At 53.5% G+C, this 57671-nt stretch carries 52 protein-coding genes; 32 read left to right on the forward strand and 20 right to left on the reverse strand.

Features of this window, described 5'->3' with window-relative positions:
• Positions 1 to 201 precede the first annotated feature (201 nt).
• Together ACLJPQ_RS21060 and mdtD are read left to right on the forward strand one after the other, a co-directional pair.
• A complete protein-coding gene (locus tag ACLJPQ_RS21060) occupies positions 202 to 906 on the forward strand; it encodes a FadR/GntR family transcriptional regulator (protein WP_001131145.1) in 705 nt (234 codons plus the stop codon).
• A gap of 11 nt (positions 907 to 917) precedes the next feature.
• Positions 918 to 2345: a multidrug transporter subunit MdtD gene (mdtD, locus tag ACLJPQ_RS21065; protein WP_061425136.1), complete on the forward strand. Its 1428-nt coding sequence runs from the start codon at positions 918 to 920 to the stop codon at positions 2343 to 2345.
• Here mdtD and rbsR read toward each other — a convergent pair.
• From rbsR to kup, 7 genes are all read right to left on the reverse strand, one after another.
• Entirely contained in the window at positions 2311 to 3309 is a 999-nt protein-coding gene (gene rbsR, locus ACLJPQ_RS21070; protein WP_000224487.1) for a ribose operon transcriptional repressor RbsR, read from the reverse strand. The two genes, mdtD and rbsR, sit on opposite strands and share 35 nt — an antisense overlap.
• A 3-nt stretch (positions 3310 to 3312) precedes the next feature.
• Complete coding sequence (gene rbsK / locus ACLJPQ_RS21075; protein WP_080184680.1) at positions 3313 to 4242, reverse strand: ribokinase; 930 nt, start codon at positions 4240 to 4242, stop codon at positions 3313 to 3315.
• A 132-nt stretch (positions 4243 to 4374) separates the two neighbouring features.
• Positions 4375 to 5265, reverse strand: coding sequence for a ribose ABC transporter substrate-binding protein RbsB (gene rbsB / locus ACLJPQ_RS21080; RefSeq protein ID WP_080184679.1), 891 nt, complete (start codon positions 5263 to 5265; stop codon positions 4375 to 4377).
• Positions 5266 to 5289: 24 nt separating this feature from the next.
• Positions 5290 to 6255 (reverse strand): ribose ABC transporter permease, encoded by a 966-nt coding sequence (rbsC, locus tag ACLJPQ_RS21085; RefSeq protein ID WP_000211345.1) that lies wholly within the window; start codon positions 6253 to 6255, stop codon positions 5290 to 5292.
• A gap of 5 nt (positions 6256 to 6260) precedes the next feature.
• Positions 6261 to 7766 (reverse strand): ribose ABC transporter ATP-binding protein RbsA, encoded by a 1506-nt coding sequence (gene rbsA, locus ACLJPQ_RS21090; RefSeq protein WP_000339361.1) that lies wholly within the window; start codon positions 7764 to 7766, stop codon positions 6261 to 6263.
• Positions 7767 to 7773: 7 nt separating this feature from the next.
• Positions 7774 to 8193 carry a D-ribose pyranase gene (rbsD, locus tag ACLJPQ_RS21095; RefSeq protein ID WP_000715944.1) on the reverse strand — a complete coding sequence of 140 codons (420 nt, stop codon included), beginning with the start codon at positions 8191 to 8193 and terminating at the stop codon, positions 7774 to 7776.
• 216 nt (positions 8194 to 8409) lie between these two features.
• Positions 8410 to 10278 (reverse strand): low affinity potassium transporter Kup, encoded by a 1869-nt coding sequence (kup, locus tag ACLJPQ_RS21100; protein WP_000102338.1) that lies wholly within the window; start codon positions 10276 to 10278, stop codon positions 8410 to 8412.
• 347 nt (positions 10279 to 10625) lie between these two features.
• On the opposite strand from kup, the gene ravA reads away from it, so the two are divergent.
• Positions 10626 to 12122: an ATPase RavA gene (gene ravA / locus ACLJPQ_RS21105; protein WP_000940975.1), complete on the forward strand. Its 1497-nt coding sequence runs from the start codon at positions 10626 to 10628 to the stop codon at positions 12120 to 12122.
• Entirely contained in the window at positions 12116 to 13567 is a 1452-nt protein-coding gene (viaA, locus tag ACLJPQ_RS21110) for an ATPase RavA stimulator ViaA (RefSeq protein ID WP_000956588.1), read from the forward strand. Before ravA ends, viaA begins: the two co-directional genes overlap by 7 nt.
• Before the next feature lie 4 nt (positions 13568 to 13571).
• Here the strand turns inward: viaA and asnA are convergent, their stop codons facing one another.
• Complete coding sequence (gene asnA / locus ACLJPQ_RS21115; protein WP_000845118.1) at positions 13572 to 14564, reverse strand: aspartate--ammonia ligase; 993 nt, start codon at positions 14562 to 14564, stop codon at positions 13572 to 13574.
• A 150-nt stretch (positions 14565 to 14714) separates the two neighbouring features.
• Between asnA and asnC the strand changes: the two genes are divergently transcribed.
• The 16 genes from asnC (at position 14715) to glmS (ending at position 30837) form a co-directional block, all read left to right on the forward strand.
• On the forward strand, positions 14715 to 15173 hold the full coding sequence (asnC, locus tag ACLJPQ_RS21120; RefSeq protein WP_000433018.1) for a transcriptional regulator AsnC: 459 nt from the start codon (positions 14715 to 14717) through the stop codon (positions 15171 to 15173).
• Positions 15174 to 15262: 89 nt separating this feature from the next.
• Positions 15263 to 15706: an FMN-binding protein MioC gene (gene mioC, locus ACLJPQ_RS21125; protein ID WP_024157385.1), complete on the forward strand. Its 444-nt coding sequence runs from the start codon at positions 15263 to 15265 to the stop codon at positions 15704 to 15706.
• A 378-nt stretch (positions 15707 to 16084) separates the two neighbouring features.
• Positions 16085 to 17974 carry a tRNA uridine-5-carboxymethylaminomethyl(34) synthesis enzyme MnmG gene (mnmG, locus tag ACLJPQ_RS21130; protein ID WP_001651089.1) on the forward strand — a complete coding sequence of 630 codons (1890 nt, stop codon included), beginning with the start codon at positions 16085 to 16087 and terminating at the stop codon, positions 17972 to 17974.
• 102 nt (positions 17975 to 18076) lie between these two features.
• Positions 18077 to 18700 carry a 16S rRNA (guanine(527)-N(7))-methyltransferase RsmG gene (gene rsmG, locus ACLJPQ_RS21135; protein ID WP_023215949.1) on the forward strand — a complete coding sequence of 208 codons (624 nt, stop codon included), beginning with the start codon at positions 18077 to 18079 and terminating at the stop codon, positions 18698 to 18700.
• 615 nt (positions 18701 to 19315) lie between these two features.
• Complete coding sequence (gene atpI, locus ACLJPQ_RS21140) at positions 19316 to 19696, forward strand: F0F1 ATP synthase subunit I (protein ID WP_000116685.1); 381 nt, start codon at positions 19316 to 19318, stop codon at positions 19694 to 19696.
• A gap of 8 nt (positions 19697 to 19704) precedes the next feature.
• Positions 19705 to 20520: a F0F1 ATP synthase subunit A gene (gene atpB, locus ACLJPQ_RS21145; protein ID WP_000135632.1), complete on the forward strand. Its 816-nt coding sequence runs from the start codon at positions 19705 to 19707 to the stop codon at positions 20518 to 20520.
• A gap of 46 nt (positions 20521 to 20566) precedes the next feature.
• Complete coding sequence (atpE, locus tag ACLJPQ_RS21150; RefSeq protein WP_000429386.1) at positions 20567 to 20806, forward strand: F0F1 ATP synthase subunit C; 240 nt, start codon at positions 20567 to 20569, stop codon at positions 20804 to 20806.
• A gap of 59 nt (positions 20807 to 20865) precedes the next feature.
• Complete coding sequence (gene atpF, locus ACLJPQ_RS21155; protein ID WP_001052212.1) at positions 20866 to 21336, forward strand: F0F1 ATP synthase subunit B; 471 nt, start codon at positions 20866 to 20868, stop codon at positions 21334 to 21336.
• Positions 21337 to 21350: 14 nt separating this feature from the next.
• A complete protein-coding gene (gene atpH, locus ACLJPQ_RS21160) occupies positions 21351 to 21884 on the forward strand; it encodes a F0F1 ATP synthase subunit delta (protein ID WP_001288957.1) in 534 nt (177 codons plus the stop codon).
• Between the two features lie 12 nt (positions 21885 to 21896).
• Positions 21897 to 23438, forward strand: coding sequence for a F0F1 ATP synthase subunit alpha (atpA, locus tag ACLJPQ_RS21165; RefSeq protein WP_001176751.1), 1542 nt, complete (start codon positions 21897 to 21899; stop codon positions 23436 to 23438).
• 50 nt (positions 23439 to 23488) lie between these two features.
• On the forward strand, positions 23489 to 24352 hold the full coding sequence (gene atpG / locus ACLJPQ_RS21170) for a F0F1 ATP synthase subunit gamma (protein WP_000896506.1): 864 nt from the start codon (positions 23489 to 23491) through the stop codon (positions 24350 to 24352).
• A 26-nt stretch (positions 24353 to 24378) separates the two neighbouring features.
• Positions 24379 to 25761, forward strand: coding sequence for a F0F1 ATP synthase subunit beta (gene atpD / locus ACLJPQ_RS21175; RefSeq protein WP_000190499.1), 1383 nt, complete (start codon positions 24379 to 24381; stop codon positions 25759 to 25761).
• A gap of 20 nt (positions 25762 to 25781) precedes the next feature.
• Positions 25782 to 26201: a F0F1 ATP synthase subunit epsilon gene (locus ACLJPQ_RS21180; RefSeq protein WP_001251971.1), complete on the forward strand. Its 420-nt coding sequence runs from the start codon at positions 25782 to 25784 to the stop codon at positions 26199 to 26201.
• Between the two features lie 229 nt (positions 26202 to 26430).
• Positions 26431 to 27129, forward strand: a complete 699-nt coding sequence (locus ACLJPQ_RS21185; RefSeq protein WP_000009904.1) for a Bax inhibitor-1 family protein — start codon at positions 26431 to 26433, stop codon at positions 27127 to 27129.
• Positions 27130 to 27448: 319 nt separating this feature from the next.
• Positions 27449 to 28819, forward strand: coding sequence for a bifunctional UDP-N-acetylglucosamine diphosphorylase/glucosamine-1-phosphate N-acetyltransferase GlmU (gene glmU / locus ACLJPQ_RS21190; RefSeq protein ID WP_000934851.1), 1371 nt, complete (start codon positions 27449 to 27451; stop codon positions 28817 to 28819).
• A gap of 188 nt (positions 28820 to 29007) precedes the next feature.
• The gene (gene glmS, locus ACLJPQ_RS21195; protein WP_080184678.1) at positions 29008 to 30837 is read left to right on the forward strand and encodes a glutamine--fructose-6-phosphate transaminase (isomerizing); all 1830 of its coding nucleotides are present in this window, start codon (positions 29008 to 29010) and stop codon (positions 30835 to 30837) included.
• Positions 30838 to 30987: 150 nt separating this feature from the next.
• On the opposite strand, the gene ACLJPQ_RS21200 is transcribed toward glmS, so the two are convergent.
• Entirely contained in the window at positions 30988 to 32745 is a 1758-nt protein-coding gene (locus ACLJPQ_RS21200) for an SgrR family transcriptional regulator (protein ID WP_076937702.1), read from the reverse strand.
• 94 nt (positions 32746 to 32839) lie between these two features.
• On the opposite strand from ACLJPQ_RS21200, the gene ACLJPQ_RS21205 reads away from it, so the two are divergent.
• The 7 genes from ACLJPQ_RS21205 to phoU all read left to right on the forward strand — a co-directional run bounded on the left by ACLJPQ_RS21205 (position 32840) and on the right by phoU (position 39871).
• Entirely contained in the window at positions 32840 to 33658 is an 819-nt protein-coding gene (locus ACLJPQ_RS21205) for a shikimate 5-dehydrogenase (protein WP_000166709.1), read from the forward strand.
• Between the two features lie 48 nt (positions 33659 to 33706).
• The gene (locus ACLJPQ_RS21210) at positions 33707 to 35080 is read left to right on the forward strand and encodes a fructose-specific PTS transporter subunit EIIC (protein ID WP_080184677.1); all 1374 of its coding nucleotides are present in this window, start codon (positions 33707 to 33709) and stop codon (positions 35078 to 35080) included.
• A gap of 165 nt (positions 35081 to 35245) precedes the next feature.
• Complete coding sequence (gene pstS / locus ACLJPQ_RS21215; protein WP_000867131.1) at positions 35246 to 36286, forward strand: phosphate ABC transporter substrate-binding protein PstS; 1041 nt, start codon at positions 35246 to 35248, stop codon at positions 36284 to 36286.
• A gap of 135 nt (positions 36287 to 36421) precedes the next feature.
• Entirely contained in the window at positions 36422 to 37381 is a 960-nt protein-coding gene (pstC, locus tag ACLJPQ_RS21220) for a phosphate ABC transporter permease PstC (RefSeq protein ID WP_000741630.1), read from the forward strand.
• A complete protein-coding gene (gene pstA, locus ACLJPQ_RS21225) occupies positions 37381 to 38271 on the forward strand; it encodes a phosphate ABC transporter permease PstA (RefSeq protein WP_000212197.1) in 891 nt (296 codons plus the stop codon). Before pstC ends, pstA begins: the two co-directional genes overlap by 1 nt.
• Positions 38272 to 38357: 86 nt before the next feature.
• Positions 38358 to 39131, forward strand: coding sequence for a phosphate ABC transporter ATP-binding protein PstB (gene pstB / locus ACLJPQ_RS21230; RefSeq protein ID WP_000063118.1), 774 nt, complete (start codon positions 38358 to 38360; stop codon positions 39129 to 39131).
• 14 nt (positions 39132 to 39145) lie between these two features.
• Entirely contained in the window at positions 39146 to 39871 is a 726-nt protein-coding gene (gene phoU / locus ACLJPQ_RS21235) for a phosphate signaling complex protein PhoU (protein ID WP_000377800.1), read from the forward strand.
• 94 nt (positions 39872 to 39965) lie between these two features.
• Here the strand turns inward: phoU and yieH are convergent, their stop codons facing one another.
• On the reverse strand, positions 39966 to 40631 hold the full coding sequence (yieH, locus tag ACLJPQ_RS21240) for a 6-phosphogluconate phosphatase (RefSeq protein ID WP_079898358.1): 666 nt from the start codon (positions 40629 to 40631) through the stop codon (positions 39966 to 39968).
• 168 nt (positions 40632 to 40799) lie between these two features.
• Between yieH and adeP the strand changes: the two genes are divergently transcribed.
• Positions 40800 to 42137 (forward strand): adenine permease AdeP, encoded by a 1338-nt coding sequence (gene adeP / locus ACLJPQ_RS21245; protein WP_001519317.1) that lies wholly within the window; start codon positions 40800 to 40802, stop codon positions 42135 to 42137.
• A 44-nt stretch (positions 42138 to 42181) separates the two neighbouring features.
• Here the strand turns inward: adeP and ACLJPQ_RS21250 are convergent, their stop codons facing one another.
• The 9 genes from ACLJPQ_RS21250 to rpmH form a co-directional block, all read right to left on the reverse strand.
• On the reverse strand, positions 42182 to 42748 hold the full coding sequence (locus ACLJPQ_RS21250) for an NADPH-dependent FMN reductase (RefSeq protein ID WP_000005228.1): 567 nt from the start codon (positions 42746 to 42748) through the stop codon (positions 42182 to 42184).
• A gap of 18 nt (positions 42749 to 42766) precedes the next feature.
• Complete coding sequence (locus ACLJPQ_RS21255) at positions 42767 to 43522, reverse strand: 4'-phosphopantetheinyl transferase family protein (protein ID WP_000190678.1); 756 nt, start codon at positions 43520 to 43522, stop codon at positions 42767 to 42769.
• Positions 43523 to 43679: 157 nt separating this feature from the next.
• Positions 43680 to 44639: an HTH-type transcriptional regulator YidZ gene (yidZ, locus tag ACLJPQ_RS21260; RefSeq protein ID WP_079898359.1), complete on the reverse strand. Its 960-nt coding sequence runs from the start codon at positions 44637 to 44639 to the stop codon at positions 43680 to 43682.
• Positions 44608 to 45795 carry an MFS transporter gene (locus tag ACLJPQ_RS21265; protein ID WP_079898360.1) on the reverse strand — a complete coding sequence of 396 codons (1188 nt, stop codon included), beginning with the start codon at positions 45793 to 45795 and terminating at the stop codon, positions 44608 to 44610. Before ACLJPQ_RS21265 ends, yidZ begins: the two co-directional genes overlap by 32 nt.
• A 182-nt stretch (positions 45796 to 45977) precedes the next feature.
• The gene (gene mnmE, locus ACLJPQ_RS21270) at positions 45978 to 47342 is read right to left on the reverse strand and encodes a tRNA uridine-5-carboxymethylaminomethyl(34) synthesis GTPase MnmE (RefSeq protein ID WP_000019081.1); all 1365 of its coding nucleotides are present in this window, start codon (positions 47340 to 47342) and stop codon (positions 45978 to 45980) included.
• Between the two features lie 140 nt (positions 47343 to 47482).
• The gene (gene yidC, locus ACLJPQ_RS21275) at positions 47483 to 49129 is read right to left on the reverse strand and encodes a membrane protein insertase YidC (protein ID WP_000378278.1); all 1647 of its coding nucleotides are present in this window, start codon (positions 49127 to 49129) and stop codon (positions 47483 to 47485) included.
• 2 nt (positions 49130 to 49131) lie between these two features.
• Positions 49132 to 49389, reverse strand: a complete 258-nt coding sequence (gene yidD, locus ACLJPQ_RS21280) for a membrane protein insertion efficiency factor YidD (RefSeq protein ID WP_001307474.1) — start codon at positions 49387 to 49389, stop codon at positions 49132 to 49134.
• Entirely contained in the window at positions 49353 to 49712 is a 360-nt protein-coding gene (gene rnpA, locus ACLJPQ_RS21285; protein WP_000239725.1) for a ribonuclease P protein component, read from the reverse strand. The genes yidD and rnpA overlap by 37 nt, the downstream gene beginning before the upstream one ends.
• Positions 49713 to 49728: 16 nt before the next feature.
• On the reverse strand, positions 49729 to 49869 hold the full coding sequence (gene rpmH / locus ACLJPQ_RS21290; protein WP_000831330.1) for a 50S ribosomal protein L34: 141 nt from the start codon (positions 49867 to 49869) through the stop codon (positions 49729 to 49731).
• Between the two features lie 660 nt (positions 49870 to 50529).
• Here rpmH and dnaA point away from each other — a divergent pair.
• From dnaA to gyrB, 4 genes are all read left to right on the forward strand, one after another.
• A complete protein-coding gene (dnaA, locus tag ACLJPQ_RS21295) occupies positions 50530 to 51930 on the forward strand; it encodes a chromosomal replication initiator protein DnaA (protein ID WP_000059093.1) in 1401 nt (466 codons plus the stop codon).
• A 4-nt stretch (positions 51931 to 51934) separates the two neighbouring features.
• Positions 51935 to 53035 (forward strand): DNA polymerase III subunit beta, encoded by a 1101-nt coding sequence (gene dnaN, locus ACLJPQ_RS21300; RefSeq protein WP_000673474.1) that lies wholly within the window; start codon positions 51935 to 51937, stop codon positions 53033 to 53035.
• A 147-nt stretch (positions 53036 to 53182) separates the two neighbouring features.
• A complete protein-coding gene (recF, locus tag ACLJPQ_RS21305; protein ID WP_000060081.1) occupies positions 53183 to 54256 on the forward strand; it encodes a DNA replication/repair protein RecF in 1074 nt (357 codons plus the stop codon).
• Between the two features lie 28 nt (positions 54257 to 54284).
• On the forward strand, positions 54285 to 56699 hold the full coding sequence (gene gyrB, locus ACLJPQ_RS21310; RefSeq protein WP_000072047.1) for a DNA topoisomerase (ATP-hydrolyzing) subunit B: 2415 nt from the start codon (positions 54285 to 54287) through the stop codon (positions 56697 to 56699).
• Positions 56700 to 56717: 18 nt separating this feature from the next.
• Here gyrB and ACLJPQ_RS21315 read toward each other — a convergent pair whose 3' ends face one another.
• Entirely contained in the window at positions 56718 to 57614 is an 897-nt protein-coding gene (locus ACLJPQ_RS21315) for a LysR family transcriptional regulator (protein WP_001054589.1), read from the reverse strand.
• Positions 57615 to 57671: the final 57 nt, after the last annotated feature.

The raw sequence follows: 57671 nt of genomic DNA on the forward strand, positions 1-57671 counted from the left end.
GTTCCGTGTCAGTGGTGGCGCATTATAGGGAGTTATTTCTGCCTGACAAGAGGAAATTTAAAATAATTTTCTGAGTGTCTCTTTTTTCATCAATGGCGTGCTTAACGTGCCATAAAATAAGCAAATTACCGTTATTGCAACTGCAATCACACTTCCAGGTGGCATACTAATAACCAAACGAAAGAGAAAGGAAGAACATTCATGCCTTTAAGCGCACAACAATTAGCCGCACAGAAAAATCTATCCTATGTTCTGGCTGAAAAGCTGGCGCAGCGGATATTAAAGGGTGACTACGCCCCCGGTACGATTCTTCCCGGCGAAATAGAACTGGGCGAGCAGTACGGCGTAAGTCGAACGGCAGTTCGCGAAGCGGTGAAAACGTTGACGGCTAAAGGTATGGTGCTACCCCGTCCGCGCATTGGTACGCGGGTGATGCCGCAGGGAAACTGGAACTTTCTGGATCAAGAGCTGCTGACCTGGTGGATGACGGAAGAAAATTTTCATCAGGTGGTAGATCATTTTCTGGTGATGCGTATTAGCCTGGAGCCGCAAGCCTGCCTGCTGGCGGCGACTCTTGGCACACCGGAGCAGAAAGCGCGGCTTAATGCCTTAATGGAAGAGATGGTCGCGCTGAAAAAGCATTTTAAGCGTGAACGCTGGATTGAAGTGGATATGGCGTGGCACGAGCATATCTACGAAATGAGCGCCAATCCCTTTCTAATCTCTTTTGCTACGCTATTTCATTCGGTTTATCACACTTACTTTACCTCAATCACCTATAACGAGGTGGTAAAGCTGGATTTGCACCAGGCCATTGTTGATGCCATCGCTGATAGCGACGGCGAACGCGCTTTCCAGGCCTGCCAGGCGTTGTTAATAGCGCCCAATGAGAGACCAGATAATTAACAGGATATTGAATGACCAGCAAAAAAGCGCGCAGTATGGCTGGCCTGCCGTGGATCGCGGCGATGGCCTTCTTTATGCAGGCGCTAGACGCCACCATTTTGAATACCGCTTTACCGGCTATTGCGCATAGTCTTAACCGTTCACCACTCGCCATGCAGTCCGCTATTATCAGTTATACCCTGACAGTAGCTATGTTAATTCCGGTAAGCGGCTGGCTGGCTGACCGCTTTGGTACGCGTCGCGTCTTTATGGTCGCCGTAAGTCTGTTTACGTTAGGCTCGCTGGCCTGCGCGCTCTCCAGTTCACTATCTGAATTGGTTATTTTTCGCGTCGTACAAGGCGTCGGCGGAGCGATGATGATGCCAGTGGCGCGACTGGCGTTATTGCGAGCCTATCCGCGTAGTGAGCTCCTGCCCGTTCTTAACTTTGTCACTATGCCGGGGCTGGTAGGTCCGATTCTGGGGCCGGTATTAGGCGGCGTACTGGTGACCTGGGCAAGCTGGCACTGGATCTTCCTGATTAATATTCCCATTGGTGTTGCAGGCATTCTGTATGCCCGCAAATATATGCCCAACTTCACCACGCCGCGTCGCAAGTTTGACATGACCGGCTTCTTTCTTTTTGGGTTAAGTCTGGTTTTATTTTCCAGCGGAATGGAACTGTTTGGCGAAAAGATTGTGGCGACATGGATCGCATCCGCCATTATTTTTTGCAGTATCGTTCTACTATTGGCCTATATCCGCCACGCCCGCCGTCATCCGACACCGTTAATATCACTATCGCTGTTTAAGACACGCACATTTTCCGTCGGTATTACCGGCAACCTCGCCACGCGTCTGGGGACAGGCTGCGTACCTTTTTTGATGCCGTTAATGCTACAGGTTGGTTTTGGCTACCCGGCTCTGATCGCCGGCTGCATGATGGCGCCGACAGCTTTGGGTTCTATTATCGCGAAATCGACCGTAACGCAGGTTTTACGACGTTTGGGATACCGGAAGACTCTGGTCGGCATTACGGTATTTATCGGTCTGATGATTGCCCAGTTTTCGTTTCAATCTCCCGCCATGCCGATCTGGATGCTCGTACTGCCGCTATTCATTCTTGGAATGGCGATGTCCACTCAATTTACGGCAATGAATACGATTACTCTTGCGGATCTGACGGACGATAATGCCAGCAGCGGCAACAGCGTTCTGGCGGTTACGCAGCAATTGTCTATCAGTTTAGGCGTGGCGATCAGCGCGGCGGTGTTACGTATTTATGAAGGTTTTGCGGGCACCAGTACCGTGGAACAGTTCCACTATACCTTTATCACGATGGGGGCGATCACTATCGTGTCCGCGCTGATGTTTATGCTGCTAAGAGCCAAAGACGGCAACAATCTGATTAAAGAACGGCATAAATCTAAACCGACCCACGCACCGTCAAAACCGGAGTAAGCTGAAGTCGCTGTTGTTGCAAGGCGGGCTGCGCCATCCGATGAATCAACACATCAATAGCCAGCTCGCCCAATTCATCTTTCGGCTGATGGATAGTCGTCAGCGGCGGCGTCATATAGCGCGCCAGCTCAATATCATCATAGCCAATGACTGCCATATCCTGCGGAATACGAAGCCCCGCCTGATATAGCGCCTGATAGGCGCCGACAGCCATCGCATCGTTTCCGGTAAAAACCGCTTGCGGTCGCTGTTGATGGGCCAGTAACGCCTGCATGGCGTCAAAGCCGCCGCCAAATTCAAAATCGCCGGTGATCTCATAGCCTTGCGGAATAGCCAGCCCTGCGCGTTTCATCGCCGCCCGATACCCTTCCAGCCGCAAACGCGCTGGCGTTTTGTCCAGCGGGCCGGTAATACAGGCTATTCGGGTAAATCCTTTATCGATAAGGTGTTGGGTGGCAAGATCGCCGCCTAGCAACGAATTATCCTGAATGAGATCGCTATCGCCCTCACCATCAAACGGCGACCAGTCCATCATGACGGTAGGAATAGACGGATAACGCTCCATGATTTCACGAGAAGGCTGATGCGTTTCGGTACACAGCAGCAGTAAACCGTCTACCCGTTTTTGCATCAGGGTCTCCAGGTTGCGGTTCATCCGTTGCTCGTCGCCTTCGGTATTGCACAACACCAGACTATAACCGCGCTCAAAACAGCTTCGCTCAACGCCGCGCACCAGTTCGGAATAAAAAGGGTTGGTACTGGCGGTAATTAGCATACCAATCGTGCGGGTCTGGTTTAACTTGAGGCTTCGCGCCAGCGCAGAAGGCGCATAGTTAAGTGATTTAATCGCCGCTTCAACTTTTTCGGTTATCGTCTCACTCACAAAGCGATCTTTGTTAATAACGTGAGAGACCGTCGATGTAGAGACTCCCGCCAGGCGGGCAACATCTTTCATAGTAGCCAAGCGTTACCCCTGCTGATGTAAAAACGCTTCTATCTCTTCGCGCCACGGAACGGACGGCTGCGCGCCTTTACGCGTTACGGCAATCGCGGCGGCGGCATGGGCAAAGCGAATCGCTTCCGGCAACGGCGTATCCTCCAGTATCGCGGTGATAAAGGCGCCGTTAAACGTATCTCCGGCGGCAATGGTATCGACAGCCTCAACGCTAAATCCAGGAACGCGGCGGCCCTCGCCGCCTACGCTGGCCCAGACGCCACGGCTTCCTAAGGTAATTAATACGGTTCGAATGCCTTTATCATGCAAAACCTGCGCAGCTTTCGCGGCATCGTCGTCATTTTCCACACGCACGCCCGTCAGCTTTTCAGCTTCCGTTTCATTTGGCGTGATGATGTCCACCAGCGCCAGCAGTTCATCCGGTAGCTCACGGGCAGGCGCCGGGTTCAGCGCAACAGTAGTATGATGTTGATGGGCGATTTTCGCCGCCGCCAGTACGCTTTCCAGCGGCGATTCCAGCTGCATCAGTAACGCATCCGCCTGCGCGATACGTTCACGTTGCGCATCAACCAACGCCGGCGATAACGCGGCATTCGCTCCGGCATGAATACCGATGACATTCTCGCCTTCGCCGTTAACGAAAATCAGCGCCACCCCGGTAGACTCGCCTTTAATGACGCTAACTGGCGCGATATCAATACGATCGCTGACTAATTGTTTACGAATACTGTCGCCAATATCGTCATCGCCCGTGCAGGCGATAAACGCAATATTTGCCCCGCTACGTCCCGCAGCAACCGCCTGATTCGCGCCTTTCCCGCCAAACGCAACCTGATAATGGCTACCGGTTACCGTTTCACCCGGGGTAGGGAAGGACTCAAGATTAAGGATATGATCGGCATTAATGCTGCCAAGGACGATGAGATTACCTGCGGTTTTCATATTCGGGGTTCCACGTCAAAGTGCGCCACCGGTTAGGGTGGCGCGTGCCCTGCTTTTCTTTTTTTACGTTCACCTCAGCGGAGGCTCGCGTATTTCTGTCGCCATCAGGCCATAGTTGACCCGTGTCGTTTATTACTGCTTGATGACCAGTTTCAGGTCAACCGGATATTTGGCCTGAACTTTTTCGCCTTTCAGCACCTTATCCGCCACTTCAACGCCTTTGGCGCCGATTTGATCCGGTAACTGAGCGATAGTCGCTGCCAGTTTGCCATCTTTTACGGCCTTTTCGCCATCCGGCGTACCGTCAAATCCAACCACCATCACATCTGCTTTACCGGCAGTTTGCAGCGCGCGCAGTGCGCCCAGCGCCATTTCATCGTTCTGGGCGAAGACAGCCTGAACATCCGGATGCGCGGTCAGCAGGTTCTGCATGACGTTCAGACCCTTAGTACGGTCGAAATCAGCAGGCTGGCTGGCCAGGACATTAAATTTGTGGGCGGCTACCGCCTGCTGGAAACCTTCGCCACGCTCACGCGCCGCAGATGTTCCGGCAATGCCTTGCAACTCAATCACTTTGGCGCCTTCGCCAGCTTTTTTCGCGATATAGTCGCCAGCGATCTTACCGCCCAGCACGTTATCAGACGCGATATGGCTGACGACATCGCCTTTGGTTGCCTGGCGGTCAAGCGTGATAACCGGAATCTTCGCCTGGTTCGCCATCTTCACCGCGTTACCCACCGCATCGGAGTCAGTCGGGTTGATCAGCAGAATTTTGGTCCCGCGAACGGTTAAATCCTGCACGTTCGCCAGCTCTTTGGCAGGGTTGTTCTGGGAGTCCAGCACCACCAGGTTATAACCCAGTTTATCCGCCTCTTTTTGCGCCCCGTCTTTTAACGACACGAAGAAGGGATTATTGAGGGTAGAGATCACCAGCGCAATGGTGTCTTTCGCCATTGCATTCGCGCTCACGGTGGCGCTCAGCGCAATAGCAGATACCAGGGTAGCCAGTTTTTTCATGTTCATATTTCAGATGTCCTGTAGTCGTTGTTACTGCTTTTTGTTGTCTACCAGTACCGCCAGCAAAATCACCACCGCTTTGACGATCATCTGGTAATAGGAGGAAACACCTAACAAATTCAAACCATTATTAAGGAAGCCGAGAATCAATGCGCCGATCAATGTCCCAACAATGCGTCCTTTACCGCCTGCAAGGCTGGTGCCGCCCAGCACCACGGCGGCAATAGCATCCAGCTCATAGCCGGTACCCGCCGTCGGCTGCGCGGAAGAGAGGCGCGCCACTTCAATGATGCCCGCCAGCGACGCTGTCAGGCCGCAAAGTGAATAGACGATAATTTTCACTTTGCTCACGCTAATGCCAGACAGGCGCGTCGCCGCTTCGTTACCGCCCAGCGCGTAGATATAGCGTCCCAGACGGGTGTGATGCAGCATATACCAGGCGGCGATAAAGACGATAGCCATGATCCAGACCGGCGTAGGAACGCCCAGCGGACGGCCGATACCGAACCAGCCAAACAGATCGGCGTTATCGGTAAAGCCGGTGTTGACCGGGCTACCGTCGGTGTAAACCATCGTCACGCCGCGCAGTAGCAGCATCATCACCAGCGTAGCGATAAACGCCTGTACGCGACCTTTCGCGACGATAACGCCAGTAACGGCGCCAATCGCAGCGCCCAGGGCCAGCGCGGCGGCAACCGCGACCAGCGCATTCACTTCAACGCCGACGATTGAAGCGGCAACCGCGCCGGTGAGCGCCAGCAGGGAACCGACGGACAGATCGATCCCCGATGTCAGAATCACCAACGTCATCCCCACCGCCATAATGGCGTTGACGGAGGTCTGTTGAAGAATATTGAACAGATTATTAACGGTAAAAAAGTTGGGGCTCAACGTCGAAACAATCGCGATCAACACCAGCAGGGCAATGAGCGACTTCTGCTCAAGAAGCCACGCTTTAGTGAAATAACGGCGACCAGAAACAGCCTGGGTTGTCATCTTTTTTACTCCTGATTCACGCGATTAAGCTTGCCCACTGCGGCAGCCATTAACACTTCCTGGGTGGCCTGCTCGCGAGTAAATTCACCGCTGAGATGCCCTTCATGCATGACGATGATGCGATCGCTCATGCCTAATACTTCTGGCATCTCAGATGAGACCAGAATGATGCTCAGGCCGTCGGCCTTAAACTGGTTGATAAGCTGGTAAATCTCTTTCTTGGCGCCGACGTCCACGCCGCGGGTCGGCTCGTCGAGAATGAGCACTTTCGGGCGCGTCATCAACCCGCGGGCAATCGCCACTTTTTGCTGATTACCGCCAGAAAGCAGGCCTATCGCCTGTTCCATTGACGGCGTCTTGACGTTGAACAGACGGATAAAATCCCCCACCGCCTGCTGCTCATCTTTGTGTTTCAGGCTTCCGCCAGCGCGGCTGAAATAGTCCAGCGCCGTCAGCGACATATTCTCTTTAACTGACATGCCGAGCACCAGTCCATCGCGCTTACGGTCTTCAGAGATATAAACGATGCCATTGGCCAGCCCGTCCTGCGGAGAACGCGTCACCACTTCGTGTCCATCGAGCGTCACGTAACCGCTGGTTCGCGGCATCGCGCCGTACAATACTTTCATCAGCTCGGTGCGACCGGCGCCCATCAGGCCGGAGATGCCAAGAATCTCGCCTTTTCGCAGCACAAAAGAGACATCATTCACGCCCGGTCCGCACAGATTATCGACCTTGAGGCGAATCTCACCCGGCGCGTTATCCAGATGCGGGTACTGATCTTCCAGCTTACGTCCCACCATCATTTCGATAAGAGAATCTTCGGTCAACGTGGCCACTTCACGCTCGGCGATAAATTGCCCATCGCGGAAGACCGTCACGTCATCGCAAATTTCAAAAATCTCTTTCATACGGTGGGAGATATAGACAATGCCGCGCCCCTGCGATTTTAATTCGCGGATAACGCGGAACAGCGATTCGGTTTCGGTGTCGGTCAGCGCATCGGTCGGTTCATCCATAATGATGACTTTGGATTCGAAGCTCAGCACTTTGGCGATTTCCACCATTTGCTGATCGCCGATAGAGAGTTCGCCCACCAGCTTATCGCTCTTAAAACGCAGATTGAGTTTGGCTAAGAGGTGGTCGGCTTCGGCATACATCTTTTTCCAGTCGATTTTGCCAAAGCGATTCACAAACTCACGGCCCAGGAAGATGTTTTCCGCAATGGTCAACTGCGGGATCAGGTTCAGTTCCTGATGAATAATGCCGATCCCGGCTTCCTGAGACGATTTAGGCCCATTAAAGGTGGTCTCTTTACCCAGCCATAACAACGATCCCGCATCTCGCGTATAGATGCCGGTTAATACTTTCATCATGGTGGATTTTCCGGCGCCGTTTTCCCCCACCAGCGCCATAACGCGGCCAGGATAAACGTTTAACGCGGCGCCGGAGAGAGCCTTCACGCCGGGGAACGCTTTATCGATCCCTTTGAGTTGCAGTAATGCGTCCATAGCGGCCTCAGAACGTAACGCCAGCGCAAAGAATGACGTTCGCATACGGGGAACACTCCCCGCTGCGAATCACCGCCTGACTGTCTGCAGTCAATTTTTTGAATTGTTCGTGTGTCGTATAACTAATTTTTATGGTGTTTCCCTGGTGTTGCTGCAGTTGCTCAAGGTGAGTGAGCAACGTTTCGTGGAGCTGCGGATTCTGTTGTTTGATTTCCGTTGCAAGAATCGCCGCCTCAACCTGCATTTCCCGGGTCACGACATCCACCACCTGCATAAAAGAAGGTACGCCCTGGGTTAGTGCCATATCGATACGCGCGGTGCTATTCGGGATGGGTAAACCCGCATCACAGACCACCAGAGTATCAGTATGCCCCAGACGGGAAATGACCGACGAGATTTCAGAGTTGAGTACGGTGCCTTTCTTCATTTTTCTGCTCCACTAGCGAAACGTTTCGCTGGCCGCAGTGTAACCCTGGATGTGTTCATAAAACCATCATGACGTAACAGAATTGTGATCGCCGTCGAAACGTTTCGCTAGCGGAAATCAGGTGAAGATAATCGCCCAATGGCGATTATCTTGTGGGAATCTACGGATTGGCCAGGCCGGGTAAGCCAATGCGGCCCCCGGCATGTTGATGAGAGGTTAAATCTCGACCTGCGTACCTAACTCAATCACGCGGTTAGGCGGGATCTCGAACTGATCCGGCGCGCGCAGGGCGTTGCGTTGCAACAACAAATACAGCTTGCCGCGCAGACGCAAATACCACGGGCGTTTGCCGACAATCAACGACTCGTGCGACATAAAGAACGACGTTTCCATCATCCGACAGCTAAGGCCTTCCAGACCGCAGCGGTGGAACACCTCTTCAACGTTTGGCGTTTCGCGCCAGCCGTAGCTGGCCACCACGCGCCAGAATGTCGGAGACAACTGCTCAATCTGCACCCGGCGAACGTTATGCACATAAGGCGCATCTTCCGTACGCAACGTCAGTAAGATTACGCGCTCATGCAACACTTTGTTGTGCTTCAGGTTATGCAATAAAGCAAAAGGGATCACACTGAGCGCGCGCGACATGTATACGGCAGTACCCGGCACCCGAACCGGCGGTGACTTCTCCAGTGAAGCAATCATCGCTTCCAGCGAATTACCGTGTTCATGCATACGACGCAACAGACGGAAACGCTCGCTCTTCCAGGTGGTCATGATCGTGAACATGATCAGACCCAGGCTCAGCGGCAGCCAACCGCCGGACAACAATTTATCGAGGTTAGCCGAGAACAGCGGGATATCCACGCACAGGAATGCGATGAGGATCAGCGCGACAAAATATTTGTTCCAGTGCCAGTTCTTACGCGCCACGGTCGTAGAAAGAATAGACGTCAGCACCATCGTGCCGGTCACGGCGATACCATAGGCCGCCGCCAGGTTGCTGGAGTGCTCAAAGCTAACAATAACAACCACGACCGCGAAATAAAGCAGCCAGTTAACGAAAGGGATGTAGATCTGACCGGACTCCATCTCGGAGGTATGGATAATGCGCATTGGCGACAAATAGCCAAGACGCACAGCCTGACGCGTCAGCGAAAAGACGCCGGAAATGACCGCCTGGGAGGCGATCACCGTCGCCAGCGCGGCCAGAATCAGCAGCGGAATTAACGCCCAGTCCGGCGCCAACAGGAAGAAGGGGTTTTTAATCGCTTCCGGATGCTTAAGTAGCAATGCGCCCTGACCAAAGTAATTCAGTACTAACGACGGCAATACCACGGTAAACCACGCCAGGCGAATCGGGAACTTACCGAAGTGTCCCATATCGGCGTACAACGCCTCTACGCCGGTAATCGACAGCACCACTGCGCCCAACGCAATAAATGATACGGTTTTATATTCAAGGAAAAAACGTACCGCCCAGACAGGATTCAGCGCATGTAACACTTCGGGATTGGCGATAATACTGCGCAGGCCAAGTACCGCCAGGATTAAAAACCAGGTCAGCATGATCGGCGCAAAGAGTTTCCCTACCATTCCCGTACCGTGCTTCTGAATCATAAACAACAGAGTCAGCACAATAATGGAGAGCGGGACAATCCAGGTATCCAGCTGCGGCGCGACAATCTCCAGGCCTTCAATCGCCGACATCACCGAAATCGCCGGCGTAATCACCACTTCGCCATAGAAAAAGCTGCCGCCTATCAGTCCCATGATAACTAACATGGATGTGGTGCGCGCCGAGGTATTACGCCCGGCAAGCGACATCAGCGTCAAAATTCCACCTTCACCCGCGTTATCGGCGCGCATCACGAAGGTGAGATATTTGATGGAAACCACAAAGATGAGTAGCCAGAAGATCAGCGACAGAAAACCAAACACGGCATCTCGTTCAACGCCAAAACCAAACTGACCGGACAAACATTCACGAAGCGTATAAAGCGGGCTGGTGCCAATATCACCGTAGACAACCCCAATAGCTGCGAGGGTAATCGCAGGCAACGATTGCTTATTATCAGTGCTCATAGACTCATCTTTCGTTTATACACGTCACCCTTCACACTACCTCCTTGTCGGCTGCATTCGCTTACCCCAGTCACACGTTTAAGTCAGTGCCAGGGGATTCACTCCTTTGCCGCCTTGATGTAGTTTGAATGAATGAGTGTATAGATATGAAATGTGTGCTTAGTCCCTTGGCCCACAAAAAAGCGCACAGTATGCACGATTAATCATAAAATCGTACCCCTAAATGAAGCCAGATTAACCTGGCTCAAAGAAAAATAAACAGCGCGTCAGACGATTACAGCCCCGGTGGTGAAACGTCTATACTCGCAATTAGCATGATCCATTTGTCGAAAGGACGCCTCTTTATTATGGCTCACCCACATTTATTAGCGGAAAGAATTTCCCGTCTGAGCAGCGCCCTTGAGAAGGGGCTGTATGAACGTAGTCACGCCATACGCCTTTGCCTACTGGCGGCGTTAAGCGGTGAGAGCGTCTTTTTGTTGGGCCCGCCCGGTATCGCCAAGAGTCTGATTGCCCGCCGCCTGAAGTTTGCTTTCCAGCGCGCCCGCGCTTTTGAATATCTGATGACACGCTTTTCCACGCCGGAAGAGGTGTTTGGCCCGCTCTCTATTCAGGCGCTGAAAGATGAAGGTCGCTATGAACGCTTAACGACCGGCTATCTTCCCGAAGCCGAAATCGTTTTTCTGGATGAAATCTGGAAAGCCGGGCCCGCTATCCTGAACACATTGCTGACCGCCATTAACGAACGCCATTTCCGCAACGGCGCATTTGAGGAAAAAATTCCGATGCGGCTGCTGGTGGCGGCCTCCAACGAACTGCCCGAAGCGGACAGCAGCCTGGAAGCCTTGTACGACCGAATGTTGATTCGCCTGTGGCTGGATAAAGTTCAGGATAAAGCCAATTTCCGCTCCATGCTGATTAGTCAGCAGGATGAGAGTGATAACCCGGTCCCCGCCTCGTTACAGGTTAGCGACGAAGAATATCAACAGTGGCAAAAAGATATCGGCGCAATTTCACTCCCTGATCCGGTCTTTGAGCTGATATTTACTCTGCGCCAACAGCTGGATAATTTGCCGAATGCGCCTTATGTTTCCGACCGTCGCTGGAAGAAAGCCATCCGCCTGTTACAGGCCAGCGCCTTCTTTAGCGGACGCGACGCGGTTGCGCCGATTGACCTTATCCTGCTAAAAGATTGCTTGTGGTATGACGCGCAGAGTCTGAATCTCATGCAACAGCAACTGGAAATATTGATGACCGGACACGCCTGGCAGCAGCAGGCCATGCTGACTCGCCTCGGCGGTATCGTCCAGCGCCGCCTCCAGTTGCAGCAACAGCAAAGCGATAAAACCGCCTTCACCGTCATTAAAGAAGGCGGTATGTTCAGCCGTCGCCCGCATTACACTTTACCGCCGGAAGCCAGTGCATCAACGTTGACGTTATTGCTACAAAAACCGCTAAAACTGCATGATATGGAAGTGATCCATATTACCTTTGACCGCAGCGCGCTGGAACTTTGGCTGACCAAAGGCGGCGAGATCCGGGGCAAACTGAACGGGATCGGCTTTGCCCAAACGCTGAATATGGAAGTCGATAACGCTCAACATCTGGTGGTGCGCGACATCAGTCTACAAGGTACCCGTCTGGCGTTACCGGGAGCGGCTGAAGACAGTATGCCTGCGGAGATCAAACAGCAGCTGGAAACGTTAGAAAACGACTGGCGCCAGCAGCATACCCGCTTCAGCGAGCAGCAACATTGCCTGTTTATTCACAGCGACTGGTTAGGGCGCATTGAGGCCAGCCTGCAGGATGTAGGAGAACAGATCCGCCAGGCGCAACAATGCTGACGCTGGATACGCTAAATACCATGCTGGCCGTCAGCGAAGAGGGAATGGTCGAAGAGATGATCCTCGCGCTACTGGCTTCCCCACAGCTGGTCATTTTCTTTGAAAAGTTTCCGCGTTTAAAAAACGCCGTGACCGCCGATCTCCCGCGCTGGCGGGAAGCGCTACGCAGCCGTCTTAAAGACGCACGCGTTCCGCCGGAACTCACGGAAGAGGTCATGTGTTATCAGCAAAGCCAACTTCTCTCTACCCCACAGTTCATCGTGCAACTGCCGCAAATACTGGCGTTGCTTCACCGCCTGCATTCACCGTATGCCGCGCAGGCGAAGCAGTTGACGGAGAGCAACAGTACCTTTACCCCTGCGCTACACACGCTTTTTTTGCAACGCTGGCGGTTAAGTCTGGTCGTGCAGGCCACCACGTTAAACCAACAACTACTGGAAGAAGAGCGCGAGCAGTTGCTGAGTGACGTTCAGGAACGGATGACGCTGAGCGGGCAACTGGAACCGACGCTGGCGGAAAATGATAATGCCGCAGGCCGCCTGTGGGATATGAGCGCGGGCCAGCTTAAACGTGGTGATTATCAACTGATCGTAAAATACGGCGAATTTCTCGCCGCCCAGCCGGAGCTAATGCAACTGGCGGAACAACTGGGACGTTCGCGGGAAGCCAAATCGGTACCGAAAAAAGACGCGCCGATGGAAACCTTTCGTACACTGGTACGCGAACCCGCAACGGTGCCGGAGCAGGTTGACGGTATTCAGCAAGGCGATGATATTCTGCGCCTGTTGCCGCCAGAGCTGGCGACGCTCGGCATCACCGAGCTGGAATATGAATTTTACCGCCGGTTAGTGGAAAAACAGCTCCTCACCTATCGCCTGCATGGCGAAGCGTGGCGTGAGAAAGTGACCGAACGGCCGGTAGTACACCAGGATGTCGACGAGCAGCCGCGCGGACCGTTTATTGTCTGCGTCGATACTTCAGGCTCGATGGGAGGATTTAACGAGCAGTGCGCAAAAGCGTTCTGCCTGGCGTTGATGCGCGTTGCGCTGGCGGATAACCGCCGCTGCTTTATTATGCTGTTTTCCACTGACGTTGTGCGCTATGAACTCTCCGGCCCGGAAGGTATCGAGCAGGCCATCCGCTTTTTAAGTCAACGTTTTCGCGGCGGCACGGATATCGCCAGCTGTTTTCGCGCCATTATTGAAAGAATGCAGGGACGGGAATGGTTTGATGCCGATGCGGTGGTCATTTCGGATTTTATCGCCCAGCGCTTGCCGGATGACGTGGTGAGCAAAGTGGGAGAGTTGCAGCGTCTTCACCAGCATCGATTCCATGCGGTGGCGATGTCGGCGCACGGCAAACCCGGCATCATGCGCATTTTCGATCATATCTGGCGCTTTGACACCGGGATGCGAAGCCGCCTGCTGAGACGCTGGCGGCGCTAACGGCTTATAAAATAGCAGGAATGCTTTCGCGAACCTGCGCGGGCCACACACCGCACTGCACCTGACCAATATGCGGCAATTGCAGCAGCAACATCGTCAGACGCGACTGCCCAATCCCGCCGCCGATGGTCTGCGGCATTTCGCCGCGCAGCAGCGCCTGATGCCACTCCAGTTGCAGACGATCTTCATCACCGGTCAACGCCAGCTGGCGCATCAGCGTATCGGCATCTACGCGGATACCCATAGAGGAAAGCTCAAACGCATCTTCCAGCACCGGGTTCCACACCAGGATATCGCCGTTCAGACCGGCGTAGCCCAGCTCAGATGCGGAGCTCCAGTCATCATAATCCGGCGCGCGTACATCATGGCGGTGGCCATCGCTCAGTTTACCGCCGATCCCCACCAGAAAAACGGCGCCAAGTTCTTTGGCGATCGCGCGTTCGCGCCCTTTCGCATCCAGATCCGGGAAACGCGCCAGCAGTTCCTGACTGTGAACAAAATGGATCTGATCCGGCAGGAACGGCGCCAGACCAAACTGTTTATGCACTTCCGCTTCCGTCGCCTTAATTCCTGCCCATATAGCCTCTACTGTGCTTTTTAGGGTGGAAAATTGGCGCTCGCCATCGCCCATGACACGCTCCCAGTCCCACTGATCCACATAGACCGAGTGGAGCGGAGAGAGTCGGTCTTCATCGGGGCGAAGGGCTTTCATGTGCGTGTACAGCCCTTCGCCCGCGCTGAAGTCATGTTGCCCCAGGGTTTGACGTTTCCACTTCGCCAGTGAATGCACCACTTCGAACTGGGCGTCAGGCAACGCTTTCACTTTTACCTGCACCGCTTTTTCACAGCCGGACAAATTATCCTGCGTACCATCCCCTACGCGACTCAGGATCGGCGCCTGGACCTCAATCAGACCCAGACGCTCCTCCAGCTGGCGAGAGAAATGTGATTTCACGAAGCTAATTTGACGTTGTTTGGCAATGTAAGCGGTTTTCATTTTTTTACTCCTGCGTCCTGTTGCCTATGATTAAGCAACAAAACGAGAGCACTATTCAATAATCAACAGATAAAAAGCTAACTTCGGTTTTGATTCGTTAAAAATAATAGCTAAAATAGAGATAATCATTAATCTGCATAAGAAAAAGCGATGGAAAATTATCAGATCGACAATCTGGACCGCGGCATACTTGACGCCTTAATGGGAAATGCCCGCACCGCCTACGCCGAACTGGCCAAACAATTTGGCGTTAGCCCTGGAACCATTCACGTTCGCGTCGAGAAAATGAAGCAGGCCGGGATCATTACGGGCGCACGGATTGACGTCAGCCCTAAACAACTGGGTTACGATGTGGGCTGCTTTATTGGCATCATCCTCAAAAGCGCCAAAGACTATCCCTCCGCACTGGCCCGGCTGGAAAGCCTGGATGAGGTGACGGAAGCGTATTACACCACCGGTCACTACAGCATCTTTATAAAAGTCATGTGCAAATCAATCGACGCGCTTCAGCACGTACTTATCAACAAGATCCAAACAATTGATGAAATTCAGTCCACTGAGACACTGATCGTCTTGCAGAACCCGATCATGCGCACCATCAAGCCATGATCGGCTTTTTTAATCCCACATTTTTCCACAGGTAGATCCCAGCTCGTTCACAGAGTACAATGCAGCCTCTTTACCTGAGCGAGCGATCAATGGCAGACATTACTCTTATCAGCGGCAGCACCCTGGGCGGCGCCGAATACGTCGCGGAACATCTGGCGGAAAAGCTGGAAGCTGCCGGTTTTTCAACCGAAACGGTGCACGGTCCGTTATTAGAGGATCTGTCAACTTCCGGGATCTGGCTGATAATCAGCTCAACGCACGGCGCCGGAGACATTCCGGACAACCTGACCCCTTTCTATGAAGACCTTCAGACGCAGAAACCCGATCTTTCCGCGGTACGTTTCGGCGCAATTGGCATTGGTAGTCGAGAATACGACACGTTTTGTGGCGCGATTGAGAAAATAGAAGCGGAACTGAAAGGCGCTGGCGCAAAACAGGTTGGGGAAACACTGAAGATCAACATCCTTGAACATGAGATTCCGGAAGATCCAGCGGAGATTTGGCTCGGATCCTGGGTTAATTTACTCAAATAAGTGTAAAGATCGTGCGATCCATTGTGGATAAGTCTGGTGGGAAGCTTGGATCAACCGGTAGTTATCCAAAGAATAACCGTTGTTCACTTTTTGAGTTGTGTATAAGTACCCGTTTTGATCCCAGCTTATACGGGCCACGATCACCGATCATTCACAGCTAGTGATCCTTTCCAACGCATTGATCTTTATTACAGGATCCGGGTTATCCACAGCCTGGTGCGATCCTAATAAGAGATCACAATAGAACAGATCTCTAAATAAAAAGATCTTCTTTTTAATAGCCCGGATCCCGGGGCTTTCTCCATCGGCTAAAGTTGAGTAGAATCCACCGCCCGGGCTTCAATCCATTTTCACACCGCGTTATGCGAGGCAATTACCATGTTTTATCAGGATCCTTTTGACGTCATTATTATTGGCGGGGGTCATGCAGGCACTGAGGCCGCGATGGCCGCAGCGCGTATGGGTCAACAGACTCTGCTTTTGACACACAATATTGACACGTTGGGGCAGATGAGCTGCAACCCGGCGATCGGCGGTATTGGAAAGGGACATCTGGTAAAAGAGGTGGATGCGCTCGGCGGTCTGATGGCGAAAGCGATCGATCAGGCAGGTATTCAGTTTAGGATACTAAACGCCAGTAAAGGTCCGGCCGTTCGCGCTACCCGGGCTCAGGCGGATCGAGTCTTATACCGCCAGGCGGTGCGTACCGCGCTGGAGAATCAGCCGAATCTGATGATCTTCCAGCAAGCGGTTGAAGATCTGATTGTCGAAAACGATCGCGTTGTCGGCGCCGTGACCCAAATGGGGCTCAAATTCCGCGCGAAAGCGGTGGTACTGACCGTCGGGACCTTCCTGGACGGCAAAATTCATATTGGTCTGGATAACTACAGCGGCGGTCGTGCTGGCGATCCGCCATCCATCCCGCTGTCTCGCCGTCTGCGTGAGCTTCCGCTACGCGTCAGTCGCCTGAAAACCGGCACACCGCCGCGTATTGATGCGCGTACTATCGATTTCAGCGTGTTGGCTCAACAGCATGGCGATAACCCGATGCCGGTTTTCTCGTTTATGGGGAATGCTTCTCAGCATCCGCAACAGGTGCCGTGTTACATCACGCATACCAATGAGAAAACCCATGACGTGATTCGTAATAACCTCGATCGTAGCCCAATGTACGCTGGCGTGATCGAAGGGATCGGCCCACGCTACTGTCCTTCGATCGAAGACAAGGTGATGCGTTTTGCCGATCGTAACCAGCATCAGATCTTCCTTGAGCCGGAAGGACTGACCTCTAACGAGATTTACCCTAACGGTATCTCCACCAGCCTGCCGTTTGACGTGCAGATGCAGATTGTCCGTTCCATGCAGGGCATGGAGAACGCGAAGATCGTTCGTCCTGGTTACGCGATTGAGTACGATTTCTTCGACCCGCGCGATCTGAAACCGACTCTGGAAAGTAAATTTATTCACGGCCTGTTCTTTGCTGGTCAAATCAACGGTACTACCGGCTATGAAGAGGCTGCGGCGCAGGGCTTGCTCGCTGGTCTGAATGCCGCGCGTCTTTCCGCCGACAAAGAGGGCTGGTCGCCTGCGCGTTCTCAGGCTTATCTCGGCGTGCTGGTGGACGATCTCTGTACGCTGGGCACCAAAGAGCCGTATCGCATGTTTACCTCCCGCGCCGAATATCGCCTGATGCTGCGTGAGGACAACGCCGATCTGCGTCTGACCGAAATGGGCCGCGAGCTGGGTCTGGTGGATGATGAACGCTGGGCGCGATTCAACGAGAAGCTGGAAAATATCGAACGAGAACGTCAGCGGCTGAAATCGACATGGGTAACGCCGTCTGCGGAATCCGCCGATGAAGTGAATGCGCATTTGACCACGCCTCTCTCCCGTGAGGCCAGCGGCGAAGATCTGTTGCGTCGTCCGGAAATGACCTACGCGCAGCTCACTTCGCTTGCCGCATTCGCGCCTGCGCTTGAAGATGAGCAAGCCGCTGAGCAGGTGGAAATCCAGGTCAAATACGAAGGCTATATCGCTCGCCAGCAGGATGAGATTGAAAAACAACTACGTAACGAGAATACGTTGCTGCCTGCCACGCTGGATTATCGTCAGGTTTCCGGTCTGTCGAACGAAGTTATCGCCAAGCTGAACGATCATAAACCGGCGTCTATCGGCCAGGCATCGCGTATCTCCGGCGTTACGCCAGCGGCAATCTCCATTCTGCTGGTATGGCTGAAAAAACAAGGTATGCTGCGTCGTAGCGCTTGATAACACTAATTTGGCGGGGGCGCTTCGCTTGCCCGCCCTACAAATTTGTAGGCCCGATAAGCGAAAGCGCATCGGGCATTTGATTATTAACAGGTAATGACCGTGCTCAACAAACTCTCTCGTCTGCTGGCTGATGCCGGTATTTCTCTTACCGATCACCAGAAAACGCTGCTGGTCGCCTACGTTGATATGCTGCACAAATGGAACAAAGCATACAACCTGACGTCAGTGCGGGATCCCAACGAAATGTTGGTACGCCATATTCTCGACAGCATAGTCGTTGCGCCGTATCTTCAGGGACAGCGTTTTATCGACGTAGGAACAGGACCGGGGCTGCCGGGCATCCCGCTGGCTATTGTTCTCCCTGACGCGCATTTCACCTTACTCGACAGCCTGGGCAAGCGGGTACGTTTTCTGCGTCAGGTCCAGCACGAACTGAAACTGGAAAACATCACGCCGGTTCAAAGCCGCGTTGAAGCCTATCCCTCCGAACCACCGTTTGATGGCGTTATCAGCCGCGCTTTCGCATCGTTGAATGATATGGTGAGCTGGTGTCACCATCTGCCGGGAGAGAAAGGGCGTTTTTATGCCTTAAAAGGGCAATTGCCAGGGGATGAAATTGCCTTACTACCTGACAATTTTAGCGTCGAATCTGTTGAAAAATTACGCGTTCCGCAACTGGAAGGCGAGCGGCATCTGGTGATTATTAAGTCAAACAAAGTTTAATTTTTATCAAAAAAAATAGAAAAAAAACGACGCGGCTTGTGTTAAAAATCGACAGGTATAACGCATTTCAGCGTTGTTACATTTAACTCTGGATTTACGGTTTCGTTTCAACATGACAACGTCGCTTCTTTTGTTAAAACAGAGAGTAATCAACTTTGTAAATATCAGTCTGCTAAAAATCGAATCGAAAAATCACTTTTGCTTGTTAAATTTTTATTATAAATGTCAATGGGGCGTTTTTAAGGTGTAAGCTGGTATTTTTAAAACAGTACCTGGTTTTACGCTTAAATATCAAAAAGATGAAAAGGCATGAATTGACACGTAAATGAATTGCGTAAGCATGAATATGTTTAATGTGTGATCTGGTGCACGCTTTATCGCCAGTGTTTTCGCGCTATTTGCAGTTTTGTACGATCGTTCACACTTTGGCTAAAAGTTAAAAATGCGGGCCAGAGAAAAATATTTAAACATTTATTCACCTTTTGGCTACTTATTGTTTGAAATCACGGGGGCGCACCGTATAATTTGACCGCTTTTTGATGCTTGACTCTAAGTCTTAAAGAACGTTTTATACGACACGCGGCATACCTCGAAGTGAGCAGGAGTAAAAACGTGATGTCTGTGTCGCTCGTGAGTCGAAACGTTGCTCGTAAGCTTCTGTTCATTCAGTTTCTGGCGGTAATAGCAAGTGGATTGCTGTTTTGCCTCAAAGACCCCTTCTGGGGCATCTCCGCAGTATGTGGGGGATTGGCAGTGGCACTGCCTAATATGTTGTTTATGATATTTGCCTGGCGTCACCAGGCGCATACACCTGCTAAGGGCCGCGTGTCCTGGACTTTCGCCTTCGGTGAAGCCTTCAAGGTGTTAGCGATGCTGGTTTTACTGGTGGTGGCGTTGGCGGTTTTAAAGGCGGTGTTTTTGCCGCTGATCGTTACGTGGGTTTTGGTGCTGGTGGTTCAGATACTGGCGCCGGCTGTAATTAACAACAAAGGGTAAAAGGCATCATGGCTTCAGAAAATATGACGCCGCAGGAATACATAGGACACCATCTGAATAACCTTCAGCTGGACCTGCGTACTTTCTCGCTGGTGGATCCGCAGAACCCCCCAGCCACCTTCTGGACGCTCAATATTGACTCCATGTTCTTCTCGGTGGTGCTGGGTCTGTTGTTTCTGGTGATGTTCCGTAGCGTTGCTAAAAAAGCGACCAGCGGCGTGCCAGGCAAGTTTCAGACCGCGATTGAGCTGATAGTCGGCTTTGTGCATGGCAGCGTCAAAGACATGTACCATGGCAAAAGCAAGCTGATTGCGCCGCTGGCCCTGACGATTTTCGTCTGGGTATTCCTTATGAACCTGATGGACTTACTGCCTATCGACCTGCTGCCGTATATCGCTGAGCATTGGCTGGGTCTGCCGGCAACGCGCGTGGTGCCGTCTGCTGACGTCAACATCACCCTGTCGATGGCGCTGGGCGTATTCATCCTTATTCTGTTCTACAGCATCAAAATGAAAGGCATCGGCGGCTTCGCAAAAGAGTTGACGCTGCAGCCGTTCAATCACTGGGCGTTCATTCCTGTCAACTTAATCCTTGAAGGGGTAAGTCTGCTGTCCAAACCGGTTTCTCTCGGTCTGCGACTGTTCGGCAACATGTATGCCGGTGAGCTGATTTTCATTCTGATTGCTGGTCTGTTGCCGTGGTGGTCACAGTGGATTCTGAATGTGCCGTGGGCCATTTTCCACATCCTGATTATTACGCTGCAAGCCTTCATTTTCATGGTTCTGACGATTGTCTATCTGTCGATGGCGTCCGAAGAGCATTAATTTACCAACACTACTACGTTTTAACTGAAACAAACTGGAGACTGTCATGGAAAACCTGAATATGGATCTGCTGTACATGGCTGCCGCTGTGATGATGGGTCTGGCGGCAATCGGTGCTGCGATCGGTATCGGCATCCTCGGGGGTAAATTCCTGGAAGGCGCGGCGCGTCAACCTGATCTGATTCCTCTGCTGCGTACTCAGTTCTTTATCGTTATGGGTCTGGTGGATGCTATCCCGATGATCGCTGTAGGTCTGGGTCTGTACGTGATGTTCGCTGTCGCGTAGTAAGCGTTGCTTGAATTAAGAGCAATATCAGAAGGTTAACTAGATAGAGGCATTGTGCTGTGAATCTTAACGCAACAATCCTCGGCCAGGCCATCGCGTTTATTCTCTTTGTCTGGTTTTGCATGAAGTACGTATGGCCGCCGTTAATGGCAGCCATCGAGAAACGTCAGAAAGAAATTGCTGACGGTCTCGCTTCTGCTGAACGAGCACATAAGGATCTTGACCTTGCAAAGGCCAGCGCGACCGACCAGCTGAAAAAAGCGAAAGCGGAAGCTCAGGTAATCATCGAGCAGGCAAACAAACGCCGCGCTCAGATCCTGGACGAAGCCAAAACTGAAGCAGAGCAGGAACGTACTAAAATCGTGGCGCAGGCGCAGGCGGAAATTGAAGCCGAGCGTAAACGCGCCCGTGAAGAGCTGCGTAAGCAAGTTGCTATCCTGGCTGTTGCTGGCGCCGAGAAGATCATCGAACGTTCCGTGGATGAAGCTGCTAACAGCGACATCGTGGATAAACTTGTCGCTGAACTGTAAGGAGGGAGGGGCTGATGTCTGAATTTGTTACGGTAGCTCGCCCCTACGCCAAAGCAGCTTTTGACTTTGCCGTTGAACACCAAAGTGTAGAGCGCTGGCAGGATATGCTGGCGTTTGCCGCCGAGGTAACCAAGAACGAACAAATGGCAGAGCTTCTCTCTGGCGCGCTGGCGCCGGAAACGCTCGCTGAGTCGTTTATCGCAGTCTGCGGTGAGCAGTTAGACGAAAACGGTCAGAACCTGATTCGGGTGATGGCTGAAAATAATCGTCTGAACGCGCTCCCGGATGTTCTGGAGCAGTTTATTCATCTGCGTGCCGCCAGTGAAGCTACCTCCGAGGTAGAAGTTACGTCGGCAACCGCATTGAGTGAAGAGCAGCTTTCGAAAATCAGCGCCGCGATGGAAAAACGTCTGTCACGCAAAGTGAAGCTGAATTGCAAAATCGATAAGTCTGTAATGGCAGGCGTTATCATCCGGGCGGGTGATATGGTCATTGATGGCAGCGTACGCGGCCGTCTTGAGCGCCTTGCAGACGTCTTGCAGTCTTAAGGGGACTGGAGCATGCAACTGAATTCCACCGAAATCAGCGAACTGATCAAGCAGCGCATTGCTCAGTTCAATGTGGTGAGCGAAGCTCACAACGAAGGTACTATTGTTTCTGTCAGTGACGGTGTTATCCGCATTCACGGCCTGGCCGATTGTATGCAGGGTGAAATGATCTCCCTGCCGGGTAACCGTTACGCTATCGCACTGAACCTGGAGCGCGACTCCGTGGGTGCGGTAGTCATGGGTCCATACGCTGACCTTGCCGAAGGCATGAAGGTTAAATGTACTGGCCGTATCCTGGAAGTTCCGGTTGGCCGCGGCCTGCTGGGACGTGTGGTAAACACCCTGGGTGCGCCAATTGACGGTAAAGGTCCGGTTGATAATGACGGCTTCTCTGCCGTTGAAGCGATTGCGCCGGGCGTTATCGATCGTCAGTCTGTCGATCAGCCGGTGCAGACCGGCTATAAAGCCGTTGACTCCATGATCCCAATCGGTCGTGGTCAGCGTGAACTGATCATCGGTGACCGTCAGACCGGTAAAACCGCGCTGGCTATCGACGCCATCATCAACCAGCGCGACTCCGGCATCAAATGTATCTATGTCGCTATCGGCCAGAAAGCGTCCACTATCTCTAACGTGGTGCGTAAACTGGAAGAACACGGCGCGCTGGCTAACACCATTGTTGTGGTGGCGACCGCGTCTGAATCCGCTGCGCTGCAATATCTGGCGCCGTATGCCGGTTGCGCAATGGGCGAATACTTCCGCGACCGTGGCGAAGATGCGCTGATCATTTACGATGACCTGTCTAAACAGGCTGTTGCTTACCGTCAGATCTCCCTGCTGCTCCGTCGTCCGCCAGGACGTGAAGCATTCCCGGGCGACGTATTCTACCTCCACTCCCGTCTGCTGGAGCGTGCTGCGCGTGTTAACGCCGACTACGTCGAAGCCTTCACCAAAGGTGAAGTGAAAGGGAAAACCGGTTCACTGACCGCGCTGCCGATTATCGAAACGCAGGCAGGTGACGTTTCCGCGTTCGTTCCGACCAACGTAATTTCTATTACCGATGGTCAGATCTTCCTGGAATCTAACCTGTTTAACGCCGGTATTCGTCCTGCGGTTAACCCGGGTATCTCGGTATCCCGTGTAGGTGGCGCAGCCCAGACCAAGATCATGAAAAAACTGTCCGGTGGTATTCGTACCGCGCTGGCGCAGTATCGTGAACTGGCGGCGTTCTCTCAGTTTGCATCCGACCTTGACGATGCCACCCGTAAACAGCTTGACCACGGTCAGAAAGTGACCGAACTGCTGAAACAGAAACAGTATGCGCCGATGTCCGTCGCGCAGCAGTCTCTGGTTCTGTTCGCAGCAGAACGTGGTTATCTGGCGGATGTCGAACTGGCGAAAATCGGTAGCTTCGAAGCCGCACTGCTGGCTTACGTCGACCGTGATCACGCTCCGCTGATGCAAGAGATCAACCAGTCCGGTGGCTATAACGACGAAATCGAAGGCAAGCTGAAAGGCATCCTCGATTCCTTCAAAGCAACCCAGTCCTGGTAACGTCTGGCGGCTTGCCTTAGGGCAGGCCGTAAGGCATTGAGGAGAAGCTCATGGCCGGCGCAAAAGAGATACGTAGTAAGATCGCAAGCGTCCAGAACACGCAAAAGATCACTAAAGCGATGGAGATGGTCGCCGCTTCCAAAATGCGTAAATCGCAGGATCGCATGGCGGCCAGCCGTCCTTATGCAGAGACCATGCGCAAAGTGATTGGTCACCTTGCGAACGGTAATCTGGAATATAAGCACCCCTACCTGGAAGAGCGCGACGTTAAACGCGTGGGCTACCTGGTAGTGTCGACCGACCGTGGTTTGTGCGGTGGCTTGAACATTAACCTGTTCAAAAAGCTGCTGGCGGATATGAAGGCATGGTCCGATAAAGGCGTTCAGTGCGAACTCGCAATGATCGGCTCTAAGGGCGTGTCATTCTTTAATTCCGTAGGCGGCAACGTTGTCGCTCAGGTGACAGGTATGGGGGATAACCCTTCTCTGTCCGAACTGATCGGTCCGGTTAAAGTGATGTTGCAGGCCTACGACGAAGGCCGTCTGGACAAGCTTTACATTGTCAGCAACAAATTTATTAACACCATGTCTCAGGTGCCGACGATCACTCAACTGCTGCCGCTGCCGGCGTCAGAAGATGATGATCTGAAGCGTAAAGCCTGGGATTACCTGTATGAACCAGACCCGAAAGCGCTGCTGGATACTCTCCTGCGTCGTTATGTGGAGTCTCAGGTTTATCAGGGCGTGGTAGAAAACCTGGCCAGCGAGCAGGCCGCACGAATGGTGGCGATGAAAGCCGCAACCGATAATGGCGGCAGCCTGATTAAAGAGCTGCAGTTGGTATACAACAAAGCTCGTCAGGCCAGCATTACTCAGGAACTCACCGAGATCGTCTCGGGGGCCGCCGCGGTTTAACCAGGTTATTTCGTAGAGGATTTAAGATGGCTACTGGAAAGATTGTCCAGGTAATCGGCGCCGTGGTCGACGTCGAGTTCCCTCAGGATGCCGTACCACGCGTGTACGATGCCCTTGAGGTGCAGAATGGTAATGAGAAGCTGGTGCTGGAAGTTCAGCAGCAGCTTGGCGGCGGTATCGTGCGTACCATCGCGATGGGGTCTTCTGACGGTCTGCGTCGCGGTCTGGATGTAAAAGATCTCGAACACCCGATCGAAGTCCCGGTAGGTAAAGCCACGCTGGGTCGTATCATGAACGTCCTGGGCGAACCGGTCGACATGAAAGGCGAGATCGGCGAAGAAGAGCGTTGGGCGATTCACCGCGCAGCGCCTTCCTACGAAGAGTTGTCAAACTCTCAGGAACTGCTGGAAACCGGTATCAAAGTTATCGACCTGATGTGTCCGTTCGCGAAGGGCGGTAAAGTCGGTCTGTTCGGTGGTGCGGGTGTAGGTAAAACCGTAAACATGATGGAGCTTATTCGTAACATCGCGATCGAGCACTCCGGTTACTCTGTGTTTGCGGGCGTAGGTGAACGTACTCGTGAGGGTAACGACTTCTACCACGAAATGACCGACTCCAACGTTATCGATAAAGTCTCCCTGGTGTATGGCCAGATGAACGAGCCGCCGGGAAACCGTCTGCGCGTTGCACTGACCGGCCTGACCATGGCGGAGAAATTCCGTGACGAAGGTCGTGACGTACTGCTGTTCGTCGATAACATCTATCGTTACACCCTTGCCGGTACGGAAGTATCCGCACTGCTGGGCCGTATGCCTTCCGCAGTAGGTTACCAGCCGACTCTGGCGGAAGAGATGGGCGTTCTGCAGGAACGTATCACCTCCACCAAAACCGGTTCTATCACCTCCGTACAGGCGGTATACGTACCGGCGGATGACTTGACTGACCCGTCTCCAGCAACCACCTTTGCTCACTTAGATGCAACCGTGGTACTGAGCCGTCAGATCGCATCCCTGGGTATCTACCCGGCCGTTGACCCGCTGGACTCTACCAGCCGTCAGCTGGATCCGCTGGTTGTTGGTCAGGAACACTACGACACCGCGCGTGGCGTTCAGTCCATCCTGCAGCGTTATCAGGAACTGAAAGACATCATCGCCATCCTCGGTATGGATGAACTGTCTGAAGAAGATAAACTGGTGGTAGCACGCGCGCGTAAAATTCAGCGCTTCCTGTCCCAGCCGTTCTTCGTGGCGGAAGTATTTACCGGTTCTCCGGGCAAATACGTCTCCCTGAAAGACACCATCCGTGGCTTTAAAGGCATCATGGAAGGCGAATACGATCACCTGCCGGAGCAGGCGTTCTACATGGTCGGTTCCATCGACGAAGCCGTGGAAAAAGCCAAAAAACTTTAACGCCTTAATCGGAGGGTGATATGGCAATGACTTACCACCTGGATGTCGTCAGCGCGGAGCAACAAATGTTCTCCGGTCTGGTCGAGAAAATCCAGGTTACGGGTAGCGAAGGCGAACTGGGGATTTACCCGGGGCACGCGCCGCTGCTCACCGCCATTAAGCCTGGTATGATTCGCATCGTTAAGCAGCACGGTCATGAAGAGTTTATCTATCTGTCCGGCGGCATTCTGGAAGTGCAGCCTGGCAGCGTGACCGTTCTGGCGGATACCGCGATTCGCGGTCAGGATCTCGACGAAGCGCGAGCCCTGGAAGCGAAGCGTAAAGCCGAAGAGCACATTAAGAGCTCGCACGGTGACGTGGATTACGCTCAGGCGTCTGCGGAACTGGCCAAAGCGATCGCTAAACTGCGCGTTATCGAGTTGACCAAAAAAGCGATGTAACACCGGCTTGAAAGCATAAAACCAGTCTGATTGCGGACTGGTTTTTTTTTATCCTCTCAATTTTTATTCGATAAACTAGCAACGACAAAAACAAGCGGCTGAAGGCGACGCGTTTTCAGCGACAGCGCTGTTTTCATTAAATCCTTCTTTCTGGCATTGGCATCTGCACATTGTGCGAAGAAGGAAGGAATGGATGCGTTTTTATTGCATAAAATGAGGGATTATTACTATGTCATTTCAGCCATCCTTTGCGGGTCCACAACCCGACTCAAGGATTGATCGTACTACCTTTATTCGTCGTGCTTATCTTCATCTCGCCGTCGCCATCGTCGGTTTTATCGTATTGAGCGCGGCGTGGAGTTTTATAGGGGTCGGGGAGTATGCGCTTGATGTGCTGCTGGCTGGTGGAAGATATAGCTGGTTGGTTGTTCTCGGCGCTTTTATGCTGGTGGGAATGCTGGCGACCCGTCTGGCGGATAATGCGGGGAATAATCAAACGCAACTTATCGGGCTGGGGATTTATGTGTTGGCAGAATCCCTGATTTTTGCCCCCCTGTTAACGGTGGCGGCGTATATTAACCCGTCGAGCATTGGCGCGGCGGCAATAACGACTCTGTTGCTGGTCGGCGGCCTGACGTTTACCGCTTTTTCTATAAAAAAAGACTTTTCTTTTCTGCGCTCGTTTCTGACTATGGCTGGGTTCATTGCTTTTGGCGCGATTATTGCCAGCGTCATCTGCGGCTTCTCGCTGGGCGTCTGGTTTTCTGCGCTGATGGTACTGCTGTGCGCCGGGTTTATACTTTACGATACTTCTAACATTATTCACCATTACCCTACCGATCGCCCTGCTGGCGCGGCATTACATCTGTTTGCTTCTATCGCGACCATGTTCTGGTATATTTTGCGGATTTTTATGTCGCGTAATTAAGTAAAAAATACGCGCAACGGAAAACCAGCGGCCTCTGTCGCTGGTTTTTGCTTTTCTGACTCCCCTGCGCTTTATTACGTTATCTTCTTTATTTATGGAGTAAAAAAACAGCAAAAACATCGGACTACGTTGCCAATACGCGGGTGTTTTTACTTTTCAGGAGACAAGAGGCGCGGTAATGAACGAAAATGATTCATTAGCAGGCGGGGATTTTATCCCGGTGAGCGTTTTATCCTTCTTCCATTTTACGATGAAAAAAATGTAGTATTTTCAAAGTGAAACAGTATAAATTCGTTCTCAAATTACAGTCAGGACGCGTATGTTAAATAGTGCTATGAGCGTAGTGATCCTTGCCGCAGGTAAAGGCACGCGCATGTATTCCGATATTCCTAAAGTGCTGCACACGCTGGCGGGTAAACCCATGGTGCAGCATGTCATTGATGCAGCTACTAAATTAGGGGCCGCACAGGTTCATCTGGTCTATGGCCACGGTGGCGAGTTGTTAAAACAGACCCTGAAAGATGACAAGCTGAACTGGGTGCTTCAGGCGGAACAGTTGGGAACAGGTCACGCAATGCAGCAGGCTGCGCCCTTCTTTAGCGACGATGAAGATATTTTAATGCTTTACGGCGACGTGCCGCTGATTTCGGTTGAAACCTTACAGCGCCTGCGCGATGCCAAACCGCAGGGTGGTATTGGGTTATTAACCGTGAAGCTGGACGATCCGAGCGGCTATGGCCGTATTACGCGTGAAAATGGTAAAGTGACCGGCATCGTTGAACATAAAGACGCCACTGATGAACAGCGTCAGATCCAGGAAATTAACACCGGTATTCTGATCGCCAACGGCGCGGACCTGAAACGCTGGTTGTCTAAGCTGACTAACAATAATGCGCAGGGTGAATATTACATCACAGATATCATCGCGCTGGCTTATCAGGAAGGACGGGAAATCGCCGCGGTGCATCCGGCTCGTATCAGCGAAACGGACGGCGTGAATAACCGTCTACAGCTTTCTCGTCTGGAGCGTATTTACCAGGCCGAACAGGCGGAGAAACTGCTGTTATCCGGCGTTATGTTGCGCGATCCGGCACGTTTTGATCTCCGCGGCACCCTTCATTGTGGAATGGATGTGGAAATTGACGCTAACGTTATCATCGAAGGTTATGTAACGCTCGGTCACCGCGTGAAGATCGGCGCGGGCTGCATTATTAAAAACAGCGTTATTGGCGATGACTGCGAAATTAGCCCATACAGCGTGGTGGAAGATGCGCATCTGGAAGCGGCCTGCACCATCGGCCCGTTTGCTCGCCTGCGTCCCGGCGCGGAGCTGTTAGCGGGCGCTCACGTCGGCAATTTCGTTGAGATGAAAAAAGCGCGTCTCGGTAAAGGCTCGAAGGCCGGTCATCTGACCTACCTGGGCGATGCGGAAATTGGCGACAACGTGAATATCGGCGCGGGGACCATCACCTGTAACTATGATGGCGCGAACAAATTCAAAACGGTTATTGGCGACGATGTGTTTGTCGGCTCCGATACCCAACTGGTGGCGCCGGTTACTGTTGGTAAAGGGGCCACCATCGCCGCAGGGACTACTGTCACCCGTAACGTAGCTGACAATGAACTGGTATTAAGCCGCGTGCCGCAGGTGCATAAGCAAGGCTGGCAGCGTCCGGTGAAGAAAAAGTGATTTTGTAAGCCGGATAAGCGTCAGCGCCATCCGGCAGACCGGAGATGAGAGGATAAAATAATCCTCCGCTCCATGAGCAGTACTTATAAAAATAACCCCACTCTCTACAAGGCTCGGGGCGCCCGCAACGACGGGCATACAGGTCAGCGACAACGCATGGCGTAATGCCATAATCAGGAAATAAAACTATGTGTGGAATTGTTGGCGCTATCGCGCAGCGTGATGTAGCTGAAATCCTTCTCGAAGGTTTACGTCGTCTGGAATACCGCGGATATGACTCTGCCGGTCTGGCCGTGGTTGATGCAGAAGGTCATATGACCCGCCTGCGTCGCCTCGGTAAAGTCCAGATGCTGGCTCAGGCAGCGGAAGAACATCCTCTGCATGGCGGCACCGGTATTGCTCACACTCGTTGGGCGACGCACGGTGAACCTTCAGAAGCTAACGCGCATCCGCATGTTTCTGAACACATTGTGGTGGTGCATAACGGTATCATCGAAAACCATGAACCGCTGCGTGAAGCGTTAAAAGCGCGTGGCTATACCTTCGTTTCTGAAACCGACACCGAAGTGATTGCACACCTGGTAAACTGGGAACTGAAACAGGGCGGTACTCTGCGTGAGGCTGTTCTGCGTGCGATCCCGCAACTGCGTGGTGCGTACGGTACAGTGATCATGGATACCCGTCACCCGGATACCCTACTGGCGGCACGTTCTGGTAGCCCGCTGGTGATTGGCCTGGGTATGGGCGAAAACTTTATCGCTTCTGACCAGCTGGCGCTGTTGCCAGTGACTCGTCGCTTTATCTTCCTTGAAGAGGGCGATATCGCTGAAATCACTCGCCGTTCGGTAAATATCTTCGATAACACCGGCGCGGAAGTAAAACGTCAGGATATCGAATCCAATCTGCAATATGACGCGGGCGATAAAGGTATTTACCGCCACTACATGCAGAAAGAGATCTACGAACAGCCGAACGCGATTAAAAACACCCTTACCGGGCGCATCAGCCACGGTAAGGTGGATTTAAGCGAGCTGGGACCGAACGCCGACGAACTGCTGTCGAAGGTTGAGCATATTCAGATCCTCGCCTGCGGTACGTCTTACAACTCCGGTATGGTTTCCCGTTACTGGTTTGAATCGCTGGCAGGTATTCCGTGCGACGTTGAAATCGCCTCTGAATTCCGCTATCGCAAATCTGCCGTGCGCCGTAACAGCCTGATGATCACCCTGTCACAGTCTGGCGAAACGGCAGATACCTTGGCTGGCCTGCGTCTGTCGAAAGAGCTGGGATATTTGGGCTCTCTGGCAATTTGTAACGTGCCGGGCTCTTCGCTGGTGCGTGAATCCGATCTGGCGCTGATGACCAACGCGGGTACGGAAATTGGCGTAGCATCTACCAAAGCCTTCACCACCCAGTTAACCGTGCTGTTGATGCTGGTGGCGAAACTGGCGCGTCTGAAAGGTCTGGATGCGTCCATTGAGCATGATATCGTGCATGGCCTACAGGCGCTGCCGAGCCGTATTGAGCAGATGCTGTCGCAGGACAAACGCATCGAGCTGCTTGCAGAAGATTTCTCCGACAAGCATCACGCGCTATTCCTCGGTCGTGGCGATCAATATCCGATTGCGCTCGAAGGCGCGCTGAAGCTGAAAGAGATCTCTTACATTCACGCGGAAGCCTATGCTGCAGGCGAGCTGAAACACGGGCCGTTGGCGCTGATTGATGCCGATATGCCGGTGATTGTGGTGGCGCCGAACAACGAACTGCTGGAGAAACTGAAATCCAACATCGAAGAAGTTCGCGCGCGTGGCGGTCAGTTGTACGTCTTCGCCGATCAGGATGCGGGTTTTGTGAGCAGCGACAACATGCACATCATTGAGATGCCGCATGTGGAAGAAGTGATCGCGCCTATCTTCTACACCGTTCCGCTGCAACTGCTGGCGTATCACGTGGCGCTGATTAAAGGCACCGACGTTGACCAGCCGCGTAACCTGGCGAAATCGGTGACGGTAGAGTAAGTACAAATGTTGTACCAGAAAAAAGGCTGTCGACAGACGGCCTTTTTTTGTGCGCCGTGACAGGCGCTGTTCTTTCTCTATGGTGGCTGAAGAGCGACTAAGAGGTGCTACGCCTGCCAGCGCTACGGGCACCCGGTCACATTCTCTTCTTTAAGGCCCTGGCTCAATCCAGGTGGATCGGAAATCAAACCACCCCAGGTTATTCAGGTGGATCCCCCTGGCCCGGTCGGGGCTTTTGAGTCGCATCCAGTGGTGAAAAAGCGGCTGTAGCCAGCCTGAACGGGTGGTTTCCCTGACCAGTTGTTCCGCGCTGATGGTTTCGGCATGCCACTGGGTTTCCCATTGGGCCAGCAGCGCATCATCCCCACCGCTGATGGCGTGGCGCAGTAAAGGGGAGCCCAGTAGCCATGTACCGACGTTCCACTCTTCGGGAATGGGGAAATTGACTGTCCCCAGCCAGAGATCCACATTGGCTTTGCCATTCGCCCAGTCATCATAATTCAGCTCAACGCCCTCAAGTAAAATGCCCTGCTGGCGCATGATCTCTTGCATGATATCCAGGAGCATTGGAAATTCAGGGTGCTGATCGTGATAGGCCAGACGCAGTTTCGCGTAGGGCGACGACGAGATAAAAGGTGAACAGGCCGGGCCCGCCTCAATAGTATGAAACCAGGAGGACAGCAGGCTGCCGCCCGGTACCCAGAAGGGGCGAATTGCCTCACTCAGATGCTGGAGTATGGCGTAAGGGCTGAGTGTTTCCCGTAGCCAGCGGCGATGTTCGGCAGTATGCCAGTGCGGGGAGCGGCTGTCGCATAATAAAAAATATCCTCCACGCTCAAGAAACATCTCGCGCAGGTTGTCAGAAGGTTTGCCTGATACCTGGCTAAGCCGTCCGGAAACGTAATCCTCATCGCTCAGGCTAGAGCTGAGCCAGGCTGCCGTGTCGTTATCCGACAGCGATTCCGCCAGGTTGTCTGTCTCCGTTAAATTCGGCCAGATAAAGACCTCCACTTCATCCAGCAGCCCGCGCAGACCAAAGTAGTGGTCAAAGGCCTTCATTTGCAGATGAAAGCCATTGTTTTCCACCACCTCATAAGGGCCAGTCCCCACAGGATGTGCAGGGAAATCAGCGCGTTGTGTATGGTCAGGCGGTAGGATCATGGCATCAATATGGCTGAGCAGTAGCGGCAGTCGGTTATCCGGGTGCGCCAGCGTAATTTCAAGGCTCAGCGGCCCGGTGGCCTGAATGGTCTGCAAGTGCGAGAACAACGGCAGCTTAGCGCTGCGGGTCAGTGAAGCGATAACCGCGTCGATCGTCAGCTCCTGACCATCATGCCAGAGGACGGCGGGGCGCAGATAAAAACGCCAGCGCAGCGGATCAATCTGCCGCCAGTGGTGGGCAAGATCGGCTTCGACTTCACCTTTTTCCTCATTTATGCGCGTCAGGCCGCTAAAAATCTGCCTGACCAGATGCTGCTCAGAGCGGCGCAACGGCGTGCCGGGGCACAGCGACGGCATTGTCCGGTAATAGGGGATGCACAGCCGCTGATAGTCTGCCCGCACGCTATAGCCCAGCTTTGAACGCAGCAGTTGCGCCACCTGGTGCTTATTTTTACCCAGCAGCTGAATGGCCTGATCAATATGACCAGACTCCAGTAACTGCTCCGCCTTTTCGCTTAACAGCTGTTCTGGTTTATAGCGCAGGTGAAGCCGGGCGCGATGCCCACGTCCGGCCTGTGATTGCCAGATGAGCCACTTTGCCTCCTGCATCTGAAGCAACAGATTACGCATATGTCGCCGGGTGCAGAACAACACATCCGCCAGCTCCTGTAGCGTCACGCTAACGGGCTTATCGCCATAGTGCTGGAGTAGCTTTAAGTATTTTTGTTCAGTGTGCCGGGTTGCCATAAAAGATGAAATTTCCCGAACGGGAATGAGCAATTTTTAATATCCCCTTTTTAGCCGATGATTTTCTCTATCGCAACTTCTATGAGGATTCATCATGACAAAGCGCATTAATAAAGACACTCAGGTCTGCATGTCCCTGGCGGCACGCCCAAGTAACTTCGGTACACGCTTTCACAACTATCTGTACGAAGCGCTGGATCTCAATTATCTCTACAAAGCTTTCTCGCCGACCGATCTTACGCAGGCCATTAGCGGCGTGCGCGGTCTGGGGATCCGTGGGTGCGCGATCTCTATGCCGTTTAAAGAAGCCTGCATTCCGCTGGTGGATGAACTGGATGCTTCTGCTCAGGCCATTCACTCAGTTAATACCATTGTGAATACCAATGGCCATCTGAAGGCGTACAACACCGATTACATTGCAATAGCTCGCTTGCTGGCGAATTACAAGGTCTCTCCCGACCTGGTGTTTGCTTTGCGTGGCAGCGGTGGTATGGCAAAGGCGGTGGCCTGCGCGCTGAAGGATGCGGGGTTTACCCGTGGTTATATTGTCGCGATTGATGAAGCGTCAGGTAAACAACTGGCCGAACTCTATGGCTATGAATGGCGCCCGGATACCGACGGTATTGAAGCTGATTTGTTAATTAACGCCACGCCTATCGGAATGGCTGGCGGTAATGATGCCGACAAACTCTCTTATTCCGAACAGGAAGTGGATAAGGCGAGCGTTATCTTTGATGTGGTGGCGCTACCGCCCGTCACGCCGCTGATCCGCTACGCCCGTGAACGCGGTAAAACCGTGATTACCGGTTCCGAAGTGTTTGCTATTCAGGCCGTGGAGCAATTTGTCCTTTATACCGGGATTCGCCCGGATGACGCGCTGTTCCAGAAAGCAGCGGCCTGGTCACGCCTGTAACATTTTTTCCCGCTTTTTCTTTAAATTAAAAGAACAGGGTACCCTACTATGACTAAAAAAATTGTTGCTGTGACGGCCTGTCCGACGGGCGTCGCCCATACCTTTATGGCGGCAGAAGCGTTGGAAATTGAAGCCCGCAAGCGTGGTGACTGGATCAAGGTTGAAACCCGCGGTTCCGTCGGGGCGAAGAACACGCTGACCGCGGAAGAGATAGCGCAAGCGGATGTGGTGATTATCGCGGCGGATATTGAGCTGGATCTGTCAGGCTTTGTTGGCAAAAGACTCTATCGCACCAGTACCGGCGCGGCGCTAAAAAAGAGTGCGCAGGAAATGGATAATGCTTTCAATAGCGCCGAGGTCTATCAGGGGAGTGCCGGGCGCTCTTCTTCAGCTGGTAAAACAGAGCTACCCGGCGTTTATAAGCATTTAATGACCGGCGTATCCCATATGCTTCCTTTGGTGGTGGCGGGAGGGTTATGTATCGCGCTCTCTTTTGTCTTCGGTATCCAGGCCTTCAACGAGCCGGGCACGCTGGCGGCTGCGCTATTTCAAATTGGTGGTAAGGCGGCCTTTGCGCTGATGGTGCCGGTACTGGCTGGGTTTATTGCCTTCTCAATTGCCGATCGTCCGGGCCTGGCCCCGGGGCTTATTGGCGGGATGTTGGCCAGCCAGTGCGGCGCTGGTTTCCTGGGAGGGATTGTGGCCGGTTTTCTGGCTGGTTACAGCGTACGGTTTCTGGCGCAAAATATTAAGCTGCCGGCGTCAATGGAAGCACTTAAGCCTGTGCTGGTTCTGCCGCTACTGTCTACGCTGATTACCGGCCTAATCATGATTTACGTGGTGGGTGGCCCCGTTTCTGCGGTGATGGAAGGGCTGACGACGTTCCTGGGGAATATGACCTCTACGAATGCTATCTTGCTGGGAATGTTGCTGGGCGCAATGCAAGGTTTTGACCTTGGTGGGCCGGTGAATAAAGCTGCGTATACCTTCGGCGTCGGTTTACTGGCTTCTCATTCTTATATGCCAATGGCGGCCATTATGGCGGCAGGGATGGTACCGGCATTAGGAATGGGCGTCGCAACCTGGGCGGCCAGAGCGAAATTCACTGCCGCTGAGCATGAAGCGGGTAATGCATCTTTTATCCTGGGGCTGTGCTTTATCTCTGAAGGGGCGATTCCCTTCGCCGCGCGTGATCCGATGCGCGTCATCCCTTCCACGATGGTCGGTGGCGCAATCGCCGGGGGACTATCCATGTATTTCGGTTGTACACTGATGGCACCACACGGTGGTCTCTTTGTCCTGGCGATCCCGCATGCGGTAGAACATGTGATGCAGTACCTGCTCTCGATTGCCCTGGGCACGATTGTCTGCGGCCTGATGTACGCGCTGTTGAAACCGTCTGCGGTTGCGCAAACAGTTTAATTCATCTCCCCCTGCAGGCTGGTCTGGTGTCTCCCCGGGCCAGCTTTTTTATTTCCATTGTCATCAAACCGTCATAATCAAGACATATAACTGTCATCAATTTGTCCTATTTTGCTCATCGTAGCAACTCAAACAACGATTTACCGAAACCGTGCAGGAGACATTATGAAAGTTATGCGTACCACTGTCGCAACTGTTGTCGCCGCGACCTTATCGATGAGCGCGTTCTCTGCCTTTGCAGCAGCAAGCCTGACAGGTGCCGGTGCAACGTTTCCTGCGCCGGTGTATGCCAAATGGGCGGATACCTACCAGAAAGAAACCGGTAACAAAGTCAATTACCAGGGGATAGGCTCTTCCGGCGGCGTGAAACAAATCACCGCGAATACCGTTGATTTTGGCGCTTCCGATGCGCCGCTGTCTGACGAAAAACTGAATCAGGAAGGCCTGTTCCAGTTCCCGACGGTGATCGGCGGCGTGGTGCTGGCGGTGAATATTCCAGGCCTCAAATCCGGCGAACTGGTGCTGGATGGTAAAACGCTGGGTGACATCTACCTCGGTAAAATCAAGAAGTGGGATGATGAAGCCATCACCAAACTGAACCCAGGCGTGAAGCTGCCTTCTCAGAACATCGCTGTGGTGCGTCGCGCTGACGGTTCCGGTACTTCCTTCGTGTTCACCAGTTACCTGGCGAAAGTCAACGACGAGTGGAAATCGAAAGTGGGCGCGGGTTCTACCGTGAACTGGCCAACCGGTCTGGGCGGTAAAGGTAACGACGGCATCGCGGCATTTGTACAGCGTCTGCCAGGCGCTATTGGCTACGTTGAGTATGCGTATGCCAAGCAGAACAACCTGGCCTACACCAAACTGGTTTCTGCCGACGGCAAACCGGTAAGCCCGACGGAAGAGAGCTTCTCTAATGCGGCGAAAGGCGCAGACTGGAGCAAAACCTTCGCGCAGGATCTGACCAACCAGAAAGGTGACGATGTGTGGCCAATCACCTCCACCACCTTTATCCTGGTCCACAAAGCGCAGAAGAAACCTGAGCAGGGTGCTGAAGTGCTGAAGTTCTTCGACTGGGCCTACAAAAATGGCGCTAAGCAGGCGAATGATCTGGACTACGCCAGCCTGCCGGATAACGTTGTTGAGCAGGTTCGTACCGCCTGGAAGACCAGTATAAAAGACAGCAACGGTAAGGCGCTGTATTAATTAACGAATTGGCGGATGGCGCTACGCTTATCCGCCCTACGGTTTCGACCGCAGGCCCACGTTGTAGGCCGGATAAGCGTAGCGCCATCCGGCAGGGGCAACGTCGTAAAACGCGTTTAATGGAAAGAGTAATTTATGGCTGCAACCAAGCCTGCTTTTAACCCGCCGGGTAAAAAAGGCGACATGATTTTCAGCGCGCTGGTAAAACTGGCTGCGCTGATTGTGCTATTGATGTTAGGCGGTATTATCGTCTCATTGATCATCTCCTCCTGGCCAAGTATTCAGAAATTTGGTTTCTCATTTCTTTGGACTAAGGAATGGGACGCGCCAAACGATATCTACGGCGCGCTGGTGCCCATTTACGGCACGCTGGTGACCTCCTTTATCGCACTGCTGATCGCCGTTCCGGTCAGTTTCGGCATTGCCCTGTTTTTAACCGAGCTGGCGCCAGGCTGGCTAAAGCGTCCGCTCGGCATCGCCATTGAGCTGCTGGCGGCGATCCCCAGTATCGTGTACGGCATGTGGGGGCTGTTTATCTTCGCGCCGCTGTTTGCGACGTACTTCCAGGAGCCGGTCGGCAATATTCTTTCCAACATTCCGTTTGTCGGCGCGCTGTTCTCCGGCCCGGCGTTTGGTATCGGCATTCTGGCGGCGGGCGTCATCCTCGCCATCATGATCATTCCCTACATTGCGGCGGTTATGCGCGACGTCTTCGAGCAAACGCCGGTAATGATGAAAGAGTCCGCTTACGGTATAGGCTGTACTACCTGGGAAGTTATCTGGCGCATCGTGCTACCGTTCACCAAAAATGGCGTGATCGGCGGCATTATGCTGGGGCTGGGCCGTGCTCTGGGTGAAACGATGGCGGTCACTTTTATCATCGGCAATACCTACCAGCTCGACAGCGCGTCGCTGTATATGCCGGGCAACAGCATCACTTCCGCGCTGGCGAACGAATTCGCTGAGGCGGAATCGGGTCTGCACGTGGCAGCGTTGATGGAGCTGGGGCTGATCCTGTTTGTGATCACCTTTATCGTCCTGGCGGCGTCTAAATTCATGATTATGCGTCTGGCGAAGAACGAGGGAGCACGTTAATGGCTACGCTTGATATGCAGAACACCGCGCAGCTCGCGGAATCCCGTCGCAAGATGCAGGCGCGTCGCCGCATGAAGAACCGTATCGCACTAACGCTCTCAATGGCGACGATGGCATTTGGCCTGTTCTGGCTGATCTGGATTTTGATGTCCACCATCACCCGTGGTATCGACGGGATGTCGCTGGCGCTGTTTACCGAAATGACGCCGCCGCCGAACACGGCGGGCGGCGGGCTGGCGAACGCCCTGGCGGGGAGTGGATTGTTGATTCTCTGGGCTACCGTATTGGGTACGCCGCTGGGAATTATGGCGGGTATTTACCTGGCCGAGTATGGCCGTAAATCCTGGCTGGCGGAAATCATTCGTTTTATTAACGACATTCTGCTTTCCGCGCCGTCAATTGTTGTGGGGCTGTTTGTTTACACCATCGTGGTGGCGCAGATGCAGCACTTCTCCGGTTGGGCTGGGGTGATTGCGCTGGCGCTGTTGCAGGTACCGATCGTTATCCGTACCACTGAAAACATGCTCAAGCTGGTGCCGGATAGCCTGCGTGAAGCCGCTTATGCGCTGGGTACGCCGAAGTGGAAGATGATCTCCGCGATTACGCTGAAAGCCTCTATCTCCGGCATTATGACCGGTATCCTGCTGGCTATTGCGCGTATCGCCGGCGAAACGGCGCCATTGTTGTTTACCGCGCTCTCCAACCAGTTCTGGAGCACCGACATGATGCAGCCGATCGCCAACCTGCCGGTGACCATTTTTAAATTCGCGATGAGCCCGTTTGCCGAATGGCAACAATTAGCCTGGGCGGGCGTGCTGATTATTACCCTGTGCGTACTGCTGCTGAATATTCTGGCGCGTGTTGTTTTCGCGAAGAAAAAACACGGTTAAAGACATTGTAGGCCTGATAAGCGTAGCGCCATCAGGCATTATTTTACGGCGTGGCGGATGCGGCGCTGGATGAGGAAAAGAGTGAAATGAGTATGGTTGAAACTGCCCCGAGTAAGATTCAGGTTCGTGATTTGAACTTCTACTACGGCAAATTCCATGCCCTGAAGAACATTAATCTGGATATCGCGAAGAATCAGGTAACGGCATTTATCGGGCCATCCGGCTGCGGTAAATCAACGCTACTGCGTACCTTCAATAAAATGTACTCGCTTTATCCGGAGCAGCGCGCGGAAGGTGAAATTCTGCTGGATGGCGACAATATTCTCACCAACACCCAGGATATCGCGCTGCTGCGCGCAAAAGTGGGGATGGTATTCCAGAAGCCGACGCCGTTCCCGATGTCCATCTATGACAATATCGCCTTTGGCGTGCGTCTGTTTGAGAAGCTGTCTCGTGCCGATATGGACGAGCGCGTGCAGTGGGCGTTGACCAAAGCCGCATTATGGAACGAAACCAAAGATAAATTGCACCAGAGCGGGTACTCTCTCTCCGGTGGTCAGCAGCAGCGTCTGTGCATTGCGCGCGGTATCGCCATTCGCCCGGAAGTGTTGCTGCTGGATGAGCCATGTTCAGCTCTGGACCCGATCTCTACCGGGCGTATCGAAGAGCTGATCACCGAGCTGAAACAGGATTACACCGTGGTGATCGTGACCCACAACATGCAGCAGGCGGCACGTTGTTCCGATCATACGGCGTTTATGTACCTGGGCGAGTTGATTGAGTTCAGCAACACGGACGATCTGTTCACCAAGCCCGCGAAGAAACAAACAGAAGACTATATCACCGGTCGTTACGGTTAATTCAGGAGTGCGTAATGGACAGTCTGAACCTTAATAAACATATTTCCGGCCAGTTCAACGCCGAACTGGAAAGCATCCGCACTCAGGTAATGACCATGGGCGGCATGGTGGAGCAGCAGCTTTCTGACGCTATCACCGCCATGCACAACCAGGACAGTGAGTTGGCGAAGCGCGTGGTAGAAGGCGATCATCAGGTTAATATGATGGAAGTCGCCATCGATGAAGCCTGCGTGCGTATTATCGCCAAGCGCCAGCCGACGGCGAGCGATCTGCGTCTGGTAATGGCGATTATCAAAACCATCGCCGAACTGGAGCGCATTGGCGACGTGGCGGATAAAATCTGCCGTACCGCGCTGGAGAAATTCTCCCAGCAGCACCAGCCGCTGTTGGTGAGTCTGGAGTCACTGGGCCGCCACACCGTGCAGATGCTGCACGACGTGCTGGATGCGTTCGCGCGCATGGATCTCGACGAAGCGGTGCGTATCTACCGTGAAGACAAGAAAGTTGACCAGGAGTACGAAGGTATCGTGCGTCAGCTGATGACCTACATGATGGAAGACTCGCGCACGATTCCCAGCGTGCTGACCGCGTTATTCTGCGCTCGTTCTATCGAGCGTATCGGTGACCGTTGCCAGAATATCTGCGAATACATCTTCTACTTCGTGAAGGGGCAAGACTTCCGTCACGTCGGCGGCGATGAGCTGGATAAGCTGCTGGCGGGGAAAGATCCGAAAGAGTAAATCTCATCCTTTTGCCCGGTGGCGCTGCGCTTACCGGGCCTACAGGTACAGATGCTGTAGGCCGGATAAGCGTTAGCGCCATCCGGCATTTCAGTTAACGCGTAATCTCCCACCCGCGCGCTTTCCACAATCCCGGCAACTGCGCCAAATCGGTAAACGTCGTCACGTTAGGGTGATCGATCGGCTTGTTATGCGGATCGGCGCAGAAATAAAACACTTCCATTCCCGCCGCAATTCCTGACTGCGCGCCTGCGCTGGAATCATCCACCAGAATACACCTCTCAACATTGACCTTCATGGCGTTCGCCGCGTGGAGCATCAGCGCCGGATCGGGCTTCCAGCGTTGAATATCGTAACCGCTAAACAGCAAATCGGGAAAATGATGCAACATGCCCAGTTTACCCAGCGAATGCTGCATCTTACTGACCGGCCCGTTGGATACCACGCACATGGGCGTCTTAATGCTCTCCAGCAGGGTATTTGCGCCCGCGATCGCTTCCAGTTCGGTATCGAACAGACGCGCCACTTCCGCGCGGTATACCGGCTCCAGCTCCGCCTTTGCCAGCGCAACGCCATACTCTTTACTGATGGTATCGATAATTTCGTAGAGCTTTACGCCTTTAAAGCGTCTGAATACTTCCGTGAGCTCAAGCGTAATGCCGAACTGCCGGAACATAGTGACATAGGCGCGCGAGCAAATTACTTCACTGTCGACCAGCGTGCCGTCACAGTCAAAAAACACCGCTTCGATTTGGGACATGTCATTTCCATTTTAACAAGTTTAACGTTTACGTAATGCTGAATGAGGGGACGCAATCGTTGCCGTACTAACAAATTGAGTGAAAAAAATTACCACACAACTGCGCCAGGTGTCGCATTTTGGTATAGGATAACGGCGAATTTTCCCTCCTTTCTCCGGAAATTGATAATGAGTCAACAACACACCACCCAGGCTTCTGGTCAGGGTATGCTGGAACGCGTGTTTAAACTGCGCGAACATGGCACGACGGCACGAACCGAAGTGATCGCCGGTTTTACCACTTTCCTGACGATGGTTTATATCGTTTTTGTTAACCCGCAAATTCTGGGCGTAGCTGGCATGGACACCAGCGCCGTCTTTGTGACCACCTGTCTGATTGCGGCCTTTGGCAGTATTCTGATGGGCCTGTTCGCTAACCTGCCGGTGGCGCTGGCGCCCGCGATGGGGCTGAATGCGTTCTTTGCCTTCGTGGTTGTGCAGGCAATGGGACTGCCGTGGCAGGTAGGCATGGGCGCCATTTTCTGGGGCGCTGTTGGTCTTTTATTGCTGACTATCTTCCGCGTGCGTTACTGGATGATCGCCAACATTCCGGTCAGCCTGCGCGTGGGCATCACCAGCGGCATCGGCCTGTTTATCGGTATGATGGGGCTGAAAAACGCCGGCGTGATCGTCGCTAACCCGGAAACGCTGGTCAGCATCGGCAACCTGACCTCGCACAGCGTGCTGCTGGGGGTTCTCGGATTCTTTATTATTGCGATTCTCGCTTCGCGCAACATTCATGCGGCGGTGCTGGTGTCCATCATCGTCACGACGCTGCTTGGCTGGATGATGGGCGATGTACATTACAACGGCATTGTCTCCGCGCCGCCAAGCGTCACCAGCGTGGTAGGGCATGTCGATTTGGCAGGCTCGTTCAATCTTGGCCTGGCGGGGGTTATTTTCTCCTTCATGCTGGTAAACCTGTTTGACTCCTCCGGTACGCTGATTGGCGTGACCGATAAAGCCGGCCTGGCGGATGAGAAAGGCAAATTCCCGCGCATGAAGCAGGCGCTGTTTGTTGATAGTATCTCTTCCGTCACTGGCGCATTTGTCGGAACGTCTTCTGTGACCGCTTATATTGAGTCCTCTTCCGGCGTTTCGGTGGGCGGTCGCACCGGTTTGACGGCGGTGGTGGTCGGTATTTTGTTCCTGCTGGTTATCTTCCTCTCGCCGCTGGCGGGCATGGTGCCGCCTTACGCGGCGGCGGGCGCGCTGATTTACGTCGGTGTGCTGATGACCTCCAGCCTGGCGCGGGTAAACTGGCAGGATTTAACCGAATCGGTCCCGGCGTTTATTACGGCGGTAATGATGCCGTTTAGCTTCTCGATCACCGAAGGTATCGCGCTGGGCTTTATCTCTTACTGCGTGATGAAAATCGGTACCGGTCGCCTGCGCGACCTTAGCCCGTGCGTAGTGATTGTCGCGCTGTTATTTGTGCTGAAGATTGTGTTTATTGACGCACACTGATGAAATGAACCCTCGCCCCATCGGGGGGAGGGTTTTTAACGAACTTACGCTTTAACGCGCTGAATAAACTCGCCAAATGCGGTCAACTGACCGGTCAAATGATCTAACGTTCCCTGATCCACCACTTCTCCAGTCTGCGGGTCGACTTTATTCTGAATCACGCCGCCCATAAACTCCGGTTTGTTCATCACCATCGCATCAAGGAACACCAGAATCTGGCGCAGATGATACTGGCAGCGCGCGCCGCCAATCGCCCCCATTGAACTGGTCTGGATAAGAACGGGCTTACCCGCCAGCGGCTGCTCAGGCAGACGGGATAGCCAGTCGATGGCATTCTTCAGGCCACCGGGAACGGAATAGTTATATTCCGGCGTCACAATGACGACGCCGTCGGCGTTGCGAATCTGCTCCGCCAGCGCCTCTACGCTGGCTGGAAATCCTTCTTCCTGCTGGATATCGGCGTCATACAGCGGAATATCCCCGATCGAAGGCAGCGGCGATACCGTCATTCCTGCCGGCGCGACTTTAGGCAGCGTACGCGCCACCATCCCGTTAAAGGAACCTTTGCGTAAACTTCCCAGCAGTGTAACCACATTCAGCGTTTCAGACATACGTGCCCCCTTTTTTCATTATGAACGATTAAGCGTATACGATTTGGCGGCGGGGAGTTGGGCGAATCGCATCAGACGACCGGTTGGCTCATTGGCGCGCGTCTGTATATCGGGCAGGCTTTTCCAGCCCAGTTTGCCATCGAACTCCCACACTTTTAATTTTTCTATCGCTGGCGTAACGGTTACGGACCATACCAGCACATCTTCCGCATCGCACACGGCTTCAAGCTGCGTGACATGCGCGCACTTCAGGCGTCCGGCAACGGGTAAAAGTTGCAGCTCCCGCGGATCGTCATTCATGACATCGCCGGTGAGTTTTAACACGCTCTGGCGCAATGTAATGAGTTGCGCTCGCGCTTCGTTGGGATCGTTTTGATTGGCTACCCATAAGTTTTCATTACGGGAGAAAGGGTGGCGTTCGAGCGAATGCGGATGGTGAAAGCCGCGGGAGGTGCGCTGTAATTCCATATCCAGCCCGCACTCTCCTTCGGTGGTCAACGCCACGCCAACCATATTTCCGGCGTAGGAGATAGAAAAGCCTGGCAGATTTTTGTCACGAAACGCGGGTTTACCTTTCGCCTGAATAATGATTTCCGGCAGCTCGCTAATTCCGTACAGCATAAACATCAGTTCGGCAAGAAGGCCTCTGGAGGCGAGAAAACGCGTTCGTCGGTGAGCAGGCAGGTTTCTGGCTTCAATATGGCAAGACGAAGAGAGACGAATTGAAACCAACTGTCCCTCCGTAAGTATCCCTCTGGCAAAGTGAGTCGCCATTTTTCGCTCCGTGATTAATGGGCCGTGATAATGACGAGAGTAACATTAACGTAAATTATGGACAGGTTTTACGCGCTAAAAATTCAATTTCAGAAGGTTCTTTAATCAGACGGTGACATTTCTGGTAAGAGGAAGGTTAATTTATCAACGCAGGTGGTCAGATAAGGCGACGGCAGAGCGTGTTGATAGCCTGTCGTAGCCACACAATCTTGGGATTATGACTATTACGTTTGTGCCATAATAGGGTAAACGGCACCATCAGCTTTTCCTGCTGTTGCGCATCAAAAGGCAGGGGGCGCGCCACTAGCGGTAGCTGGTGGAGCTGATTGTAGTGCTGGCAATAGCGCGGCGCGGTTGCTATCAGGGTGTGATCCGGCTGGGCGGCCATAAAGAGCGACTGCTCGAACCCCGGCAGGCTCAACGCAATATGGCGTTTGCGTCCCATTTCTTGCAGGACATCATCCAGCGCCCAGGTATCGCTTTGCTCCCAGCAAATACTGATATGCGGGTAGCGCAGAAAAGTGTCCAGATCCCACGCTTCGCGCAGCGCCGGATGATCTTCCCGCAGCCAGACCCACGGTAAATCGCTAAACAGTACCTCAAAATCAATCGCGAGCGGCAACAGACTGAGCAATTCTCGCGAGCGGGGATGGCTTTCGCGTCCGGTAAATCCGATATCGACTTCCCCGCGCGTAATCGCCTCCAGCGAGTCATAATCCCAGTTGCGAACCTTAATGGTAGCCTGCGGATAGCGCTGATAAATCTTCTGCGACAGTGAATTAAACATAATCATCATCAGCGGCGACTCTGCCGCCAACTCAAATTTTAAACCGCGCGGCGTTTGATGATGCGGTTTATCAAGCAGTTGATTCCCCATCTGCATCCAGTCCGCCAGACTTTGCTCCATACTGACCATCAGCGGCGTCGGCGCCAGGCCCAGCGGCGTATTGACGAACAGCGGATCGTCAAACCATGCCCGGAGTTTCGCCAGCGATTTGCTGACCGCCGAGGGCGTTACGTTCATCCGTTTTGCAGCTTTAGTGACGCTGCGCTCCTGCATGAGTAACTGTAGGCATAACAGCAGATTAAGATCGAGATTGGTAAGGGATTTCTTCATGCTCGGCTACGGACCTGTTGGGCGCGACGGAGAAGATCAGCAGAATACTCATTATGCTACAACCAATCAGAATCCCGATCAGCATATTCATCGCGCTGATACCGAGTATTGCCGCCAGCCAAATCCACAGTGATGAACCGCAAACCTGCGCGATACCCAGCGTGGAACTGGCCACTCCGGCGCGCAGCGAAAATGGCCCCAGCGCCTGGCTCATCGCGACGCCAAAACCAACCGAGAATCCGGCGCAGATAAGCGTCAGGCCAAAGAGTGTGACGGTATTGGTATGAGCAAGGCTTAACGTCACGCCAGCCGTCAAAAACAGCCCCTGTGAGACGAGCATTAAAGTTCGCGGCTTAAATAACCCAAGCGCAAAAGGGGTAGAAAAAGAGACGACCATACTGACGCCTGCGGTGAGCGCCATGGTAATGGCATAGTCGCCACGACTAAATCCCATCACCTCCATCAGCAGCACTGGAGAGGCATTGACGAAGGTCAGGATCACCGACACGCTAAGAGTGGTGATCGCCAGTCGACTAACGAAAAAACGGTTAACCAGCGACTCGGCGGCGGGCGACGATCGTGATAAATCGCGTGGAGCCAGCCTTGCCGGGCGCGTCTCGCGCAGGATAAACAGTGATAACAGGCCCACAATAATGCCCATCGCGGACATCGTATAGAACAGACTTTGCCAGGGGAAACGAAGCATAATCAAATGCCCCATCACCGGGGCGAGTACCGGCACAATACAGGTAATCCCATTCAATAATGACAGCACTTTCGCCCGACGATGCTCGTCGAGCGTGTCGCGCAGAATGGCGAACGCCACCACATAGCAGCCGCCTGCTCCTACTCCCTGAAGAAAACGTCCACTCAGAAATAGCGAGCCTTCCGACGCCCGTGAACAAAGCAGTGAGGCCATCATAAAGACGAGCGCGCCGACGATCGCGACCGGCTTGCGGCCTGACTGGTCGGCTATCTTCCCGGCAAACAGCATGGCCGTCGCCATTCCGGCCAGGTAAACGGAGAAGGCGATATGCAACTGCGCCTCGCTGGCGTTCAGATCGGCGGCTATACGCGGTAAACCGACCAGATACATATCAATACCGGCAGGATAGAGTAAAACCAGGGCAAAACTACACAGTAGAAAACGTTTCATAGCGGCCTCACGAAAAGTGTGGCGCTAAGAATACGGGGCGACGTTGCGCGAGACGAGTTGCCATTTGGACAACAGTGATTTCCGCATGGGAAATCATTGCTGCCGGATGGCGGCATAAACGCCTTATCCGGCTTACGGGTTTTGTAGGCCCGGTAAGCATTGCGCCACCGGGCAATACAACGTTACTTACCAATACAGAAGCTGGAGAAAATCCGTCCCAGCAGGTCGTCGGAGGTAAACTCGCCGGTAATCTCGCTTAAGCTTTGCTGCGCCAGGCGCAACTCTTCCGCCAGCAGTTCCCCCGCCCACGCGCCTAATAGCTGCGCTTTGCCCTGCTCAAGATGTTCAGCGGCTTCCGCCAGCGCCTGTAGGTGACGGCGGCGGGCCAGGAAGCCGCCTTCCATATTGGTATCAAACCCCATGCTCTGCTTGAGGTGGTTACGCAACACGTCGACGCCTTCGCCGGTACGCGCCGAGAGGCGAACCAGTGAGTGACCATTTACTTCACTAATACCCAGCGTTTCGCCGGTGATATCCGCCTTGTTACGTACCACGGTAATCGGTAGATTTTTGGGCAGACGGGCGATAAAGTCCGGCCAGATGTCGGCAGGGTCAACGGCGTCCGTCGTGGTGCCATCCACCATAAACAGCACGCGATCGGCCTGTTCAATCTCCTGCCAGGCGCGTTCGATGCCGATACGCTCAACTTCGTCGCTGGCGTCGCGCAGTCCGGCGGTATCGATGATATGCAGCGGCATCCCGTCGATGTGAATATGCTCGCGCAACACGTCGCGCGTGGTACCGGCGATATCGGTGACAATGGCCGCTTCACGGCCTGCCAGCGCATTCAGCAGGCTGGATTTCCCGGCATTCGGGCGTCCGGCAATCACTACCTTCATCCCTTCGCGCAGCAGGCTGCCCTGGCGCGCTTCGGTGCGCACGGCGTCAAGATCGGCGATGACGCCATTGAGCTGCGCTTCAATTTTGCCGTCAGAGAGAAAGTCGATCTCCTCATCCGGAAAATCGATAGCCGCTTCGACGTAGATTCGCAGGTGAGTAAGTGCTTCCACAAGGTGGTTAACGCGGGCGGAAAATGCCCCCTGTAACGAGTTTAGCGCCGAACGCGCCGCCTGTTCGGAACTGGCATCGATCAGGTCGGCAATGGCTTCCGCCTGGGCTAAATCGAGCTTATCGTTGAGGAACGCTCGCTCGGAGAACTCGCCTGGTCGGGCAATGCGCACGCCTGGAAGCGTCAGGATACGTTTTAACAGCAGGTCCAGGATCACCGGACCGCCGTGCCCTTGTAGCTCCAGCACATCTTCACCGGTGAAGGAGTTCGGGCCGGGGAACCACAGCGCAATACCCTGATCCAGCGCGCTGCCGTCAACGTCTTTAAACGGCAGGTAGTCGGCATAGCGCGGCTTCGGCAGCTTGCCCAGCACCTCTTGCGCAACGTCACGCGCTTTCAGACCAGAGATACGCAGGATACCCACGCCACCGCGTCCCGGTGGGGTTGCCTGGGCGACGATAGTGTCGTTATGGCTCATGGTTAGTCTCAACTTTGTTGCAATAAAAAAGGCGGTCATATGACCGCCTTTTGATTGTAGGCCTGATAAGCGTTAGCGCCATCAGGCTGACCGGCGCGCTTTGCCGGATGGCGGCTTCGCCTTATCCGGCCTACACCGAATCAGGATTTTTTCTTCTCGCGGCTATGCAGGCCACGCTTCTCCAGACCACGGTAAATCAGCTGCTGCTGAATGATGGTGACCAGGTTGCTGACGATATAGTACAGCACCAGACCTGACGGGAACCACAGGAAGAACACCGTAAAGATGACCGGCATAAAGGTCATGATCTTCTGCTGCATCGGGTCGGTCACGGTGGTCGGCGACATCTTCTGAATGAAGAACATCGTTACGCCCATCAGGATCGGCAGAATGTAGTACGGGTCCTGTGCGGACAGGTCATGAATCCACAGCGCGAACGGCGCATGACGCAGTTCAATGGAACCCATCAGCATGTAGTACAACGCCAGGAAGATAGGCATCTGGATGATCAGCGGGAAGCAGCCGCCCAGCGGGTTAACCTTCTCCGCTTTGTACAGGGCCATCATCTCCTGGCTTTGGCGCTGTTTATCATCGCCAAGACGCTCGCGCATCGCCTGAATTTTCGGCTGCAGCATACGCATCTTCGCCATTGACGTGTACTGCGCTTTGGTCAGCGGGTACATGATACCGCGAACGATAAAGGTAATGATGATAATGGAGAAGCCCCAGTTGCCCACAAAGCTGTGGATCCACTTCAGCAACTTGAACAGCGGCTGAGAGATGAACCACAACCAACCGTAGTCCACGGTCAAATCCAGGTGCGGTGCAACAGCCGCCATTTTATCCTGAATTTCCGGGCCGACCCACAGGGTGCTGGTCATCGCGCCAGTCTGGCCTGGCTGTACCAGTACCGGCTGCGCTTTATAGCCGATAGCGACAATGCCGTTACCCAGATTGGCGGTGTAGAAATTGTTGGTGCCGTCGTTACGCGGAATCCATGCGGTAGCGAAATACTGCTGCAACATTGCCACCCAACCGCCTTTGGAGCTGACGTTGAGGTTTTCGTTATCGGCAATGGTGTCGAATTTGTATTTCTCATACTTCTCATCCGGCGTGGAGTACGCTGCGCCGCGGAACGTATGCAACGCAAAGTTGCTGCTGCCGGTGTCGCGATGAGGAGGCAGGTTGACGGATTGTTTTAACTGACCAAAGGTGGAGACTTCCAGCGGTTTTTCGCCGGTGTTCTGCACGCTATAGTTCACGTTAACCGCATAATCGCCACGCTTAAAGACAAACGTTTTGGTAAACGTGTTGCCTGCGGCGTCAGTATAAGTCATCGGAACCTGCAGTTCGTTCTGACCGTCGGCCAGTACAAACGCATCTTTCTCGACGTTGTACAGCGGACGCGGGCCGTTCGCCGGGTTATCCGGGCCGTCGCGGCCTGTCAGGCCGCTTTGCGCCTGATAGATAAACTGCGGGGTGGTTTCCAGCAGCTGGAACGGTTCGTTGGAACCCAGTTCTTTCGGGTAAGCCGGGAGCAAGGCCTGCTCGACATCACCACCACGGGTGTTGATAGTCAAATCAAGCACATCGGTTTTCACCGTAATCATTTTCCCCTGGCCACTGGCTGGTACGCCCTGGTCGGCGGCGCTACCCGCTGCGGTGGTCGTTGTCTGCGTGGTCTGTTGAGTCTGAGGTTGCGGATTTTTATCCTGCTCCCAGGCTTGCCAGATCATGAAAGACACGAACAGCAAAGCGATGACTAAAAGATTGCGTTGCGAATCCATCGTTAGTGTTCTCTGGTATCAAATGGTCCGGGCGGGACGGGATCGTCACCACCAGGGTGTAAAGGGTGGCATTTTAATACGCGTTTCACCGTCAACCAACTGCCTTTTATCACTCCAAACCTGCGCAATGCCTCAATTCCGTAGCTTGAGCACGTTGGCGTGAAACGACAATGCGGCCCAAGCAGCGGACTGATCAGGCGTTGATAGACCCGAATAAGGGCTATCAGGACCCGCGAGCCAGGCGACAGTGGCGGCGCCATAATTTTTCCAACGCTTCCGAGAGAGCACGGTTATCGAGGTCGGCAACCCCTTTTTTCGCCACCACCACGAAATCCATTGCAGGAAGTTCATGCTGGCGCAGACGGAAGCTTTCACGCGTCAGACGTTTAATCCGGTTGCGTTCATGCGCACGTCGAACATTTTTCTTGGCGACGGTAAGACCGATACGGGGATGCCCCAGCGAATTCAGGCGGCCGAGGATGGTGATTTGCGGCGTGCCAGCCCGTTGAGGTTGCTGGAAGACGAATGTGAAATGAGCGGGAGTTAACAAACGTAACTCCCTGGGAAATGCGAGCTTAACCACTCAGGGGTTAGCTTTATTACTTGGAAACGGTCAGACGAGCGCGGCCTTTAGCACGACGACGTGCCAGAACCTGACGACCATTTTTAGTAGCCATACGAGCACGGAAGCCGTGAGAACGGTTGCGCTTCAGTACAGACGGTTGAAAAGTGCGTTTCATGGCGATTTCTACCTAAACTTGAATAAATTCACTGACTTTTGCGTATACCCGAACAAACTTTGAACGACTTACGCCACAGTGTGGGTGATTAAAGAGGCCGGATTGTAATAATTGTACACTCCGGAGTCAATTCTCTTTCCTTATTTTCCCGCGATTTTCCACGCCTTTTTGTGCGGAAAATAAGCAGCGTTGACGCCATATGACGGGCATTGCGCGACGGGTGGAGAATTATACGGACTGCCAGGTAAAGCGCAAGGATCGCCCTGGATCTTTATGCGATCTTTTAGGCGTCTGCTCACCTTTACCTATTAATTTTTTCAATATGCGCGCGAAAGCGTACAGGAGTTCCCCAGGATCGATTACACTTATCCTTTCCTGGAAAGTCCTGTGGATAAATAGGGAAGAATCTGTGAGAAACAGAAGATCTCTTGCTCAGTTTAGGCTATGATCCGCGGTCCTGATCGTTTCAAACGATCCTGGTCAGGCATGAACACGAAATCTTTCAGACTGCGTGAAGTCGCGATCGTTTGAAAGATCCGTGAAAACCGCAGACAGCGGTTCGTGCGTCACCCTTCATGCAGGGTCTTATCGACGTGCGCCAACAATCATTAATGTATCAGCCTTTGTCATTTATCGACTTTTGTTCGAGTGGAGTCCGCCGTGTCACTTTCGCTTTGGCAGCAGTGTCTTGCCCGATTGCAGGATGAGTTACCAGCCACAGAATTCAGTATGTGGATACGCCCGTTGCAGGCGGAACTGAGCGATAACACGCTGGCTTTGTATGCGCCAAACCGTTTTGTGCTCGATTGGGTAAGAGATAAGTACCTCAACAATATCAATGGATTACTCAACACATTCTGCGGCGCGGATGCCCCACAACTGCGTTTTGAAGTGGGAACAAAGCCCGTTACGCAAACGCTAAAAACGCCTGTGCATAACGTTGTCGCGCCTGCGCAGACAACAACGGCGCAGCCGCAGCGCGTAGCGCCTGCGGCCCGTTCGGGCTGGGATAACGTACCAGCGCCGGCGGAGCCGACCTACCGCTCCAACGTCAATGTTAAACATACATTTGATAACTTCGTCGAAGGTAAATCCAACCAACTGGCGCGCGCGGCGGCACGTCAGGTGGCGGATAATCCTGGCGGCGCCTATAACCCGTTATTCCTCTATGGCGGCACCGGTCTGGGTAAAACTCACCTGCTGCACGCGGTGGGTAACGGAATTATGGCGCGCAAACCCAACGCGAAAGTCGTGTATATGCACTCCGAGCGCTTTGTGCAGGACATGGTAAAAGCCCTGCAAAATAACGCCATCGAAGAGTTTAAACGCTACTACCGCTCCGTTGACGCATTGCTGATCGACGATATTCAATTCTTCGCCAATAAAGAACGATCCCAGGAAGAGTTTTTCCACACCTTTAACGCTCTGCTGGAAGGCAATCAGCAGATCATTTTGACGTCGGATCGCTATCCGAAAGAGATCAACGGCGTTGAGGATCGTCTCAAGTCCCGCTTTGGTTGGGGGCTGACAGTGGCGATCGAACCGCCAGAACTGGAAACCCGCGTGGCGATCCTGATGAAAAAAGCGGACGAAAATGATATTCGTCTGCCAGGCGAGGTCGCGTTCTTTATCGCCAAGCGTCTACGCTCTAACGTACGTGAACTGGAAGGCGCGCTGAACCGGGTGATCGCCAATGCCAACTTTACCGGCCGGGCGATTACTATCGACTTTGTGCGCGAAGCGCTGCGCGATTTACTGGCGTTGCAGGAAAAACTGGTCACCATCGACAATATTCAGAAGACGGTGGCCGAGTATTACAAAATCAAAATTGCGGATCTGCTTTCTAAGCGTCGATCTCGCTCGGTAGCACGTCCGCGCCAGATGGCTATGGCGCTGGCAAAAGAGCTCACCAACCACAGTCTGCCGGAAATCGGCGATGCGTTTGGCGGGCGCGACCACACTACCGTACTTCATGCCTGTCGTAAAATTGAGCAACTGCGTGAAGAAAGCCACGATATCAAAGAAGATTTTTCGAATTTAATCAGAACATTGTCGTCGTGATCCTATGAAATTTACCGTTGAACGTGAACATTTATTAAAACCGCTTCAGCAGGTCAGCGGCCCGCTGGGCGGTCGTCCTACGCTGCCGATTCTCGGTAACCTGCTTCTCCAGGTAGCGGACGGTACGCTTTCTCTGACCGGCACCGATCTTGAAATGGAGATGGTCGCGCGCGTTACGCTTTCTCAGCCGCATGAGCCAGGCGCCACTACCGTGCCGGCGCGGAAATTCTTTGATATCTGCCGCGGCCTGCCGGAGGGCGCGGAGATTGCCGTTCAGTTGGAAGGCGATCGGATGCTGGTGCGTTCTGGCCGTAGCCGCTTCTCGCTGTCTACGCTGCCTGCCGCCGATTTCCCGAATCTTGACGACTGGCAAAGCGAAGTTGAATTTACGCTGCCGCAGGCCACGATGAAGCGCCTGATTGAAGCGACCCAGTTTTCGATGGCTCATCAGGATGTGCGCTACTACTTAAACGGTATGCTGTTTGAAACGGAAGGTAGCGAACTGCGCACTGTCGCGACCGACGGCCACCGCCTGGCGGTGTGCTCAATGCCGCTGGAAGCGTCTTTACCCAGCCACTCGGTGATTGTGCCGCGTAAAGGCGTGATTGAACTGATGCGTATGCTCGACGGCGGCGAAAACCCGCTGCGCGTGCAGATTGGCAGTAATAATATCCGCGCGCACGTCGGCGACTTTATCTTTACCTCGAAGCTGGTGGATGGTCGCTTCCCGGATTACCGTCGCGTTCTGCCGAAGAATCCGGATAAGCATCTGGAAGCGGGCTGCGATATCCTCAAGCAGGCGTTTGCCCGCGCGGCAATCCTCTCGAATGAGAAATTCCGCGGCGTGCGTCTGTACGTCAGTGAGAATCAGCTCAAAATCACCGCCAATAACCCGGAGCAGGAAGAAGCGGAAGAGATTCTGGACGTGAGCTACGGCGGGACGGAGATGGAAATCGGCTTTAACGTTAGCTATGTGCTGGACGTGCTCAATGCGCTGAAGTGCGAAACCGTGCGCATTATGCTGACGGATTCCGTATCCAGCGTACAGATTGAGGATGCGGCGTCACAGAGTGCTGCCTACGTTGTTATGCCAATGAGGCTGTAGAATCTGAAAAGGGGCTGGTTTACTTGCCATTTCGCCTCCCGGCAGTGCTCGAAATGCTCACGTACTTCGTGTACGCTCCGCTTTCTGCGCGCTGGCGGTAGACGAACTGGCTGCGACACACACGCCCCTGGACGAATGTACTAATATATGTCACTGACGCGCCTTTTAATCAAAGACTTCCGCAACATAGAAAATGCGGATCTCGCTTTATCCCCCGGCTTTAACTTCCTGGTTGGCGCCAACGGCAGCGGCAAAACCAGCGTGCTGGAAGCTATCTATACGCTTGGCCATGGTCGGGCGTTTCGCAGTTTGCAGCCTGGCCGCGTGATTCGTCATGAGCAGGAAGCGTTTGTTCTTCACGGGCGATTACAGGGCGAAGAGCGTGAGACGTCGATTGGCTTAACCAAAGATAAGCAGGGCGACAGCAAGGTCCGTATCGACGGTACCGACGGTCACAAGATCGCGGAGCTGGCGCATTTAATGCCGATGCAGTTGATTACGCCGGAGGGGTTTACTTTACTCAACGGCGGCCCCAAATACAGAAGAGCGTTCCTTGACTGGGGATGCTTTCACAACGAAGCCGGATTCTTCACCGCCTGGAGCAACCTGAAACGATTGCTGAAACAGCGTAATGCCGCGCTGCGCCAGGTGAGTCGTTATGAGCAATTGCGCCCGTGGGATAAAGAGCTGATTCCGCTGGCGGAACAAATTAGTACCTGGCGGGCGGAGTACAGTAGCGCTATCGCACAGGACATGGCGGATACCTGTCAGCAGTTTTTACCTGAATTTTCCCTGACGTTCTCTTTCCAGCGCGGCTGGGAGAAAGAGACAGACTATGCGGACGTGCTGGAGCGAAGCTTTGAGCGTGACCGTATGTTGACCTACACCGCGCACGGGCCGCATAAAGCGGACTTTCGCATTCGCGCCGACGGCGCGCCGGTGGAAGATACCCTGTCGCGCGGGCAGCTAAAGTTATTGATGTGCGCCTTACGTCTGGCGCAGGGCGAGTTCCTCACCCGCGAAAGCGGGCGGCGCTGCCTGTACCTGATAGATGATTTTGCCTCTGAACTTGACGATGCGCGTCGCGGACTGCTGGCCAGCCGCTTAAAAGCCACGCAATCGCAGGTCTTTGTCAGCGCAATTAGCGCTGAACACGTTATAGACATGTCGGATGAAAATTCGAAGATGTTTACCGTGGAAAAGGGTAAAATAACGGATTAACCCAAGATTAAATGAGCGAGAAACGTTGATGTCGAATTCTTATGACTCCTCCAGTATCAAAGTCCTGAAAGGGCTGGATGCGGTGCGTAAGCGCCCGGGTATGTATATCGGCGACACGGATGACGGCACCGGTCTGCACCACATGGTATTCGAGGTGGTAGATAACGCTATCGACGAAGCGCTCGCGGGTCACTGTAAAGATATCGTCGTGACTATTCACGCCGATAACTCCGTGTCCGTAACGGATGATGGCCGTGGCATTCCGACCGGTATTCACCCGGAAGAAGGCGTCTCGGCGGCGGAAGTGATCATGACCGTTCTGCACGCGGGCGGTAAATTTGACGATAACTCCTATAAAGTCTCCGGCGGTCTGCACGGAGTGGGCGTCTCGGTAGTCAACGCTCTGTCGCAAAAACTGGAACTGGTTATCCAGCGAGATGGCAAAATTCACCGTCAGATCTACGAGCACGGCGTGCCGCAGGCACCCCTGGCCGTCACTGGCGATACCGATAAAACCGGCACGATGGTACGTTTCTGGCCGAGCCACGAAACCTTCACCAACGTCACTGAATTTGAATATGAGATCCTGGCGAAACGCCTGCGTGAACTGTCATTCCTGAACTCAGGCGTCTCCATCCGCCTGCGCGACAAGCGCGATGGCAAAGAAGATCATTTCCACTACGAAGGCGGCATCAAGGCGTTTGTTGAATATCTCAACAAGAATAAAACGCCGATCCACCCGAATATCTTCTATTTCTCCACCGAAAAAGACGGTATCGGTGTGGAAGTAGCGCTGCAGTGGAACGATGGTTTCCAGGAAAACATCTACTGCTTTACCAACAACATTCCGCAGCGCGACGGCGGTACCCACCTGGCAGGCTTCCGTGCGGCGATGACCCGTACGCTGAACGCCTATATGGACAAAGAAGGTTACAGCAAAAAAGCTAAAGTCAGCGCCACCGGCGATGATGCCCGTGAAGGTCTGATTGCGGTGGTTTCCGTAAAAGTACCGGACCCGAAATTCTCCTCACAGACCAAAGATAAGCTGGTCTCTTCCGAGGTGAAATCGGCGGTAGAACAGCAGATGAACGAACTGCTGAGCGAATACCTGCTGGAAAACCCATCTGACGCGAAAATCGTCGTCGGCAAAATTATCGACGCCGCGCGTGCGCGTGAAGCGGCGCGTCGCGCCCGTGAAATGACCCGTCGTAAAGGCGCGCTGGATTTAGCCGGTCTGCCGGGCAAACTGGCGGACTGCCAGGAACGCGACCCGGCGCTGTCCGAACTGTACCTGGTGGAAGGGGACTCCGCGGGCGGCTCTGCGAAGCAGGGGCGTAACCGTAAAAACCAGGCGATTCTGCCGCTGAAAGGTAAAATCCTCAACGTCGAGAAAGCGCGCTTCGACAAGATGCTCTCCTCTCAGGAAGTGGCGACGCTGATTACCGCGCTGGGCTGCGGTATCGGTCGCGACGAGTACAACCCGGACAAGCTGCGTTATCACAGCATCATCATCATGACCGATGCGGACGTCGACGGCTCGCACATCCGTACGCTGCTGTTGACCTTCTTCTATCGTCAGATGCCGGAAATCGTTGAACGCGGCCACGTCTACATTGCCCAGCCGCCGCTGTACAAAGTCAAGAAAGGCAAGCAGGAACAGTACATTAAAGACGACGAAGCGATGGATCAGTACCAGATTTCCATCGCGCTTGACGGTGCGACTCTGCACGCGAACGCTCATGCGCCGGCGCTATCCGGCGAAGCGTTAGAAAAACTGGTCTCTGAATATAACGCCACGCAGAAAATGATTGGTCGTATGGAGCGTCGCTTCCCGAAAGCGCTGCTCAAAGAGCTGGTGTATCAGCCAACTCTGACCGAAGCCGATCTTTCTGATGAGCAGACTGTAACGCGCTGGGTGAATGCGCTGATTACCGAGTTGAACGAGAAAGAGCAGCACGGCAGCCAGTGGAAGTTCGATGTTCATACTAATACGGAACAGAATCTGTTCGAGCCTATCGTTCGCGTGCGTACGCATGGTGTGGATACCGATTATCCGTTGGATCACGAGTTTGTGACCGGCGCGGAATATCGTCGTATCTGCACGCTGGGCGAGAAGCTGCGCGGTCTGATTGAAGAGGACGCGTTTATCGAACGCGGCGAGCGTCGCCAGCCGGTAACCAGCTTCGAGCAGGCGCTGGAGTGGCTGGTGAAAGAATCACGTCGCGGTCTGGCTATCCAGCGTTATAAAGGTCTGGGTGAAATGAACCCGGATCAGCTGTGGGAAACCACCATGGACCCGGAAAGCCGCCGTATGCTGCGTGTGACCGTCAAAGATGCGATTGCTGCCGACCAGCTGTTCACTACGCTGATGGGTGATGCCGTTGAGCCGCGTCGTGCCTTTATCGAAGAGAACGCCCTGAAAGCAGCGAATATCGATATTTAACCTGCCTTAATCCCCGGCCTACCGCTGGTTGGCCGGGGCATCATGATGTTCATCGACATAGCTGAATAAAAAATCTCTAAAGCGCTGAGTGGCGGGCGTTTGTGCGCGCCACGCATGGAAATAAAGGTTCATATTGCGCCGCAGCGGAGGCGTGAGCGAACAGGTCGCTAATTGGTAGCTTTTGGCGTAATGGCGGGAAAAGGTTCCGGCGATCACCACGCCTTCACACTGCGCCGCCAGCGACATGGCGGTCGCCATATGTTCCACCGTCATTTTGGGCTTAATGCGCACGCCAGCGGTTGCGGAGATCATCGGAATGGATTCGTTGCCAACGGCGATCAGCTCTTCGCTTTGAATCTCTTCCCAGCGAACCGTTTTTTTATGCAGCCGATAGTCCGGATGGCAGTACAGGGCGATTTCCGTTGTGAACAGCGTTTGTTTGTCGATTTCCGGTTCCAGCGGCCGCTCCGGGCCGATACCAAAATCGGCTTCTCCCAACATAATGCTTTTTTGTAATTGCGACATGGGCTTATCAATAAGCTGTACGTGGGTATGCGGATGCTGCCGCTTAAAGGCATGGATGATTTGCGGCAGAAAAGCACAGGCGATCAGCGGCGCGCCAACAACCCGCACCAGGGATTTTTTGATCTCTTTCAGGTCGCGGGCATAATTTTCGGCCCGTTGAAACTCTTCAACAACCCGCATGGCGGCGGGTAAAAACTTTTCGCCGTCGGGCGATAGCTTCACCACGCGCGAAGTGCGGTCGAAAAGGGAAACCTCCATCTGGCTTTCCATTTCGTTGATTAAACCGCTAACAGCTCCCTGCGTGATGCACAGATATTTGCTGGCGGCGGTAAAACTACGCAAATCCGCGACGGCCAGAAACGCGCGAAATTGCCGGATAGTTAAATTCATTTGCCACCTGTGTTACCCCTTTACTGAGAGGATTTTATCTCAGGCTGGATAAGGTCG

Origin of the sequence: Salmonella sp. SAL04213 (genome assembly GCF_046550535.1) — a bacterium.
GTDB classification, from domain to species: Bacteria; Pseudomonadota; Gammaproteobacteria; order Enterobacterales; family Enterobacteriaceae; genus Salmonella; species Salmonella enterica.

Excerpts from the sequence above, each read along its gene's own strand:
- atpI (WP_000116685.1), top strand. The coding sequence starts at position 19,316 with ATGTCTGTGTCGCTCGTGAGTCGAAACGTTGCTCGTAAGCTTCTGTTC.
- rpmH (WP_000831330.1), bottom strand. The coding sequence starts at position 49,869 with ATGAAACGCACTTTTCAACCGTCTGTACTGAAGCGCAACCGTTCTCAC.
- phoU (WP_000377800.1), top strand. The coding sequence starts at position 39,146 with ATGGACAGTCTGAACCTTAATAAACATATTTCCGGCCAGTTCAACGCC.
- atpE (WP_000429386.1), top strand. The coding sequence starts at position 20,567 with ATGGAAAACCTGAATATGGATCTGCTGTACATGGCTGCCGCTGTGATG.
- gyrB (WP_000072047.1), top strand. The coding sequence starts at position 54,285 with ATGTCGAATTCTTATGACTCCTCCAGTATCAAAGTCCTGAAAGGGCTG.
- pstB (WP_000063118.1), top strand. The coding sequence starts at position 38,358 with ATGAGTATGGTTGAAACTGCCCCGAGTAAGATTCAGGTTCGTGATTTG.
- pstC (WP_000741630.1), top strand. The coding sequence starts at position 36,422 with ATGGCTGCAACCAAGCCTGCTTTTAACCCGCCGGGTAAAAAAGGCGAC.
- yieH (WP_079898358.1), bottom strand. The coding sequence starts at position 40,631 with ATGTCCCAAATCGAAGCGGTGTTTTTTGACTGTGACGGCACGCTGGTC.
- ACLJPQ_RS21060 (WP_001131145.1), top strand. The coding sequence starts at position 202 with ATGCCTTTAAGCGCACAACAATTAGCCGCACAGAAAAATCTATCCTAT.
- ACLJPQ_RS21180 (WP_001251971.1), top strand. The coding sequence starts at position 25,782 with ATGGCAATGACTTACCACCTGGATGTCGTCAGCGCGGAGCAACAAATG.
- yidD (WP_001307474.1), bottom strand. The coding sequence starts at position 49,389 with ATGGCGCCGCCACTGTCGCCTGGCTCGCGGGTCCTGATAGCCCTTATT.
- atpH (WP_001288957.1), top strand. The coding sequence starts at position 21,351 with ATGTCTGAATTTGTTACGGTAGCTCGCCCCTACGCCAAAGCAGCTTTT.
- ACLJPQ_RS21185 (WP_000009904.1), top strand. The coding sequence starts at position 26,431 with ATGTCATTTCAGCCATCCTTTGCGGGTCCACAACCCGACTCAAGGATT.
- atpG (WP_000896506.1), top strand. The coding sequence starts at position 23,489 with ATGGCCGGCGCAAAAGAGATACGTAGTAAGATCGCAAGCGTCCAGAAC.
- ravA (WP_000940975.1), top strand. The coding sequence starts at position 10,626 with ATGGCTCACCCACATTTATTAGCGGAAAGAATTTCCCGTCTGAGCAGC.
- viaA (WP_000956588.1), top strand. The coding sequence starts at position 12,116 with ATGCTGACGCTGGATACGCTAAATACCATGCTGGCCGTCAGCGAAGAG.
- dnaN (WP_000673474.1), top strand. The coding sequence starts at position 51,935 with ATGAAATTTACCGTTGAACGTGAACATTTATTAAAACCGCTTCAGCAG.
- rbsD (WP_000715944.1), bottom strand. The coding sequence starts at position 8,193 with ATGAAGAAAGGCACCGTACTCAACTCTGAAATCTCGTCGGTCATTTCC.
- kup (WP_000102338.1), bottom strand. The coding sequence starts at position 10,278 with ATGAGCACTGATAATAAGCAATCGTTGCCTGCGATTACCCTCGCAGCT.
- ACLJPQ_RS21255 (WP_000190678.1), bottom strand. The coding sequence starts at position 43,522 with ATGGCGACTCACTTTGCCAGAGGGATACTTACGGAGGGACAGTTGGTT.
- mnmG (WP_001651089.1), top strand. The coding sequence starts at position 16,085 with ATGTTTTATCAGGATCCTTTTGACGTCATTATTATTGGCGGGGGTCAT.
- mdtD (WP_061425136.1), top strand. The coding sequence starts at position 918 with ATGACCAGCAAAAAAGCGCGCAGTATGGCTGGCCTGCCGTGGATCGCG.
- rbsK (WP_080184680.1), bottom strand. The coding sequence starts at position 4,242 with ATGAAAACCGCAGGTAATCTCATCGTCCTTGGCAGCATTAATGCCGAT.
- pstA (WP_000212197.1), top strand. The coding sequence starts at position 37,381 with ATGGCTACGCTTGATATGCAGAACACCGCGCAGCTCGCGGAATCCCGT.
- mioC (WP_024157385.1), top strand. The coding sequence starts at position 15,263 with ATGGCAGACATTACTCTTATCAGCGGCAGCACCCTGGGCGGCGCCGAA.
- adeP (WP_001519317.1), top strand. The coding sequence starts at position 40,800 with ATGAGTCAACAACACACCACCCAGGCTTCTGGTCAGGGTATGCTGGAA.
- yidZ (WP_079898359.1), bottom strand. The coding sequence starts at position 44,639 with ATGAAGAAATCCCTTACCAATCTCGATCTTAATCTGCTGTTATGCCTA.
- atpA (WP_001176751.1), top strand. The coding sequence starts at position 21,897 with ATGCAACTGAATTCCACCGAAATCAGCGAACTGATCAAGCAGCGCATT.
- atpD (WP_000190499.1), top strand. The coding sequence starts at position 24,379 with ATGGCTACTGGAAAGATTGTCCAGGTAATCGGCGCCGTGGTCGACGTC.
- asnA (WP_000845118.1), bottom strand. The coding sequence starts at position 14,564 with ATGAAAACCGCTTACATTGCCAAACAACGTCAAATTAGCTTCGTGAAA.
- pstS (WP_000867131.1), top strand. The coding sequence starts at position 35,246 with ATGAAAGTTATGCGTACCACTGTCGCAACTGTTGTCGCCGCGACCTTA.
- glmU (WP_000934851.1), top strand. The coding sequence starts at position 27,449 with ATGTTAAATAGTGCTATGAGCGTAGTGATCCTTGCCGCAGGTAAAGGC.
- mnmE (WP_000019081.1), bottom strand. The coding sequence starts at position 47,342 with ATGAGCCATAACGACACTATCGTCGCCCAGGCAACCCCACCGGGACGC.
- rbsA (WP_000339361.1), bottom strand. The coding sequence starts at position 7,766 with ATGGACGCATTACTGCAACTCAAAGGGATCGATAAAGCGTTCCCCGGC.
- atpB (WP_000135632.1), top strand. The coding sequence starts at position 19,705 with ATGGCTTCAGAAAATATGACGCCGCAGGAATACATAGGACACCATCTG.
- recF (WP_000060081.1), top strand. The coding sequence starts at position 53,183 with ATGTCACTGACGCGCCTTTTAATCAAAGACTTCCGCAACATAGAAAAT.
- ACLJPQ_RS21315 (WP_001054589.1), bottom strand. The coding sequence starts at position 57,614 with ATGAATTTAACTATCCGGCAATTTCGCGCGTTTCTGGCCGTCGCGGAT.
- ACLJPQ_RS21265 (WP_079898360.1), bottom strand. The coding sequence starts at position 45,795 with ATGAAACGTTTTCTACTGTGTAGTTTTGCCCTGGTTTTACTCTATCCT.
- ACLJPQ_RS21250 (WP_000005228.1), bottom strand. The coding sequence starts at position 42,748 with ATGTCTGAAACGCTGAATGTGGTTACACTGCTGGGAAGTTTACGCAAA.
- asnC (WP_000433018.1), top strand. The coding sequence starts at position 14,715 with ATGGAAAATTATCAGATCGACAATCTGGACCGCGGCATACTTGACGCC.
- rbsC (WP_000211345.1), bottom strand. The coding sequence starts at position 6,255 with ATGACAACCCAGGCTGTTTCTGGTCGCCGTTATTTCACTAAAGCGTGG.
- rbsB (WP_080184679.1), bottom strand. The coding sequence starts at position 5,265 with ATGAACATGAAAAAACTGGCTACCCTGGTATCTGCTATTGCGCTGAGC.
- ACLJPQ_RS21210 (WP_080184677.1), top strand. The coding sequence starts at position 33,707 with ATGACTAAAAAAATTGTTGCTGTGACGGCCTGTCCGACGGGCGTCGCC.
- yidC (WP_000378278.1), bottom strand. The coding sequence starts at position 49,129 with ATGGATTCGCAACGCAATCTTTTAGTCATCGCTTTGCTGTTCGTGTCT.
- ACLJPQ_RS21200 (WP_076937702.1), bottom strand. The coding sequence starts at position 32,745 with ATGGCAACCCGGCACACTGAACAAAAATACTTAAAGCTACTCCAGCAC.
- ACLJPQ_RS21205 (WP_000166709.1), top strand. The coding sequence starts at position 32,840 with ATGACAAAGCGCATTAATAAAGACACTCAGGTCTGCATGTCCCTGGCG.
- glmS (WP_080184678.1), top strand. The coding sequence starts at position 29,008 with ATGTGTGGAATTGTTGGCGCTATCGCGCAGCGTGATGTAGCTGAAATC.